Here is a 56,579-nt window from a genome sequence, read left to right on the forward strand (position 1 = left end):
GACCGCATGGAGTCCGAGCACCCGTGTCCCGGTCACGACCGGGAGCGTATTCGCCGCGGCGTACCGCTCGAGGTAGTCGGCGAACTCGTCCTTCGACGGGAACGCGAACGGGTCGTCGCCCATCGGCGTGCCCGGCAGGCCGTCGTACTTCGCCGGCGTGTTGAGCCTGAGCGAGTCCCAGCGCCGTCGCCACGCCTCGCCGACACGCTCGTGCGCGTCGAGGATCACGTGATCACGACCCCGCATCGCGAGTTCGGAGCCGATCGTCAGGCCGGCCTGCCCGCCGCCGACGACGACCGTGTCGTGCTCCTCGATCCCGTTCGTTGCCGCGTCGGCGACGAGACGCGGCGTGCCCGTGGCATCCATGATGTCCTCCGCTTCCGAGTCCGGCACGGAACCGGGCTCCTCGGCATCACGGTAGGAATCCCGTCGCGCCGCCGCGTCGGCCGGATCACCCATCCGGCGCGGCGGCCGATGGGCAGAACGATGCACGGACCGATCGGGGCCGGGCGGGTCCGAGCCCGGCCGACGGGCGAGACGGCCTCGTCAGACGAGCCCGTGCTCGTACGCGTACGCCGTCGCCGCCGACCTCGACGCGATCCCGAGCTTGCCGAAGATGTTGCTGAGGTGCCGCGCGACCGTCTTCTCGCTGAGCGAGAGCCGCTGGGCGATGCCGCGGTTCGTCAGCCCGGTCGAGACGAGCCGGAGCACCTCGACCTCCCGCTCGGTGAGCGCCCCCGTGCGGCGCTCCCCCATGACCTCGGCCAGCTCGGCGAGCGCCGGTTCGGCACCGACCGCCGCGAACACCTCGCGTGCCGCCCCGAACTCGGCGTCGGCCGCCGCACGATCGCCGAGCGCGCGCAGCGCGCGCCCCGCGAGGACCCGGGCGCGCGCCCGCTCGACGGGAGCGTCGACCGCGAGGAAGCGCGCCGACGCGTCCCGGGCCGCGTCGAGCGCACCCTGCGCGTCGCCCTCGGCGAGGAGCACCCGGGCCTCGGCCGACGCGATCATCGCCTCGAGCATCGGCGTCGGCATCGACGCGCTCGCCGCACGCAGGTCGGCGAGCGCCTGCCGCGCCGCGGCCGGGTCGCCAGCCGCGACCTCGATCTCGATGAGGGCGGGCAGCACGAATCGCCGCGTGAAGCCGTCGACGCCGGCGGCGTTCCGCCGGATCTCCGCCTGCGCCGCCTCGGCCTGCCCGGCGGCGAGGCGGAGCAGCGCGAGGCCCGGCTGGGGTTCCCACCCGGATTCTCCGGCACGCCGGTACGACTCCTCGGCCGCCCGGAACGAGCCGCGCAGCCGCTGCAGTTCCGCCGCCGAATACGGCGCGCCGTAGACGGCCCGGTAGTCCCCCGCCCGGAACCTGCCGACCGCGAGCTCGCTCGACGCGGCGGCCTCGTCCCACGCCCCGCGCACGATCTGCAGCGCCGCGCGCAACGCGTGCCGCTGTCCGCTGAACGTGACGAGCGACGGCTGGGCGCGGCACCATCCGTCGAGCAGGTCGAGCCAGGCGTCGGCGCGCCCGAGGTCCTGCGCCATCGTGGCATCCGAGATGAGCGCGCAGCAGATGACCCCCGTCGAGAACGGTCCGACCCGGCCCGCCTCGATCGCCGCGATCGCGCGGTCGTAGCTCGCGAACCCGTCCGCGACCTCGCCCAGCTCGATGAGCGACTTGCCGAGCCCGAGCGACGCGTTCGCGTCGAGTTCGCCGTCGTCGTACTCCTCGGCGACCGCTCGCACCTCCTCGAACGTCCGACGCGACTCCGCGGCGTCCCCGCTGCCGAGTTGCGCGACGCCCGGTCCCATCCGGGCGAACGCGATGAGCCGCGGGTCGCCGACCGTGCTCGCGACGCGCATCGCGCGCGCCGACCAGGTCACCGAGCCCGAGAAGTCCCCGAGCTCGATCATCTCGAGGGCGAGCCATCCGGCGACCCGTCCGGCCGCCGCCGGATCGGAGGCCACGAGGTGCTCCGCGTAGGCGCGCGACGCGGCATCCACCGCCAGCGGCGGCTCACCGCGCAGCAGCGCGGCCGTCGAGAGCAGCTGCAGGTCGGATGCCGCGAGCCCGCCGTCCGCGTCGGCGCGACCGAGGTACTCGACCGCGTCGGCCCAGCGCCGATCCGCCGCCGCAGCGCGGCCGGCGTCGAGCGTGCTCGGCGAGGTCATCTCCGCTCCCCCCGGCGGCCGCTCCCGGGCACCCGGGCGCCTCGGCCGTCGTGGTGGAACGTACCGCCGCTGCCGTCGCCGCCGCAACGACGACGAAGGGCCCGCCGGCGAACCGGCGGGCCCCTCGTGATCTCGATGCGCGCGTCGCGCGCCTCGATCAGCGGGTGTCTCAGATGGCGTTGACGTCCAGCGGGATGCCGGGGCCGAACGTGGTCGACACGGCGCCCTTCTGGATGTAGCGGCCCTTGGCGCTCGACGGCTTGAGGCGCACGACCTCCTCGAGGGCGGCCGAGATGTTCTCGTTCAGCTGCTCCTGCGTGAACGACGCCTTGCCGACGACGAAGTGCACGTTGGCGTGCTTGTCGACGCGGAACTCGATCTTGCCGCCCTTGATGTCTTCCACGGCCTTGGCCGGGTTCGGGGTCACGGTGCCGGTCTTGGGGTTCGGCATGAGGCCGCGCGGACCGAGGACCTTGCCGAGGCGGCCGACCTGGCCCATGAGCTCGGGGGTGGCGACGGCCGCGTCGAACGCGGTGTAGCCGCCGGAGACCTTCTCGATGAGCTCGGCGCCGCCGACCTCGTCGGCGCCAGCGGCGATCGCGGCCTCGGCCGCGGGACCGGTCGCGAAGACGATGACGCGGGCGGTCTTGCCGGTGCCGTGCGGGAGGATGACGGTGCCGCGCACCATCTGGTCGGCCTTGCGGGGGTCCACGCCGAGCTTCAGCGCGACCTCGACGGTCGAGTCGAACTTCGCCGAGCCGGTCTCCTTCGCGAGGGCGACGGCGTCGGTCGGGGTGTAGTACTTGCCGGCCTCGATCTTCTCGGCCGCGGCCCGGTAGGCCTTGGACTTCTGTGCCATGTTGGTTCTCCTAGCGAGAGTGTGGTCATCGCGCCTGGCGGGCGCTGCCACGAATGAGAGTTCTGGTGAACGGATGCCTCGTGGCATCCGTCGGGGTCTCGGTCTCGATACGCGCTTCGCGCTACTCGACCACCGACACCACCGGCGGTCTTACTCGACCGTGATGCCCATCGAGCGAGCGGTGCCCGCGATGATCTTCGACGCGGCGTCGATGTCGTTGGCGTTGAGGTCGGCCATCTTCGTCTCGGCGATCTCGCGGACCTGGGCGGGCGTGATCTTGCCGACCTTGGTGGTGTGCGGGACGCCCGAGCCCTTGGCGACGCCGGCGGCCTTCTTGATGAGCTCGGCGGCGGGCGGGGTCTTCAGGATGAAGGTGAACGAGCGGTCCTCGTAGACCGTGATCTCGACGGGGATGACGTTGCCCCGCTGAGCCTCGGTGGCCGCGTTGTAGGCCTTGCAGAACTCCATGATGTTCACGCCGTGCTGACCCAGGGCCGGGCCGATCGGCGGGGCCGGGTTGGCGGCGCCGGCCTTGATCTGAAGCTTGATCAGACCAGTGACCTTCTTCTTCGGTGCCATGATTTCTCTCTTCCTGTTTCGAACGCCCGACCGGAACGGCCGGGGCACTCTCCCGCGATCCCGGCGGTTCCGGTCGCGGTGGCCTGTTGTGCGATGTGTCCTGGACGCAGCACAACCCTCCGATGATACCGGAGGGTTGCTGCGGGGGGCCTGAGAGCCCCTAGAGCTTGGTGACCTGGTCGAAGCTGAGCTCGACCGGGGTCTCGCGCTCGAACAGCGAGACGAGGACCGTGAGCTTGCCGCTCTCGGGCTTGATCTCGCTGATCGTGCCGGGCAGGCCCGCGAACGAGCCGTCCTTGATGGTGATGGTCTCGCCGATCTCGAAGTCGACCTCGGCGGGGATCTGGCGCGCGGCGCCGCCCGCGGCGGCACCCTTCGCGCCCTTGGCGGGCGCGACGTCCTTGATGTCGACGAGGCTCTTCAGCATGTTGAAGGCCTCCTCGAAGCGGAGGGGGGTCGGGTTGTGGGCGTTGCCCACGAAGCCGGTCACGCCGGGAGTGTGGCGGATGACCGACCAGCTCTCCTCGTTGAGCTCCATGCGGACGAGCACGTAGCCGGGCACGCGCACGCGCGTGACCATCTTGCGCTGGCCGTTCTTGATCTCGACGACATCCTCCATCGGCACCTCGACCTGGTGGATGTAGTCGGCCATCGCCATGGTCTCGCGGCGCTGCTCGACGTTCGCCTTCACGCGGCGCTCGAAGCCGGCGTAGGAGTGCACGACGTACCACTTGCCCGGGAGGAAGCGCAGCTCGTTGCGGAACGCCTCGTACGGGTCGTGGTCCTCGTCCTCCTCGGTGACGGCGTCGAACGCCGCCTCGGCCTCGTCGGCGGAGTCGATCTCGAGGGCGTCGTCGACGACGGCGTCGGCCTCGGGGTCGGTCGCCTCGGCGATCGCGTCGAGGACGGCGTCGAGGTCGACGTCGTTGCCCTCGTCGTCGACGACGTGCACGGCGCGGTGCTCGGCCGGCTCGACGGAATCCTCGTCGCGCTCGAGCGAGTTGCCCTCCTGCGCCTCGTCCTCTTCGGAGGACTGCTCCGCGGCGGTCGCCCAGTCGACGTCCTGGCGCTCGTTCTTCGACACTTCCTCAATCCTTCTTTCTGCCGTGCCGCCGGAACCCGGCGGGCAGGTGTCGGGCCGACGGCCCGATCAGACCCCCGGCGTTCCGAAGACGAAAACGACCAGCCATGAGAAGACCTGGTCGAGCCCCCAGACGATCGCCATCATGATGGCCACGAAGACCAGCACCACCGCGGTGAAGCTCGCAAGCTCCTTGCGCGTCGGGGTGACGACCTTCTTCAGCTCGCCGATGACCTGTCGGATGAACAGGGCGATCCGCGCGAAGGGGTTGCGCCGCGCCGCGCTCTCGCGCTTGGCATTGGCGACGACTTCCTCGCTGGGTTCGTCGAGTACTTTCCGGGCCACCTCGTACACCTTTCATGGGCCGGCCTTCGCCGGCCGGCTCGCAGGGCGGACAGGACTCGAACCTGCAACCTGCGGTTTTGGAGACCGCTGCTCTACCAATTGAGCCACCGCCCTAAGCGATCCGGCTGGCCGGATCACCTCGGGTCGAAGCCACCCCGATCGGCGACCACGTCGGGCAGGCCGCCCGCCGTGAAGGCGCGTTCGATCTTGGCTGACTTCAACAACCTCACCAAGTGTATGCGACTCCGGAAGGTGCGCCAAACCGTGGCCGACCCTCGACCGCCGACCGGCGATCGTGGGGGCGGGACCGAGGACACGGGACGTACGTCCCTCGCGTCCGGCGGCGACCGGCGTATCGTGGCGCATGTGACCGCTTCCCGGCGGTGCACGGAGGTTTCGGGGAGCGCGCCTGTGGGGGCAGGCGCCGGACGCCGCGGCTCGGGGGAACAACCGCCGCGGCGTCCCTCTCTGACCGATCCACCGCTGACGCGCGCGGGCCCGAGCCGTAGGCTGGAGTCGTGACCGATCAGCGCCGTCTCTCCGCCCGCATCTCCGCCATCGCCGAGTCCGCGACCCTCAAGGTCGATGCCAAGGCCAAGGGCCTCCAGGCCGAGGGGCGGCCCGTGATCTCCTACGCTGCGGGCGAGCCCGACTTCCCCACCCCGGCGCACATCGTCGAGGCCGCGCTCGAGGCGGTCCGCGACCCGCGCAACCACCGGTACACGCCCGCGGCCGGCCTCCCCGACCTGCGTGCGGCCGTCGCCGAGAAGACCCTGCGCGACTCGGGGCTCGAGGTCGGGGCGAACCAGGTCGTGGTCACCAACGGCGGCAAGCAGGCCGTCTACCAGGCCTTCCAGGTGCTGCTCGACGACGGCGACGAGGTGCTCGTCCCGACGCCGTACTGGACCACCTACCCCGAGGCGATCAAGCTCGCCGGCGGCCGGCAGGTCGACGTGTTCGCCGGCTCCGAGCAGGGCTACCTCGTCACGGTCGAGCAGCTCGAGGCCGCACGGACCGAGCGCACGCGCGCGCTGCTGTTCGTGTCGCCGTCGAACCCGACCGGAGCGGTCTACCCGCCCGAGCAGGTGAGGGCGATCGGCGAGTGGGCGCTCGAGCACGGCATCTGGGTCGTGACCGACGAGATCTACCAGAACCTCACCTACGCGGAGGACCCGGAGGCCGCGCCGCCTCGCGCGCTCTCGATCGTCGAGGCCGTGCCGGGCCTCGCCGACCAGGCGATCCTCGTCAACGGCGTCGCGAAGACCTACGCGATGACCGGCTGGCGCCTCGGCTGGATGGTCGGCCCGGCCGACGTCATGAAGGGCGCCGCGAACCTGCAGTCGCACCTCACGTCGAACGTGTCGAACATCTCGCAGCGTGCCGCGATCGCGGCCCTCACCGGCCCGCAGGAGCCCGTCGAGGAGATGCGACGAGCGTTCGACCGTCGTCGCCGCACGATCGTCGCCGAGCTGTCGAAGATCGACGGGATGTCGGTCCCGGTGCCCGAGGGCGCGTTCTACGTCTACCCCGACGTGTCGGGCCTCCTCGGCCGCGAGTGGGGCGGCGTGACGCCGACGACGTCGCTCGAGCTCGCCGACCTCATGCTCGAGCGGGCCGAGGTCGCCGCGGTCCCGGGCGAGGCGTTCGGCCCGAGCGGCTTCCTCCGGTTCAGCTACGCGCTCGGCGACGACCCGCTCCTCGAGGGCGTGCAGCGGCTGCAGGAGCTGTTCTCCTGACCGAGGTCCCGTCGATGGATCGCGCGGCGCGACGCACGCCCGAGCCGCGGAGCAGCGCGGACGTCGTCGGCGAGCACTCGCAGTACCGCCTCGACCTCGAGCGCGTCCGGTTCTCGCCGTACTTCTCGCGCCTCTCGGCCGTGACCCAGGTGATCGGGCAGCCGGGCGCCGGGCCGCTCATCCACAACCGGCTGACGCACTCGATCAAGGTCACCGCGGTCGCCCGCGCGATCGCCGTGAAGATGACGGATGCCGCGTCGCCGACGCGCGGGTTCGCGCTCGCGCACGGCTGCGACGCCGTGGTCGTTCAGGCCGCCGCGAGCGCGCACGATCTCGGCCACCCGCCGTTCGGGCACCTGGGCGAGCGCGTGCTCGACCGGCTCGCCCGCGACACGCTCGGCCTCCCCGACGGGTTCGAGGGCAATGCTCAGACGTACCGGATCGTCACGACGCTCGACGTCAGCGAGGTGGCGCCGCGCGGGCTCAACCTCACGGCCGCGGTGCGGAGTGCCGTGGCGAAGTACCCGTGGACCCGCCACGTGGACGTCGCGGCCCTCGGCGACGGGCCGTTGCCGCGAGGGTTCCGTCGCACGGACCGCGGCGTCGACGTGCTGAAGTTCTCGGCCTACGGGATCGACGCCGCCGACCTGTCCGAGGCCCGCGACGGGCATCCGCCCCTTCGGCAGTCGCTCGAGTGCTCGATCATGGACATCGCCGACGACATCGCGTACTCGATCCACGACGTCGACGACTTCCACCGCGCCGGGCTGCTCGGGCAGGGCGCCGTGGCGCGCGAGTTCCGCGGGTGGATCGAGACGGGCCTCCACCTGCGCGACCTCGACGACGAGCAGCTCGCCCGGCGCAGCGCGCCGCCGGGCAGCGCGCTCGAGGCCCTGCGTCGGAAGCTGCACGCCTCCGACCCGTGGATCGCCGGCGACGAGGCGTTCCGCGCCGCAGTGGGCGTGGTCGCCGACGACCTCGTCGACGGACTCCTCGCGAGCCCGTTCGACGGCTCGATCGCGGCCGAGCGCGCCCTCTCGTCGTTCACCAACCGCTGGATCGACCACCTGCAGTCGTCGGTCGTGCCCGCACCCGAGGGCATCGCACGGGCCGGCCTCGTCACGCTCGACGAGCGCGCCTGGCACGAGGTCGAGATCCTGAAGTTCGTGCACCGGCACTTCATCCTCGACCGCTCCGACATCGTGATGTACCAGCGCGGCCTCAGCCGGGTCATCACCCGTGCGGTGAAGGGCCTCACGGCGTGGCTCCGCGACGAGGACGACCGGGATCGCGTGCCGCTTCGGCTCCGCGAGCTCGTCGAGATCGCGACCGACGGCTACGCCGAGCTGCGGAGGGCGCGGCCGGAGGCCGTGCCGGTGCCCGAGGCGGCGGACGTGACGGCGCTCGGGGTCGGTCGTGGCGTGATCGACTACGTCGCCTCGCTCTCCGACGACCAGGCCCTCGCGGTCTCCGAGGCGATCGACGGACGCCCCGACCGGCTCTGGGACATCGGCCAGAACCTCTGATCAGTCCGGCGGCTCGGTGGCGACCTCGACCGCCACGGAGGTGCCGGCCGCGACGATCGCGAACCGCACGACGGTCTGCACCGCGGCATCCGAGGGAAGCCCCTCGCCCGCCGGCGGGAGTTCGAGCGACCAGCCGGGCTCCGCACGCACGCGGCCGCCGGCATCCAGGGGCGCGGACGCCTCGCCCGCGAGCGCGCCGTCGGGCATCCAGCCGTAGCGCGTCACGACGGCGTCCGACAGGTCGAGCTCGAGCCGGTGCGTGCCGAGCAGCTCGAGGCGCCCCCGCTCGGCGTCCAATCCGATCGCGGCCACCGGGAACGCGCCCTGCCGCTCGAGGAGGTCGCGACCCCGGGCGACCAGCTCGGACCAGGCCGGGTCGTCCGCGGGGTCGAGGCCGGCGACCTCGACCGCGGACCCGTCGCCGAGTTCGAGGGTCTCGCTCGCCGCGCCGGGTCGTCGGATGGCGCCGGGCGCGGGCGCGGCCTGCGCGCGTTCGACGAGCGCCCTCAGGTCGTCGACCTCGTCGTCGGCGATGGCGCCCTCGAAGGAGCCGACGGCGCCGACGGCGACCGACCGCCATCCCGCGAGGCGGCCGTCGGGGTCGACCTCGACGGTCTCGTACTCGGCCGGGACGCGTCGGCCGTCGGCGCGGACGTAGCGGAGCAGGGTCATCGTTCCTCCCCCCGGAACGTGCCGCCGAGCGTTCGCCCGAGGATCCCGAGGAACTCGGCGACGTGGCGGGGCTCGGCACCGTGGTCGTGGATGTCCGGCGCTCGACCGGGGTCGCCCATGATCGAGCCGCTGGTGTACGTGAAGACCTGGATCGTCTCGTAGCGGTCGGCCGAGTCGCGGAGCGACCGGTCGAGGTCGGTGATCAGGTCGGTGGTCAGCGTGTACGCCGGCAGCGCGGGAAGCGCCGGCACCCCCGGCGACGCGGGCACCGCGGGCAGCGCCGGTGCGACGCCCCCGAGCGGCAGGGCGGCGTAGGCCGCGACGACGCGCTGCGCGAACGCTCCCATCGTCACCCCCGCCGCCGCCGTCCGGGCGTTGGCGGCGTTGCGCGCCAGCATAGCCGCCTGCAGGTTCGCGGCGATCGTGGCGGGAGCGACACCGGGCGGACCGGTCGTCGCCCCGACCGGCGGCTCGTGCCCGGTGATTCGCACGTAGTCGCCGGGGCGCTGCTGGTACTCGTCCTGCAGGCCGATCAGGTGACCGAACTCGTGCGGCACGGTCGACGCCGAGTCCGGGTCGTTGCGGAACCAGGTGCCGGCGTCGGATCGGCCGTTGCCCGCGACCACGTTGACGGTCATCGCGGCGGGTCCGCTCCCGCGGACGAGGCGGAACTCGAGTTCCACCCGCTGCGGGGGTGCGTCCCGGACCGCGGCGAACCGGTTCCAGACGCGAGGCACGTGCGAGAACCACACCTCCCTCGGCGCGAGACCGGTGAAGTTCACCGCCACGGTCACCACCATGCGGTCGCCCGAGATCTCCCACGAGTAGCGGGACGCATTGCCGCCCGTGTTCCCGAACGTCGCTCCGCCGACCTCCTCGGTCCACTGGCGTTCGATGAACCCGACGGTCGATGCGGGAGCGACCGCGTCGAGCGCCGTCCAGGTGGCCGCATCGGCGATGCCCGACGCCGGCAGCGGAGGCACCCGCCCGGTCTGGAACGCGCGGACCGCCGATGTCGTCAGCGGTCCGAAGACCCCGTCGACGGCGAGCGCCGGCGACGCGCCCGCCGTGTTCAGCTTCTGCTGCAGCTCGCGCACCGCGGCGCCCCGCAGGATGCCTCCGGCCCCGACGACCGGATGCAGGCTCGTGCCCGGCACCTGCACGCCGAGCGGATTCGCCGTGCCGCTCGCGGTGTGCTGCTCGACCGGGGTCGCGCTCAGCCCCTCGAGCGCGATGAAGCCGCCCGGCCTGGCGGTGTCGAGCACGCGCCAGACGTCGGCGTCGATGATGCTCGTCGGCAACCGGTGCAGGACCAGCACCTCGATGGCGATGATGGCGGGCTGCATCTCGGGGCCGTAGACCGCGTTGACGACGAGGCGCGGCGAGATGCCGAGGGCGTTCAGCTTCTGCTGGGCGAACCCGACGTCGACGTGATCGGCCCCGGGGGCGAGGACCGCGCGGACCGGCGCCGGCAAGGCCGCGAAGGCGCCGTCGAGGGAGGTCCAGGTGGCACCGTCGAGCACGCCGGTCGGCGGGATCCCGCGCGCTCCCTGGAACGTGCGGACCGCGCCCTCGGTGAGCGGGCCGTACTGCCCGTCCTCGACGAGCGGGCCGGCCGAGGCCTGCAGCCTGCTCAGCTTGCGCTGCGCCTCCTTGACGAACTCGCCGCGCGAACCCGCGCGCAGCGTCGGCTTCGCCGGCGGGACGACCGGCTGCCGCTGGACCTGCAGCAGCCTGCTGACCACGGCCCCCTGGCGCCCGCCGTTGCCGACGAGCCGCTGCAGGCCGATCGCCCAGGCCGGCGGCACCGCGGGGGACGCGCGCGTCCGTCCCGCGTCGAGCGGGCTCGCTCGGGACGCGCTGCGTCCCGTCGGGCTCGGCGCGCCGCGTCGATGGTCCCCGACCGCGCGTTCGGAGGACATGTCGGCATTCTGTCCACTCCCCGGGTCGGCCACGTGCCCGATCGGGCGGACCCGAGGGCAGCGGGTGCGGCCGACTCCCGGACGCGACGGCGTCGGGCCGCGAGCCGCGCCTCCGGCCGGAGGCGCAACGGCGGATCAGGACGCGGGCTCGAGCGCGCGCCGGGCGTCGCGCGTGAGGCCGTCGGCGATCGCGTCGAGCAGCGGCGAGCCCAGGTTCCACTGCTGCCAGTGCAGCGGCACGTCGACGGGCGGTCCGCCGAGCGCGACGAGCCGGCCGTCGGCGAGCTCGGCATCGGACTGGAACCCCGGGAGGAGCCCCCACCCGAGCCCGAGCTTGATCGCGGTCGCGAAGTCGTTCGACGCGGGCACGAAGTGCCGCGGCGGATCCGTGGCATCCGCGCCGACGAGACGCAGGTACTCGCCCTGCAGGTCGTCGCGCCGGTCGAAGTCGACTCGCGGTGCCGCGGCGAGCGACGCGGCATCCGCCCCGCCCGGACACCAGCGCGCGACCCAGGCCGGGGTCGCGACCGCGGTGTACCGCATGACGCCGAGCGGGCGCACGAGGCATCCGGCGACCGGCGTCGCCTGCGAGGTCACGGCGCCCATGACCGTGCCGGATTCGAGGAGGCCGGCCGTGAAGTCCTGGTCGTCGCGGTGCAGGTCGAAGACGACCGCGTGGGTCTCGGCGATGCGTGCGAGCGCGGGCAGGAACCAGGTGGCGAGCGAGTCGGCGTTGACGGCGAGCGGCACGGTCGTGGGGCGAGCGGATGCCGCGTCGTCGCCGCCGAAGGCGGCGAGCGCGTCGTGTTCGAGCAGCGCGAGCTGACGCGCGAGACGCACCACGGCGGCACCGGCTTCGGTGGGCCGGACGGGCTTCGAGCGCACGACGAGCACGCGGCCGAGGCGCTGCTCGAGCTGCTTGACTCGCTGCGAGACCGCCGACGGCGTGACGCGGAGCTCGGCGGCGGCGGCCTCGAACGTGCCGCCGTCGATCACCGCGGCGAGCGTGCGCGCGAGGTCGAGCGGAATCTGCATGAAGCAATGCTAATGCTGGTGAAGAATCCTGAGCTGGATTTCAGTGGGGCGACGACATAGCTTCGAGCACATGGAACTCTCCGTGCTCGCCGCCGGCCTCGGTCTCGGCTTCTCGCTCATCATCGCCATCGGCGCGCAGAACGTGTTCGTGCTGCGCCAGGGGATCCGGCGCGAGCACGTGTTCGTCGTCGCGGCGATCTGCACGGTCTCGGATGCGCTGCTCATCGTCGCGGGCGTCGGCGGCATGGGGGCGATGCTGCAGGCCATGCCATGGCTCGTGGGCGTCGCCCGCTGGGCGGGCGCGATCTTCCTCGTCGGGTACGCGCTGCTCGCCGCGCGTCGCGCGCTGCGCGGCAGCGACGAGGGGCTCCGGGTGCAGGAGGACGCGACCGATGGTCGAGGAGCGCGGATCGAGGATCGAGAGCCTGCACGGGGTGGTCTCGATACGGGCGCTGGCGCGTCCTACTCGACCACCGGGGTGGCGATGACCGCGGTCCGAACCCGGAGCGCGGTCCTCCCCGTCGTGCTCACGTGCCTCGCCCTCACCTGGCTGAACCCGCACGTCTACCTCGACACCGTCGTACTGCTCGGCTCCGTCGGCGCCACGCACGGCGACGCCCGCTGGACCTTCGCGCTCGGCGCGGTCGTCGCGAGCGCGGTCTGGTTCTTCGCCCTCGCGTACGGCGCGCGCCTGCTCGGCGGCGTGCTCGCGAGCCCCCGAGCGTGGCGCGTGCTCGACGGCATCATCGCGGTCGTGATGCTCGCGATCGCCGTCTCGCTGGTGCTCCCCGCCTGAACTGGGGATTGCGGGGCACGCCCCGAGGCGTGCTAGCGTGTCCGCCATCGTGAGTACTGACACCTGTCGCTGCTGTCGCCGCTAGGCGATCGTCCTCCCCGACGATCCCAGGGCGCGATTCCTCACGCGCCGCCGACCGCAGCCCAGCTCACGCCGCATCCGACGCGTCCGCGTCAGCCCAGCGGCATCCGTCTCGAGACCCGCTCCCTCCGATGGAGGACACGAGACCGGATGCCACGGGCAGACGTCCAAGGATGCCGGGGCCGCATCGTCGGCGCACCACCCTCCCGGCACCCTCGAAAGGACCAGCACATGTCCGGCATCCCCGTCCTCGACCTCTCCCTGCTGAACGGCACGCCCGAGCAGCAGGCGCAGTTCCGCGACGAACTCCGCCGCGCGACCCACGAGGTCGGCTTCTTCTCGCTCGTCGGCCACGGCGTGCCGGCCGAGCTCATCGACCGCGCGTACGAGGTCGCCCGCGCGTTCTTCGCGCTCCCCGAGTCGCACAAGCTCGCGATCGAGAACGTGAAGAGCCCGCACTTCCGCGGCTACACCCGCATGGGCGGCGAGCGCACACAGGGTCGCGTCGACATCCGCGAGCAGATCGACATCGGCGCCGAGCGCCCCGCCGTCCCGGTCGGCCCCGACACCCCCGACTACCAGGTGCTGCAGGGCCCGAACCTCTGGCCCGAGGCGCTGCCCGAGCTGCGCGAGGTCGCCGAGGAGTGGATCCGCCGGCTCGACGAGGTCGGCACGCGACTGCTCCGCGCCTGGGCCGAGGCGCTCGGCGCGCCATCCGACACCTTCGACGCGGCGTTCGCGACCCCGTCGCCGTACATGAAGATCGTGCGCTACCCCGGCGTCGAGGCCGAGCAGCCGGCCCAGGGCGTCGGCGCGCACAAGGACCTCGGCGTGCTCACGCTCCTCTCGGTCGAGGAGGGCAAGGCGGGCCTCCAGGTCGAGAAGGACGGCGAGTGGATCGACGTCACGCCGCCGGCCGGCTCGTTCGTCGTGAACATCGGCGAGCTCCTCGAGATCGCCACGGGCGGCTACCTGAAGGCGACGCTGCACCGCGTGGTCTCGCCCGAGCCCGGCACCGAGCGCATCTCGATCCCCTACTTCCACGGCCCGTCGCTGGACGCGACGATCCCGACGATCGACCTGCCGCCGGCGCTCGCCGCCGAGGCGCCAGGCGTCACCCAGGACCCGGCGAACCCGCTGCACGCGGTGTTCGGCGAGAACTGGCTGAAGAGCCGCCTCCGCGCCCACCCCAACGTGGTCGAGGCGCAGCACCCGCGCCTGCTCGTCGGCGCCTGAGCCTCGGATGCCGCGTCCGCGCCGGGCGGGCGCGGCATCCGCTTCACCGGGACCGGCACCCGCCACCCCGGCCCTCTCTCCGAGAGCGTGTACGATCCGTGCACGCCCCACCCCGGCGGACGTGTCGAAATCGGGTTCCCCCGTTCGTCGTACGTGCGTAGCGTGACCGAGAGAAGGGATTCCGTCATGGAGTACGCACTGTTCTACGCCGAGGGCGCCGACGCGCTGCCCTACGATCCCGCCCAGGACGACGTGGGCGAGTGGGTGGACGACGTCGAGGCGCGCGGCGTCTCCGAGTACGGCGAGCGGCTGCGGCCCGAGCAGGATGCCACGACCGTGCGCGTGCGCGGCGGCGAGGTGCTCGTGGTCGACGGCCCGTTCACCGAGTCGAAGGAATCGATCGGCGGGTTCGACGTGATCGACGCCCGCGACCTCGACGAGGCGATCGAGGTCGCGTCGAAGCATCCGGTGGCGTCGTTCGGACGCGTCGAGATCCGGCCGTTCGTGCGGTGGCCCGACGCCGCCCCGGGCTCCCGGATCGTGCCGCCCGGCTTCGCCGACCGAGCGGTCGAGGGGCGTCGCTACCTCATGCTCGTCGTCGTCGAGCCCGGCGGCGAGCGCGCCGCGGCCGACGGCCGCCCTGTGGAGGACGACGGCCCGGAGGCGTGGGTGCGCGAGATGGACGGCCGCGGCGTGCGGCTCTTCGGCGAGGTGCTGCGGGGCCCGGCGGATGCCACGTTCGTGCGGCGCCGGCACGGCGAGGTGCTCGTGACCGACGGCGGATTCGCCGAGGCGAAGGAGTGGATCGCGGGCTTCGACCTCATCGAGGTGCGGGGCGGTCTCGCCGAGGCGATCGAGGTGGCCTCGAAGCATCCGATGGCGCGCGGCGGCGCGATCGAGCTCCGTCCGATGTGGCCGTTCGACGTGCACGAGGACCACGTCGCGCGTGCCGGGCGGGAGGCCGCGGAGCGCGGCGTCCGACGCGAGCCGGCGGCGTCCGAGGTGCTCGCGGAGGTCGCGCGCTGACGGGTCGGGCGGACGACGCGGGCGCCGTCGGGAGGGCGGTGCCGGGTGCGGACGGGGCGGACCCGGTCGCACCCGGGATCGCCGACGCGCTGCGCGACGCGTACGCGTCCGAGTGGGCGCGCGTCGTGGCGACGCTGATCCGCGTCACGGGCGACTGGGACGTCGCGGAGGATGCCGCGGCCGGCGCCTTCGCACGTGCGGCCGAGACCTGGCCGCGCGACGGCATCCCCCGGAATCCGGGTGCGTGGCTCACGACCGCGGCGCGCAACCTCGCGCTCGACCGGCTCCGCCGGCGCGGGGTCGAGGCCGACAAGGTCAGGGAGTGGATCGCGATGGAGGAGCTGTCCGGCAGGGCGGGCGGACCGCCCGACCCGGCCGACCTCGCCGGCGACGCGCTCGGCGGCGAGCCCGATTGGGACGACCGGCTCCGACTGGTCTTCACGTGCGCGCACCCCGCCCTGCCGATGGAGTCGCGCGTCGCGCTCACGCTCCGCACGGTCGCCGGCCTCGACACCGGCGAGATCGCGCGCGCCTTCCACGTGCCGGAACCGACCATGGGGCAGCGCATCTCGCGCGCGAAGCGCAAGATCCGGCACGCCGGCATCCCCTATCGCGTGCCGACCGCCGACCTGCTGCCCGAACGCCTCGGCGGCGTGCTCGCGGTGCTCTACCTGGTCGCGAACGAGGGCTACCTCGCCTCGCACGGCGACGCGCTGCAGCGACTGGACCTGTCCGCCGAGGCCATCCGGCTCGCCCGACTCGTCGTCGACCTCATGCCCGACGCCGACGAGGCGCGAGCGCTGCTCGCGCTCATGCTGCTCCAGCACGCGCGCTCAGCCGCACGCGTCGACGCCGAGGGCGACCTCGTGCCGCTGCCCGAGCAGGACCGCGCGGCGTGGGACGCCGCCGAGATCGCCGAGGGGCTGGCGCTCCTCGGGTCGGCAGCGGGCCGGGCGGGGGACGCGAGCCGCGAGGGCCCCGCGCCGGCCCGGCCCTACCGCCTGCAGGCGGAGATCCAGGCCGTGCACGTCCGCGCCCGGACGGCCGACGAGACCGATTGGCGCGCCATCGTCGCCCGCTACGACGCCCTCGCGATGCTCGCCGACTCGCCGTTCGTCGCCCTGAACCGCGCGATCGCGCGCGGCATGGCGCTCGGGCCGCAGTCCGGCCTCGACGACCTCGCGCTGCTCGAGGCATCCGGTCGCCTGGACGGCTACCACCTGCTGCCCGCAGCGCAGGCCGACCTGCTCCGCAGGCAGGGCGAGACGGATGCCGCGGCCGCGCGGTACCGCGAGGCGATCGCGCTCGCCCGCACGGCTCCCGAGCGCCGGTTCCTCGAGCGCCGCCTCGCCGAGATCGCCCGCTCGTGAGCCGATCGCATCCACCGATCGGTGGAGGCGAAGATCGACCGCTCCACGGCTGTCGCGACGCCCGCGTGAAGAGGAGCATCGAGGGCATGGACACCACACCGAACCGCGAGGCGCCCGCCGTGCGCATGCGCGGACTCCGCAAGCAGTACGGCGCGGTCGCCGCCGTCGACGGCATCGACCTCGACATCTCGCACGGCGAGACCTTCGCGCTGCTCGGCCCGAACGGCGCGGGCAAGTCGACCACGATCGAGATCCTCGAGGGCTACCGCCTGCGCACCGCGGGCGAGGTCACCGTCCTCGGCGTCGACCCCGCCCACGGCGGGCTCGACTGGAAGTCGCGACTCGGCATCGTGCTGCAGTCCGAGACCGAGAGCGGCGTCATGACCGTGCGCGAGCAGCTCCTGCACTTCGCGCACTTCTACCCGGACCCGCGCGACGTCGACGAGGTGATCGCGGCGATCGGCCTCGAGCACAAGGCCCGCACGCGCATCTCGAAGCTCTCCGGCGGCCAGCGCCGCCGCGTCGACGTCGCCCTCGGCATCATCGGGCGACCCGAACTGCTCTTCCTCGACGAGCCGACCACGGGCTTCGACCCGGAGGCCCGACGCGAGTTCTGGCAGCTCATCCGCTCGCTGAAGGACGAGGGCACGACCATCCTGCTGACCACGCACTACCTCGACGAGGCGGCGCAGCTCGGCGACCGCGCCGGGATCATCCTCGGCGGACGTCTCGTCGACGTCGGGCCCGTCGACCGGCTCGGCGGTGCCGAGGCGCGCGTGCCGATCGTCAGGTGGCGCGACCGCGCGGGCACGGCCCGCGAGGTGCGCACCGAGCAGCCCGCCGAACTGGTCGCGAGCCTCGTCCGCGACCTCGACGGCGAGCCCGCCGGGCTCGAGGTCATCCGCCCGAGCCTCGAGGACATCTACCTGGACCTGGTGCGCGCGGCAGGCGCCGCGGCACCCGACGCCGAGGAGGCCGTCGCTTGAGCACCGTCGACACGGCCACCGCCGCGAACGCGCGCCGCGCGCGCCGAGGCATCCGCCCGACCGGCACCGGCACGCCGCCGGCGGCCGCCCGGCCCGGCCGCATCGCGGTCGGCGCCTCGCGCATCGGCTACGAGGTGCGCAGCTACTTCCGCTCCCCCGACGCCGTGTTCTTCACGTTCCTGTTCCCGGTGATCATGCTCGGGATCTTCACCGCGGCGTTCAGCGCGTCGGGCGAGATCCAGCCCGGCCCGAACGCCGAGTCCATCAGCGTCGGCGCCTACTACCTGCCGGGCATGCTCGCCGCGGGCATGCTGCTCTCGGGGGTGCAGAACCTCGCGATCGACATCGCGACCGAGCGCAGCAACGGCACCCTCAAGCGCCTCGGCGGCACCCCGCTCTCGCCCGTGTCGTACTTCATCGGCAAGATCGGGCAGGTCTTCGTCACCGGCGTGCTGCAGGCCGCGCTGCTGCTGCTCGTCGCCTCGACGCTCTACGGCATCGCCCTGCCGACCGAGCCCGAGGCGTGGATGACGTTCGCGTGGGTGTTCGTGCTCGGCGTGGCGACCTCGGCACTCCTCGGCATCGCCCTCTCGGCGCTGCCGCGCTCGAGCCGCAGCGCGACGGCCGTGGTCATCCCCATCGTGCTCGTGCTCCAGTTCATCTCGGGCGTGTACCTGCAGTTCAACGAGCTGCCCGAGTGGATGCAGAACATCGCGAGCCTCTTCCCGCTGAAGTGGATGGCGCAGGGCATGCGCGCCGCGTTCCTCCCCGACGACTTCGCGGTGCTCGAGCAGTACGAGGCGTGGGACCTCGGCTGGGTCGCCGTGGCGCTGCTGACCTGGCTCGTGGTGGGCCTCGTGATCAGCCGCCTCACGTTCCGCTGGATCCGACGCGACGCGTGATCGCTGCGCGACGCGAGAACCCTGTGGGAGCCTGAGTCCATGCAGAACGTGCGGTGGTGGGATGCCGCGGCGGCGGCGGTCACGGTCGTGATCGCCGCCATCTCCCTGCTCGATCCGCCGTTCGGCGCCGACGACGTCGGGACCTGGGCGGTCGCGGGGGCCTTCCTCGTCGTCCACTTCGCGTGGGGCCGTCGGTGCGTGCCCGTGGCCGCGCCCCGCGCCCACCTCGCGATCTCGATCACGTACGCCGTCCTCCTCGCGGTCGGCACCGCGATCGAGCCGTCGTTCGCGATCCTGCAGGCGTTCCTCTACCCGTTCGTCTGGTCGACGTCGCCGAACACGCGCAGCGCGATCGTCGCGAACATCGCCATCGCGGTCGCGATCGTCGTCGGCTACGCGGTGCGGGCGTGGCCCGCCGGCCTCGTGGTCGGGGGCGCGGTGGCTGCGCTGTCGGTCGGCTTCAGCATCGCACTCGGCCTCTGGATCACGCGGATCGCGCAGTTCGGCGAGGAGCGGGCCCGCCTGCTCGCCGAGCTGCAGGCCGCGCAGGGGCAACTGGCGGCGATGCACCGGGACGCGGGCGTCGCCGACGAGCGGGCCCGGCTCGCACGCGAGATCCACGACACGATCGCGCAGAGCCTGACGGGGATGGTGATGGTCGCCCAGCGCACCGGACGACGGCTCGTCGGGGTCGAGGGCGAGGCCGCGGCATCCGCTCGAGACGATGTCGAGCTCATGGAGCAGATGGCCCGCGAGGCCCTCACCGAGGCGCGGGGACTCGTCGCGTCGCTCGCGCCGATCGAGTCGGACGGCGGCCTGGGCGAGGCGCTGCGCCGGCTCGCCGAGACGTTCGAGCGCGAGACCGGCGTGCGGGTGTCGGTGACGACGGATGCCGCGGGGCTCGACCGCGAGCTCGAGGTCGTGCTCCTGCGCTGCGCGCAGGAGGCGCTCGCGAACGTCCGCAAGCACGCGCGTGCGAGTTCCGCCGACATCGTCGTCACGACGGCGGGGACGCCGCCGGAGATCGTGCTCGCCGTGCGCGACGACGGCGTCGGACCGGGCGACGCCTCGCCGGGGGACGGCGGCTTCGGGTTGGCCGGCATGCGCGATCGGGTCGCCCTCGTGGGCGGGCGGCTCGAGTTCGCCGCGGGGCGCGACGGCGGCACCGTGCTGCGCGTGGTCGTTCCCGCGCGGCAGGCCCTCGAGGGGCGCGATGCCACGGCGGGAGCGGACGCATGATCGATCCGATCCGGGTCGTGGTCGCCGACGACCACCCCATCGTCCGGGCGGGCATCGTCGGGCTGCTGGAGTCCGAGCCCGGCATCGACGTCGTCGGCGAGGCCGTCGACGGCGCCGAGGCGGTCGCGCTCGCGGACGAGCTGCGGCCCGACCTCGTGCTCATGGACCTGCGGATGCCGGTGCTCGACGGCGCCGCCGCGACGGAGCGGATCCTGGCATCCGCCGGCCCGTCCGGGACGCGCGTGCTCGTGCTCACGACCTACGAGACCGACGACCACATCCTCGCCGCGATCGAGGCGGGCGCGAGCGGGTACCTGCTGAAGGCCGCACCGCAGGAGGAGATCCTCGCCGGCATCCGCTCGGTCGCCGCGGGCGAGACCGTGCTGGCGCCGTCGATCGCGGCGAAGCTCGTCGCGCGCGTGCGCACGGGCGCGACGGCGGCCGCCGCTCCCCCGCCCGCGCTCTCGCCGCGCGAGCTCGAGGTGCTGCGGCTGGTCGCCGACGGCAGGTCGAACCCGGAGATCGGCCGGGCGCTGCACATCGGCGAGGCGACCGTGAAGACGCACCTGATCCACGTGTTCGAGAAGCTCGAGGTCGGCGACCGCACGCGCGCCGTCACGCGCGCGATGGAGCTCGGGCTGCTCTGATCCGCACCCGCGCCGTCGTCCGCGTGCTCGCGGCTCCGGCGGCTCGGGACCCGTACGCTGGGCCGGTGGGATCAGGACGAGGGACCCGGCGCATCGGGCGTGCGGAGCACCCGCGTCGGCCGCGGCGCGGTGCGCGCGCCGCGCTCCCGGCACCCGGCCGCGATCGCGCCCTCCCGGCGTCGGCCGACGGGGCGGGGGTGCTCGTCGTCCTGAACCGGTCGGCCGGGACGAGCGTGGTCCGTTCCGACCCGGCGAACGTGCTGCGGGAGCGCCTCCCCCGCGCCGAGCTGCGGTTCCTGGAGCCCGGCGAGGAGCCGGGGGCCGTCGTCGCGGAGGCGCTCGCCCGGCCGGTGCCGCCGCGCATCGTCGGCGTCTGCGGCGGCGACGGGTCGGTCGGCGCGGTCGCGCACGTGGCGCGCGCCGCAGGCGTGCCGCTCCTCGTCGTGCCGGGCGGCACGTTCAACCACTTCGCCCGCACGGCGGGCGTGGCGTCGGCCGACGATGCCGTCGACGCCCTGCAGGCGGGCGAGGGCGTGCGGGCGGATGTCGCCGAGCTCGCGTTCGGCGAGACCCCGCCGATCACGGTCCTGAACTCCGCGTCGGTCGGCGTGTACCCCGACGTCATCGCGCTGCGCGAGCGGCTGCGGCCCCGGTTCGGGAAGTGGCTCGCGGGCCTCCTCGCCGCGGAGCGGATGCTGCGGCGCTCCGAGCCCGTGGCGGTGGTGGTCGGCGGACGTCGGGCCGAGGTCTGGGCGCTCTTCGTCGGCGTCGGGCGCAACGACCGCGGCATCCATGCGCCCCTGCAGCGGCGGGAGCTCGACGACGGCGTGCTCGACGTGCGCGTGCTGCACCGCGGTTCGCGGACGGGTGCGATCGCGGCGCTCGCCTTCGGGCAGCGGACCGCCTCCGTGCTGCGTCGGCTCCGGCTCGTCCCCGAGCGCGTCGAGGCGTTCACGTCCACCGGCCTCACGATCGACGTGCGCCCGCGGAACGGGCTGCCGCCCGGATTCGTGCACGACGGCGAGGTCGCGCTCGACGCGCCGGCCGCGGCATCCGCCGACCTGTCGGCACCCGGGTACCGCACGCGCGTCCGCGTGGTTCCGGCGGCGATGGATGTCTACCGTCCGGCGGCTCGGCCCGTCGCCGGCTGAGGGTCAGCCCGTCGCCGGTCGTCAGGTCGTGGGCAGGGTGTGCCAGAGGTCGAAGGCGACGGATGCGGCGCCGTCGGCGTCGCCCTCCTCGCAGAGGCGGATCAGTTCCTCGTGACGCGCGACCGACGCCGCCCCGCCGAGGGAGGAGAAGCGGAGCAGTTCGGCGCGCCGGACGAGGGGGGTGAACTGGTCGAGCACGGCCGCGAGCGCGCGGTTCCCCGAGACGGCGACGGGAACGGCATGGAGGTCGTCGTCCGCGTCGAGCGCGGCACGCACGTCGCCCTCGTCGAGTGCTGCCGCGAAACGCGAGTTGGCGGCACGCATGGCGGCGAGGTCGTCCGCGGAGAGACGCCTGGCCGCCTCGCCCACCGCGAGCCGGTGCATCGCCGCGACCACGTCACGGGCGTCCCGCGCGGCGCGGAGGTCGATCTCGCTCACGGTGGTCGAGCGGCCCGGCTGCGCGATCACGAGACCGCCCTCCGCGAGGCGCAGCAGCGCCTCCCGGACCGGGGTGCGGCTGACCCCGAGCCACGCCGCCAGGTCACCGTCCTTCAGCTGCTCGCCGGGCTCGAGGGTCCCATCCACGATGGCGCCACGCAGGCGCTGGAAGACGTCGTCGCGGAGGAGCGGGCGTTGCACGCCGGGCACGTCGGTGGGGATGGGCATGCAATATATCTCGCACACTCGGCCGGGTCCGTCAAACCCCGGAGCGGCAGGTCGTGGAGGGGCCATTCGTCCCGATCCGAACTCGACTTCGATTGATATGCAATATATTGCGAGCAATCCGTGTTGTTCAGGTCAGCGGGCGATGCTCGCCCGCTCACCCACCCGGGGAACCCGGGTCGATCGAAGGGAAGACATCGAGATGAACACGAACACCGAGCGGCCCACCATCGTGCTGGTGCACGGCGCCTTCGCCGACTCGTCCAGCTGGACGGGCGTGATCGAGCGGCTGCAGCGCGACGGCTACCGCACGATCGCCGTCGCGAACCCGTTGCGCGGGCTCCAGTCCGATGCGGCCTACCTCCGCAGCACCCTCGAGGCCATCGACGGGCCGATCGTGGTCGCCGGGCACTCGTACGGCGGCAGCGTGATGAGCGAAGCCGTCGCCGGAACCGCCGACGTGCGCGCACTGGTCTTCGTCGCGAGCTTCCAGCTCGAGGCCGGCGAGAGCACGGGCGAGCTGGCGGCGAAGTTCCCCGGCGGCGAGCTGGGCCCCGCTCTCGCCGAGGTGCCGTTCGCCGTGCCCGGGGGCGAGGGCACCGACCTCTCCATCACGCAGGAGGAGTTCCACCGCGTCTTCGCCGCCGACGTGTCGGAGGACACCGCGGCGCTCATGGCGGCGATCCAGCGCCCGATCGCCGCGAACGCGCTCGCCGATGCCGCGACGCACGCCGGCTGGAAGGACGTGGAGTCGTGGAGCCTCGTGACCCTGGAGGACCTCGCCATCCCCGCGGAGTCCATGCGATTCATGTCCGAGCGGGCCGGTTCGCACACGGTCGAGGTCCACGCCTCGCACGCGGTGACCGTCTCGCACCCCGAGGAGGTCGCGCGGCTGATCGGCGAGGCCGCGATGTCCACCGCCCGCCCGGCGGCACAGCTCGCCGCACGGTGAGCGGATGGGCGAGGGAACGGAGAAGGAGGAACAGGTGAACACGTCGTCATCCGCGCGCGGAGTGATCTCCGCCGCCATCGACGCCATGGATGCGCACGACGCGGAGGCGCTCGCCGAGCTCTTCGTGGCCGGCGGGTCGGTCGAGGACGAGAACGAGGTCCATACCGGCCGGGCCGCCATCCGTCGATGGTTCGCCGCCACCCCGGAGATCGCGCTCGAGGTGCTGCGGGAGCGGTCCTCGGGCCCGGACCACGAGGTCGAGGCGAAGGCGCACGGGGACTATCCCGGGAGCCCGTTGACGTTCCGCTACCGCTTCCGGCTCGCGGGCGACCGGATCGAGGCCGTGACCATCACGCCGGCCTGAGCCCTCGACGCTTCCGGCGTCGCCGACCCGGCGACGCCGGAACGTCGGGCGACGTCGGGCTGTCGGGCGACGTCGGGCACCGCCGCCTAGAGTTCGACGCCCACGAGCACGGGCTCGGGGTGCAGCACGATCCCGAACTCGGCCTGCACGCGGCCCTGCACGAACCGCGCGAGCTGCGCCAGTTCGTCGGCGCTCGCGCCGCCCCGGTTGGTGAGGGCGAGCGTGTGCTTCGACGAGATCGCCGCGCGCGAGCCCGGCAGGGCGAATCCACGACGGATGCCGCTGTGCTCGATGAGCCACGCCGCCGAGAGCTTGACGAGCGGCTCGGCCGGGTCGGCGTGGGCGCGCACCTCGGCCGCCTCGGCCTCGGCCTGGTGCGCGAGGAAGGCGTCGAGCGGCGACTGCGCCTCGAGCTCGGCGAGCGGCACGACCGCGTCGGGCTCCTCGGGCTCCACGTACCAGCGGGGCGCATCGCCCGGCAGCGTCCGCGCGACGCGCTCGGAGACGATCGGGTTGGTGAAGAACGACCCGGCGCTCACCGAGTCGGGGTCCTCGGGGTCGAGCACCATGCCCTTGCCCGACCGGAGCGCGAGGACCGCCTCGCGCACGTCGGCGATCGGCACGCGGTCGCCGAGCTGCACGCCGAGCGCGCTCGCGAGCTGCGCGTACGCCACGGGCGTGCCGAGGGCCTGGCCGAGCACCTCGCGCTCGGCGGTGGTGTCGTGCAGGGCGACCTCGATCGAGACGACGACGCCCGCGAGCCCCTGCTTCAGCACCGAGGTGCGGTAGCCGAGTTCGAGCTCGTCGGCCGACATGCGACGCGGCCGGTCGGCGCCCTCGTCGAGGAACTCGATGCCGACGAGCGCGTCGGAGAGCTCCTGGCCGTAGGCGCCGATGTTCTGCACCGGCGCCGCGCCGACCGAGCCGGGGATGCCGCTCAGGGCCTCGAGCCCCGAGAAGCCGCGCTCGACCGTGAACGCCACGAGCTCGTCCCAGACCTCGCCGGCCTGCACGCGCAGGTGCACGCTTCCGGGCTGGGCGCCGGGCAGCACCTCGATGCCCTTCGTCGCGATCCGGATCACGGTGCCCGCGAAGCCGTCGTCGCCGACGAGCAGGTTCGAGCCGCCACCGAGGACCATCCACCGCCCGCCCGACGCGTCGGCCTCGCGCACGAGGTCGACGAGCTCGTGCGGCAGCGTCGCCGTGACCATCCGGTCGATCGGTCCGCCGACGCGCAGCGTCGTGAGGTCGGCGAACGGGACGTCGTGCTGCTCGCTCATGTCAGGCGAGCACCACGCGCACCTGCGCCTTGCCGAGCACGGTCGCACCCTCGAAGCTCACGGTGAGGTCGACGCGCACGGCGCGCGCCTCGGCGTCGAGCTGTCCGACCTTGGCCGTGACCGAGACATCCGCCCCGGTCTCGGGGTCGACGACGACCGGCCGGGTGAAGCGCACCTGGTAATCGGCGACGCGCGCGGGGTCGCCCGCCCAGTCGACCACGGGCTGCACCGCGAGGCCCATGGTGAGCATGCCATGGGCGAGCACGCCGGGCAGGCCCACCGACGCGGCGACGTCGTCGCGGTAGTGGATCGGGTTGAAGTCGCCCGAGGCGCCCGCGTAGCGGACGAGCGAGTCGCGGGTCAGGTGGAACTCGCGCTCGGCGACGATGTCGCCGACGGCGAGCGCGTCGAAGTCGGGGGCCGCGGGGGCGGCGACGGTCTCGGGCATCAGTCGTCTCCTCGCACGACGAGGGTGGAGATCGCGGTGACGACGTGCGCGCCCCCCGCGTCGGTGATCACGGACTCGGCGGTGACCATCGAGTGCGCGCCGAGCGTCTTGACGCTCGAGACGGTCAGCGTCGCGGTCAGCTCGTCGCCCGCGACGATCGGCCGCGTCGAGGTGAACCGCTGGTCGCCGTGCACGACGCGCGTGAAGTCGATGCCCGCGTCGGGCTCGGCGAGCAGCTGCGCGAGCGTGTGCTCCTGCACGACGACCGCGAAGGTCGGCGGCGCGACGATGTCGGCGTGGCCGGCGGCGCGCGCGGCGTCGACGTCGACGTTGATCGGATTGGTCGCGAACACGGCACGCGCGAACTCGCGCACCTTCTCACGACCGACGAGGTACGGCGCGGTCGGCGCGAACTCGCGCCCCTGCAGCTCGGGGTTCACTGGCACCGTGCCAGTCTACGCAGCGCGCTTCGCGCGGCCCTGTCGAGGGCGGGCGAGCGGATGCCGCGGGCCCGCCGCTCCGCCCCGCCTCAGCGCTTGCCGCCGCCGAGGAGCCCGCCGAGCAGGTCGCCCAGCCCGCCGAGGCCGCCGAGGCCGCCGGCCGATCCGCCCGACGCCCCTCCACCGGCGGCGCCGCCCAGCAGCCCGCCGAGCAGGTCGCCGATGCCGCCGCCCCCGCCCGTCGACGCATCGGACGACGACCCCTGCTGGCGCTTGGCGAATTGCCCGGCCAGGAAGCTGAGCACGATCGGCGCGAGGATCGGCAGCAGCTTCTGGATGAGGCCGGGCTCGGCCTTCCCCTCGGCCGACCCGAGCTTCTGCACGACCTGGTCGGTGTTCGCGCCGAAGACGTTGTGCACGATCTTGTCGCCGTCGTCCTCGTCGACCTCGTCGAGATCCACGCCGCCCTCGAACAGCTGCGGCGGATGGTGCTGCACGGCGCGTTCGAGCGAGGCCGCGCCCGCGGCATCCTGCGCGTTCGCCCCCATGCCGCCCAGCAGCGCCGGCAGCGCCTGGTCGACCGCCGCGCGCGCGGTGGCCTCGTCGACGCCGAGCCTCGAGGCGAGGTCGGCGATCGGGATGTTGGCGATGATGTCGTCGTACGAGGCCACGGGCCGTCCTTCCGCCTGTGCGCCCTCCCCCGGGCGCCCACGCTCACGCTAGCCGTCGTGCGGGGCGCGGGGAACCCCGCGCGGCGCCCGTCGGCGCACGGCGCCCGCCCAGCGCCCAGCGCCGACCCAGCGCCCAGCGCCGAGCGCCCCGCGCCCAGAAGTCGCACATGCACGCCACCACCCGCCATCCGCGACTTCTCGACGACGAGCCTTGTCCAGCACGACGCTTCGCGGTCGCCGCCCCGTTTCGAGAAGTCGCACCTGCACGCCACCACCCGCCATCCGCGACTTCTCGACGACGAGCCTGATCCTGCACGACGCTGCACGGTCGCCGTCCCATTTCGAGAAGTCGCACGTGCACGACACCACCCGCCATCCGCGACTTCTCGAGGTCGGGCGGCGTCGTCCAGGCTTCGACCCGAGTGCGAACGCGAACACGAGCGGGAGCACGGCCCAGCGCGAGTGCCGCGCAGTCTCAGTCGGCCTCGCGGAGCCGCGAGAGGCGGAGCCGCAGCGAGTCGAGCAGCAGCTCGAGCCCCTCCTCGAACGCGCGATCCGAGCGTGCGGCACCGCGCTCCGCGCCCGCGAGCAGTCGTCCGAGCGTCTCGGTCGGCCCCTGCGGCTGCCAGATGTCGTCGGGCGAGGCGAGGTCGAGTCCGAACCCGAGCGCGAACGAGTCGAGGATCGCGACGACCGTGAGGACCTCGTCCTCGGGGAAGCCGGCGTCGAGGAGGCCGGTCGCGAGGTTGTCGTAGCTCGCGATGACGAGCGGGTCGGTGATCGTCTTCCCGACGATGAGCGGGATCGCGTTGGGGTGCTCGGCGTACATGCGCCGCTGGGCGCGCAGGGTCGACGCGACGACCTCGTCCCACGCGCCCTCGGGGAGTTCGGGCAGGTACTGGGCCGCGATGCGGCCGCGGATGAGCTCGATGATCTCGTCGCGCCCGCGGACGTGGTTGTAGAGCGACGAGGGCGTGACGCCGAGGGTGCGCGCGAGCGCGTTCACGCCGAAGGGCTGCCCCGAGTCGACGAGCTCGAGCGCGGCGTCGGCGATGCGGTCGGCCGACAGCAGCGGGACCTTCGGCCTCGGCATGCGCACCTCCTCGTCGCGCCCAGCCTAGGGCGGTGCCGGAACGGATTCCGAATCACCCCTTCCCAACCGGCGGGTCGACGTGAATAATAAACGAACACCATTCGTTAGAGCGGATGCCACACCGGGCGCACCGCGAATCGTCCCCCCGCACCGTGATCCTCGCCGTGGTGCCGATGATCGGCCTCGCGCCGGCGAGCGTGTTCGGCGTGCTCGCGGTGTTCTCGCTCGCGATGCTCGCCACCACGGCGTGGCTGCCCGCGGCGCCCATCCTCGCTCCCGCCGCGAGCGACGCGGCCGCGGCATCCGCCACCGCATTCTCGCCGGGCTCGCGACGCGTGACCATCGCCGGGTTCGCCCTGCTCGCCTGCTTCGCCCTCTGGGCCGTGAGCGAGGACTCGCTGTGGGCCATGGCCGGCGTCATGGGCGCCGAGCAGGCCGCGCTCACGCCCGAGGGCCTCGGCCTCGCGCTGAGCGGCGCGACCGCGGGCGGCATCCTCGGCGCCATCCTGATCACGGTCGTCGGCGACCGGTTCGGGCGCGCGCTGCCGCTCGCGATCCTGCTGGCCGCCGGCGGCATCCTGAAGATCGTCGAGTCGACCGTGACCGACCCCACCGCGTTCATCGTCGTGTTCATCGTGTGGAACACCATCTACGCCGTCGCGTTCCTCTACTTCGTGTCGACGGCTGCGGCGCTCGACGCCGACGGGCGCTGGTCGGGCCCGCTGCTCGCGGTCTACCTCGTCGGCTCGGCGCTCACGCCGGTGATCGGCGCCGCGCTCGTCGAGGCGTTCGGCTTCCAGGGCTTCGGCATCGTGCTCGGCATCGCGAGCTTCGCGCTCATCACCCCGGTCGTGCTCGTCGCACGGTTCTCGCGCGAGGCGCAGGCCGCCGAGGCGGCGACGGATGCCGCGGCCGCGAGCCCGACGTCAGCGGACGCCGCCGATGCGCAGGAGGTCCGCGCATGACCCGCCGCACCGTGTACGTGAACGCGCGGGTGTTCACCGCCGACGAGCCAGCGTGGGCGGAGGCGATCGCCGTCGACGACGGGACGATCCTCGCCGTCGGGACGGAGCCCGAGGTCCGGGCCGCCGTCGGCGGCGCCGACCCGGGCGGCGCGGACGTCGAGACCGTCGACCTCGACGGACGGCTCGTGCTGCCCGGCGTCATCGACGCGCACACGCACCTCGTCATGATGGGCGAGGCGCTCGGCCGGGTCGGCCTGACCGACGCGCGCTCGCTCGACGAGATCCGGGCGCGACTCGTCGCGGCGCGGGCTGCGGCACCAGACGCACCCCGCGTGCTCGGCCGCGGCTGGCTGTTCGACTCCGTCCCGGGCAGCGCACCCACCGCGGCGATGCTCGACGAGGTGCTTCCCGACGTGCCCATCTACCTGGACGCCAACGACTACCACTCGTGCTGGGTCAACTCGGCGGCGCTGGCCGAGCTCGGCATCACGCGCGACACCCCCGACCCGATCGGCGGCCGCATCGGCCGCGACGCCGAGGGCGAGCCCGACGGCATGCTCTACGAGACCGCCGCGCAGCAGTACGCCTGGGAGCACCTCGCCGCGCAGGCGACCGACGCCGACCGCGATGCCGCCGTCGAGCGGACGATCGCCGCCTACCTCGCGACCGGCGTCACGGGCGTCGTCGACATGGCGTTCGACGAGCTCGGGCTCGCGGCGTTCCGCCGCGCCGCGGAGCGGCGCGGCGGCACCCTGCCGATCCGGGTCGTCGCGCACTGGTTCGTCGCGAACACGGGCGACGCGTCGGCGAACCTCGCGCAGGTCGCGCGCGCGGCCTCGCTCGCGGACGAGGTCGCCACGCCGTGGCTCCGGATCGCCGGGATCAAGCTCGTGCTCGACGGCGTGATCGACGCGTGCACGGCCGCGATGCGGCATCCGTACGTCGACGGGTCGAACGCCGAGCCGATCTGGCCGCTCGAGGCCCTGGAGCCCGTGGTCGCCGCCGCCGACGCGGCCGGTCTCCAGGTCGCGCTGCACGCGATCGGCGACGCGGCGAGCGGGATCGCGCTCGACGCGCTCGAGCACGCGCACGCGGTCAACGGCGACCGCGACCGCCGGCACCGCATCGAGCACCTCGAGTTCGTCGACCGGGCGGATGTCGCGCGCCTCGCGCGCCTCGGCGTCGTCGCGTCGATGCAGCCCGTGCACGCCGACCCGGCGATCTGGGCGAACTGGGCCGCGATGCTCGGCGACGAGCGCGCCGACCGCGGATTCCCGTGGACCGAGATCACCGACGCGGGCGCCGTGCTGGCGTTCTCGACGGACGCGCCGACGGCGCCGCACGAGGCACTGCCGAACCTGTACGTCGCCGCGACGAGGCGCTCGGCGCTCGACGACTCGTTCCCGGCGAACCATCCGGAGTACGCCGTGCCGCTCGCCGACGCCGTGCGGCACGCGACGCGCGACGCGGCCTACTCGTGCCGCGAGGAGGGGTCGCGCGGACGGCTGGCGCCGGGGCTCGCGGCCGACTTCGCGGTGATCGACCGGGACCCCTTCGAGCTCGGCGACGACGCGCTGCTCGAGGCCCGCGTCATCCGCACGGTCGTCGCGGGCCGCACCGCGTACCGGGCCGACGCGCGCCCGACCGAGTCGACGGATCGCGGGGCGCGCGCCGCCGCCTGACGCGCGGGGCCCGGGCATGTCGCGCCCGCGGCGCCCCCAATCGAGAAGTCGAAGATGGCGGGTCGCTCCCGCCATCTGCGACCGTTCGCACCCGCGCCCACTCCCCAGCCCGTGAAGGCCGCGGGCTCGATGCGATCGAGAAGTCGCAGATGCACGGCTCGTGCCGCCATCTGCGACTTCTCGATCTCGCGTGCCTGCGCGAGGCGGGCCAGACGTGGCCCGCGAGATCAGATAATTCGATCTTGACTTATATAAGGCGTGAGCGAATAATGAATGACATGCACGCGCTCGACATCCTCGGAGAACCGGTCCGTCGCCGGATCCTCGAGCTGCTCGCCGACGGCGAGCTGGCCGCCGGCGACGTCGGGCGCATCGTGCAGGCCGAGTTCGGCATCAGCCAGCCCGGCGTCTCGCAGCACCTCCGCGTGCTGCGCGAGTCCGGATTCGCGACCGTACGCGCCGAGGGCACCCGGCGCCTGTACGCGCTCGATCCCGATCCGCTCGCCGAGGCCGCGCAGTGGTTCACGCCGTTCGAGCGGTTCTGGAAGCCGCGACTGGACGCGCTCGGCACCGAGCTCGCCCGCGGGCGCCGGCAACGGCGGCTCGCGGCATCCGCCGACCCGGCCGCGCCGTCACCGCCCGGCCCGCCCGACGACCCCGGCCCGCCGGAGACCCCCGGCCGACCCACGACACCGCGCCCGAGCCGTCCCGACCCGACGACCGCGGCGCACCCACCGGAGCAGGAGCACTGACCATGGACATCCGAGCCCAGATCGACGCGGTCGACCGCGAGGTCGACACCGTGGAGCGCGACGGCGAGCGCCTGCGCGTGCAGACCCTCGCCCAAACCTACCCGTCGCCGATCGACGACGTGTGGGACGCCCTCACGACGGCCGAGCGCATCCCGCGCTGGTTCCTGCCGGTGAGCGGCGACCTGCGGCTCGGCGGCACGTACCAGCTCGAGGGCAACGCGGGCGGCACCATCACGGCGTGCGACGCACCGAACTCGTTCACCGCGACGTGGGAGTACGGCGGCGGCACGACCTGGATCACGGTGCGGCTCACCGAGGTCGACGCGGAGCGCACGCGCTTCGAGCTCGAGCACGTCGCGCGCGCCGCCGACGTCACCGACGAGATGTGGGCGCAGATGGGCCCCTCCCCCACCGGCATCGGGTGGGACGGCGCGCTGCTCGGCCTCGCACTGCACTTCACCACACGCGAGATCCGGCCCGACAACTCCGCCGAGTGGCTGCAGTCCGACGAGGGCATGGCCTTCATGCGGCTGAGCGCCGACGAGTGGGCGCGAGCGGATGTCGCGGCCGGCGCCGACCCCGCGACCGCCGCGGCTGCGGCCGACCTCGTCTACGGCATGTACACGGGCGCCGCGCCCGCGCCGATGGGCGAGTAGGCCGGGCGGGCCCCGACCGCACCGCACCGCACCGATCCCCGCACCAGCTGCTGCCGAGCATCGAGAAGTCGCAGATGCACGGCCGCACCCTGCATCCGCGACTTCTCGAGCACGCGGCCGAGCGCGACGCACGGGGCGCTGCGCCCGGCGCGGCGCGCGGCAACGCCGAACCGCCCCGCCGGGTGTCGCCGGCGGGGCGGTTCGCGTTCACGCGCGGGGTCGGCACGGTGAGGTGACACCGGCCCCGCACGGGCTCAGTCGGCGGACGCCCGCGAAAGCACCTCGCCGCGGAAGAACGCCGGACGCTTGATCGCCTGCCAGATCATGATCACGACACCCGTGAGCAGCACGACCATGCCGAGGATGAACACCAGGCCGACGCCGCCGATGTTCGACCCGCTGCCGTAGTCGGGGTCCATGCTGTCGACGAGCGTCGTCACGAAGAGCACCGACAGGATGACGCCGCCCACGAGCGGGAACAGCAGCGTGAAGAAGAACTCGCGCACCGAGCGGAACCACGTCTTCCGGAAGAACCACACCGCCGCGAACGCGGTGATGCCGTAGTAGAAGCAGATCATCATGCCGAGCGCCGTGATCGTGTCCCACAGGACGTTCTCGCTCACGAACCGCATGACGGCGTAGAAGACGGATGCCACGACCGCCGAGACGATCGTCGCGTACCCGGGCGTGAAGAAGCGCGGGCTGACCTGCGCGAACTTCGGCGGCAGGGCGCCGTAGTGGCCCATCGCGAGGAGGGTGCGCGCCGGCGACACGAACGTCGACTGCAGCGACGACGCCGAGCTCGTGAGCACCGCGAGCGAGACGAGCACCGCGAGCGGGCCGAGGATCGGCCCCGCGAGCGCGAAGAACACGTTGTCCTGGATGTCGGGGTTGCCGAGGCCGAACTCGCCGGTGCCGACGCCCGCGAACGAGATGAGCGAGACCGAGATGAGCAGGTAGAGCGTGACGATGATGAGCACGGAGAGGGTCGCCGCGCGACCCGGGGTTTTCTCGGCGCCCTTGGTCTCCTCGTTCATCGTGAGCGTGACGTCCCAGCCCCAGAAGATGAAGATCGACAGCGACAGGCCCGCCGCGAGCGCGCTGAAGTCGCTCACCGCGAACGGGTTGAACCAGCTGAGCTCGATCGGCGTCGCGTCGAACGCGTTGCCGTTCGCGACCTCGACGAGCGCCGCGACCGAGAACAGCACGAGCACGGCGACCTGGAAGCCGACGAGCCAGTACTGCAGCTTCTGCGTGGTGCGCATGTCGCGGTACGAGATCATCGTCGCGCCGAGCATGAAGAGCAGGCACACGACGACGTTGACGAACGGGTTCGCCGCGATGTCGGCGATCTCGGGGTTGCCCACGACCTGCGAGATGAGCAGGAAGAGGAAGTCGACCGCGATGCCGGCGAGGTTCGAGAGCACGAGGATCGTCGCCGCGACGAGGCCCCAGCCCGCCATCCACCCGATCCACGGGCCGAAGGCGCGCGTGGCCCAGGTGAACGACGTGCCCGAGTCGGGCATGCGCCGGTTGAGCTCGCGGTAGCCGAACGCGACGAGCAGCATCGGGATGAACCCGAGCAGGATGATCGCGGGCACCTGGGTGCCGACCTCGGACACCGTCGGACCGAGCGCGGCGGTCAGCGTGTACGCCGGAGCGATGCACGAGATGCCGATGACGATCGCGCCGATGAGGCCGACGGAACCGGCCGACAGGCCCTTCTTGGTGATGCCGTGCTCGGACGAGTCGACCGCGCGGGTCGCCTCGGTGAGCGGGGCCTGGTCAGGGGTGTGGTGCGACATTGCAGCGTCTTTCAGGAGCGGGTGGTGCGGGGCACCACGATCATCGGTGCCGGGAGCTCGCGCAGCATCTTCGCCGCGGTCGAACCCAGGAACAGGTGGCGCGGCGCCGCGAGGCGGCTCGAGCCGACGAGCACGAGCTCGCCCTGGTGCCAGTCGAGCGCGCGGACCGCGTGCTCGATGGTCTCGCCCGTCGCGGTCTCGACGGTCGCCTCGATGCCGTCCGGAAGCGCCTGGCGGGCCTCGTCGAGCACCTCCTCGGCGTGCACCGAGCTGGTGAGCGCGGCGAGGTCGGCGTCGAGGCCGGCGGGAAGGTCGATGGGCACGAGCGAGAGCAGGCGCAGCGGCGCGTGCGTCGCGCGTGCGAGTCGGATGGCCGACTCGAGCAGGGCGTCGGCGCCCGGGCGGGTGCCGACCGCGGCCGTGATGCGCGTGATGCCCTGCGATGCGGGCAGCTCGCGGGACCCGGACGGGGCGAGGAGCACCGGCACGTCGGAGGAGTGCAGCAGCTCGTTCGCGACCGAGCCGATGCGCGACCGGCCGAGGAGGCCGCCGCGCGCGGTGCCGATCACGATGAGGCGCGCGTCGAACTCGTGCGCGGCCTCGATGAGGCCCTCGGCGAACGACTCGGCGTAGCGGAGGTGCAGCTTCGAGGCGACATCCGCCCCCAGGTGCTTCGACGCCTCTTCGAGCCACTCGCGCGACTGCGCGCGCAGGTGCCGCTCGTAGCCGGCGTCCGCCGGGACGCTCGAGTTGCCGACCTCGGACGGGAGGACCATGACGACCTCGAGCGGCGCGTCGGCCGAGGCCGCGAGGCGGCTCGCGACTGCGAGCGCGTCGGCGCCCGCGGCGTTCGCGGTGTACCCGACCAGGATGCCGGTGCCGGTCACGCGAGTGCCCCGCGCGCCTCGAGCGCCTCGAGCGCCTGCGACGCGACGAGCCGCCCCATCCGGATGGCGCCGTCGACGTGCTGGTAGCCCTTGCCCGCCATGTCGGAGCACGCGAAGCGGATCGGGCCGACGGGCGTGCGGAGGTCGGCGCCGTAGCGCGCGAGGCCGCCCATGTCGAAGCTCGCGGCGTACGCGCCGCGGGTCCACTCCTCCGAGCCCCAGTCGGACTCGTAGTAGACGACCGGGTGCTTGGCCTGCTCGCCGTAGTAGTGCGACAGCGACTCGAGGATGCGCTCCCTGCGCTCCTCGGCGGAGAGGCGGAAGACCTCGTCGGCCGCCTCGTCGGAGACGAAGCCCACGAGCGTGCCGCGGGTGTCGCCGTGGTTGGTGTTGTCGTACGCCTCGTGCGAGAGCTCGTACGGGCTGAACGCGGTGCCCGAGAGGCCCTGCTCGCGCCAGAACGGCGTCTCGTAGACGGCGTGCACCTTGATGACGAAGCCCATGGAGACGTGCTGGTGCATCTGGTGCTGGAGGCGCGGGAGCGGCGGCTCGTACGAGATGCGGTCGTAGAGGATCGGCGCGAGCGCGAGCACGACCTGCTGCGCGTGCACCTCGAGCTCGTCGCTGATCACGGTGACGCCCGCCTCGGGCGCCTCGGGATTCCAGCGGATGGTGCGCACGGGCTGACCGAGCTTCACGGCGTCGCCGAGGCGCTCGGCGAGGCGGATCGGCACCTGCTGGAGACCGCCGACGACGCGCTTGTCGAGGATGAAGTCGGCGTCGACGAGGTTCGAGAACGAGCCCGCGGATGCCGCCATGAGCAGCGCCTGCAGCGCCGAGAACGCGTGGGTCGGCTTGGTGAGCATCGCACCGGCGATGAACATGCCGATGTTGAGCTTCGCCTCCTCGTCGTCGGTCTGCGTGCCGAGCCACTCGGCGAACGAGATCTCGTCGAGCTCCTTGGCGCGCGGGTGCGCCCACGGCGCCTCGGGGTCGATCTCGGCGACGAGCTGGTCGAGCTTCTCGATGAGTCCGACGATCTCGCCCTCGGTCTGCGCGGGCACGGGGAAGATCTCGCCCTCGAACAGGCGGCGCTCGCCGTCCTCGGCGATGTAGACGTTCCGGCCCTCGCGGTAGCGCTCGTACGTCTCGAGGCCGAGCTCGTCGAGGGTTTCGATGAGCGCGTCCTGGTCGGGCGAGACCCACTGGCCGCCGATCTCGAGCATGGCGCCGTCGACGTCGCCGGTCCAGAGGCGGCCGCCGACGCGGTCGCGGGCCTCGAGCACGACGACGTCGCGCCCGGCCTTCACGAGCTCGGTCGCGGCCGTGAGGCCCGAGGCGCCTGCGCCGACGATGACGACGTCGGTCTCGATGCGTTGCATGGTTCTGGTCTGCTTTCTGTGCACGCTGGGGATCGAGTAGGCCCGGAGGCCGTACCGAGATCTCGATACGCGGCTGCGCCGCTACTCGATCACCAGCACGATCCGGTCTCAGGCCGGGATCAGGGTGTACTTCGTGTCGAGGAACTCGTGGATGCCCTCGAAGCCGCCCTCGCGGCCGATGCCCGACTGCTTGACGCCGCCGAAGGGGGCGGCCGCGTTCGAGACGAGGCCCGTGTTGAGGCCCATCATGCCGGTGTCGAGGCGGTCGATCATGCGGTGGCCGCGGGCGAGGTCCTGCGTGAACACGTAGGAGATGAGGCCGTACTCCGTGGAGTTCGCGAGGCGCACGGCCTCGTCCTCGTCGGCGAACGTGGTGATGCCGAGAACCGGCCCGAAGATCTCCTCGCGGAGCAGGCGCGCATCGGCCGCCACGTCGTGGAGCACCGTCGGCGCGTAGAACGAGCCCGCGCCGTCGATCGGCGCTCCCCCGGCGAGGACCGTCGCGCCCTTGTCCACGGCGTCCGTCACCAGCTCGTGCGTCGACGCGACCGCGTCGTCGTCGATCAGCGGCCCGATGTGCACGCCGTCCTCCGTGCCGCGGCCGACCTGCATGCCCGTGACCCGCTCGCTCACGCGGCGCGCGAACTCCGAGGCCACCGACTCGTGCACGATGAAGCGGTTCGCCGCCGTGCACGCCTGGCCGATGTTGCGGAACTTCGCGACCATCGCGCCCTCGACCGCCTTGTCCAGGTCGGCGTCCTCGAACACGACGAACGGGGCGTTGCCGCCGAGCTCCATCGAGGTGCGGAGGATGCCCTGCGCGGACTGCTCGATGAGCTTGCGGCCGACCTCGGTCGAACCCGTGAACGAGAGCTTGCGCAGGCGCGGGTCGGCGATGATCGGGGCCGAGACCTTGGACGAGCTCGTCGTGGTGACGACGTTCACGACGCCCTTCGGCAGCCCGACCTCCTCGAGCAACTGCACGAACGCGATGGTCGTGAGCGGCGTGAGGGCGGCGGGCTTGACGACGACCGTGCAGCCCGCGGCGAGCGCCGGCGCGATCTTGCGGGTCGCCATCGCGAGCGGGAAGTTCCACGGCGTGATGAAGTACGACGGTCCGACGGGGCGCTGCGCGACCACGATGCGGCCGGTGCCCTCGGGGTTCCAGCCGTAGCGGCCGGTGATGCGCACGGCCTCCTCGCTGAACCAGCGGAGGAACTCGCCGCCGTACTTGACCTCGCCGCGCGCCTCGGCGAGCGGCTTGCCCATCTCGAGGGTCATGAGGAGCGCGAAGTCGTCGGCGCGCTCCATGAGCGTGTCGAAGGCGCGGCGGAGGATCTCGCCGCGCTCGCGCGGCGCGGTCGCAGCCCAGGCATCCTGCGCGGCGACGGCCGCGTCGAGCGCGCGGATGCCGTCGGCCGCCGACGCGTCGGCGATGGTCTTGATCACGTCGCCCGTGGCCGGGTCGCGGACCTCGAAGGTCTTCCCGCCCTCGGCGGCGACCCACTCGCCGCCGATGTAGAGGCCGTCGGCGACCTGGTCGAGGAGTGCGGATTCCTGCGTTGCAGTGGTCATGCTCGGATGTCCGTTTCGTTCGGTGTGCGTTGAGGTCGCTCGATCACGGGTAGAGGCCGCGGAGGCGGTGCGCCTCGGCGACGCGCTCGACGGCCAGCGCCGTGGCGGCGGTGCGGAGCGAGAGGTCGCGGGCCTCGGCGTAGCCGAGGACATGACGCCAGGCGTTCAGCATCCGCTCCTCCAGTCTGCTCTCGACTTCGTCGACCCGCCACCAGTACGCCTGGTTGGCCTGGACCCACTCGAAGTACGAGACGATGACACCGCCCGCGTTGGCGAGGATGTCGGGGACGACGAGCACGCCGCGCTCCCGGAGGATCGCGTCGGCTGCGGGGGTGGTGGGGCCGTTCGCCCCCTCGACGACGACCTTCGCGAGCACGTCCGCGGCGTTGCCGCCGTGCAGCACGCCCTCGACGGCGGCCGGCACGAGCAGGTCGACGTCCTGGGTGAGCACCGCGTCGCGGTCGAGCGCGTCGCCGCCGGCGAAGCCGACGACCGAACCGGTGTCGCGCACGTGGTCGGAGAGCGCCTCGATGTCGAGCCCGGCGTCGTTGCGGACCGCGCCGTACTGGTCGCTGATCGCCGTGACGCGCACGCCGCCCTCGGCGAGGAACCGCGCGGCATCCGCACCGACCTTGCCGAAACCCTGCACGGCCGCGGTCGCGCGACCGGGCTCGATGCCGGCGTGGCGCAGCGCGGCGAGCGCGATGTGCGTCACGCCGCGGCTCGTGGCCGACGCGCGGCCGAGCGAGCCGCCGAGCGCGATGGGCTTGCCCGTGACGATGCCGGGCACCGTGTACCCGGAGTTCACCGAGTAGGTGTCCATCATCCAGGCCATGGTGCGCTCGTCGGTGCCGATGTCGGGCGCGGGGATGTCGCGCTCCGGCCCGATGATCGGCAGGATCTCGCTCGTGTACCGGCGGGTGACGCGCTCGAGCTCGCCGACCGAGTGGTCGCGCGGGTCGATAGCGATGCCGCCCTTCGCGCCGCCGTAGGGCACGTCGAGCAGGGCGCACTTCCAGGTCATCCACATGGCGAGCGCGCGCACCTCGTCGAGGTTCACGTTCGGCGCGTAGCGGAGGCCGCCCTTGGCGGGGCCGCGGCTGAAGTTGTGCTGAACGCGGTAGCCGAGGTACACCTCGGTCTCGCCGGAGTCGCGGCGCAGCGGCACCGCGACCGCCATCTCGCGACGCGGGGTCGCGAGCATGCGGTGCAAGCCCTCGCCGTAGCCGAGCAGCTCGATCGCCTCGGCCAGCTGGGCGCGGGCGTCGACGAGCGGGGTCGGCTCGGCGTCGGCGACCGCGAGAGCGGGCACGGATGCCGCGTCCGCGCGGACTACGGGCGACGCCGTCGTCGCCGTCACGGGGTTCATGCGCTGCGCAGCCCTTCCGCGACGACCTCGAGGCCCTCGACGAGCAGCTCGTCCGAGATGGTGAGCGGCGGGAGGAAGCGGATGACGTTGCCGTACGTGCCGCACGTGAGCACGAGCACGCCGTTGGCGTGGGCGTGCGCGGCGACCTTCGCGGTGAGCGCCGCGTCGGGCGCGCCGGTCACGGGGTCGACGAGCTCGACGGCGACCATGGCGCCGCGGCCGCGGACGTCGCCGATGCGCGGGTCGGCGGTGCGGAGCGCGTTCAGGCGGCCGATGAGCACCGAGCCGATCTGCCTGGCGCGCTCGATGAGGCCGTCCTCCTCGTAGGACTCGATGGCGGCGAGTCCCGCGGCGCAGGCGAGCGGGCTGCCCGCGTAGGTGCCGCCGAGGCCGCCGGCCATGGCGGAGTCCATGATGTCGGCGCGGCCGGTGACGGCCGAGAGCGGAAGGCCGCCGGCGATGCCCTTCGCGGTGACGATGACGTCGGGCACGATGCCCTCGTGCTCGCTCGCGAACCAGGCGCCGGTGCGGGCGAAGCCGGTCTGCACCTCGTCGGCGATGAAGACGACGTCGTTCGCGTTCGCCCACTCGACGAGCGCCGGCAGGAAGCCGGGGGCGGGCACGATGAAGCCGCCCTCGCCCTGGATGGGCTCGATGATGATCGCGGCGAGGTTCTCGGCGCCGATCTGCTTCTCGATCTGCGTGATGGCGCGGGCCGCGGCCTCTGCACCTGACAGGCCGCCGTCGCGGAAGGGGTAGCTGAGCGGCGCGCGGTAGACCTCGGGCGCGAACGGGCCGAAGCCGTTCTTGTAGGGGATGTTCTTCGCCGTGAGCCCCATCGTGAGGTTCGTGCGGCCGTGGTACGCGTGGTCGAAGGCGACGACGGCCATCTTCTTCGTGTGGTGGCGCGCGACCTTGATCGCGTTCTCGACGGCCTCGGCGCCCGAGTTGAAGAGCGCGGTGCGCTTCTCGTGGTCGCCGGGGGTGAGCTCGTTGAGCTTCTCGGCGACGGCGACGTACCCCTCGTAGGGCGCGACGGTGAAGCACGTGTGCGTGAACGCGTCGAGCTGCGCCTTCACGGCGTCGACGACGCGCGGGTTCGAGTTGCCGACGCCCGTGACGGCGATACCCGAGCCGAGGTCGATGATCGAGTTGCCGTCGGCGTCGACGATGACGCCGCCGCCGGCCGCGACGACCGAGACGGGGATCGTGTGCCCGACGCCCTTCGCGACGGCCTGCGCCTTGCGGGCGATGAGCTCCTGCGAGCGCGGGCCCGGGATGCTGGTGACGAGGCGGCGCTCCTGCGGGAGGGCGGGGCCGCCGACGGCGGTGGCCGTGGGTTCGACGATGGTCATGGGGTGCTCCGATGCGGTGACGACGGTGGCGATGTCGGGCAATGGTAGGCAGCCCGAAACGGATGCCACCCCCTCCCGGATGTACATCGGGAGGGGGTGGACGTGCCACGCCGTACAAATGGGAGCCCGCCGGGGGCTCAGCGGTGCGACAACTCCCGCACCTGCTCCGTCGCGACGGAACGCGTGTCGGTGGCATCCGGGTCATCCGTCGCCTCGACGGCCGCGGCCGCGGCGCCCAGCGCATCGGTCGCGCTCGCGACGACCCGACCCCGGCGCGATGCGCGCCCGATCGCGCGGAGCGACACGAGCCACTGCAGGCCGTAGCCGATCGCGAAGACGAGGAGCGTGAAGATCAGCGCCATGGCCGCCCCTTGGTCGGGCGCGTAGAGCTGCGCCGAGCGCGGGTTGATCATCGCGTACATGTAGACCGAGAGCGGTCGCGACTCGGGCGTGGCGAGGAAGGCCGGCAACGTGAACTCGTTGGTGCCGAGGATGAACATCTGGATCCAGACGGCGAACACCGTCGGGGCGAGCAGGGGCGCGACGATGCGGCGGAACCCCTCGAGCCGGCTCGCGCCGCTGATGAGCGCCGCCTCCTCGAGCTCCTTCCGGATCTGCAGCGTCGCGCTGAACCCGGCGCGATAGGCGATCGACACCCGGTAGGAGTACGCGATCGCGAGCGCCGCGATCGTGCCGACGAGCGGGATCACCGGGTTGATCACCATGAACGTCAGGAACATCGCGAAGCCGGCGATGACCGCGGGGATGGCGACGCTCGACGACGCGAAGAGGTCCATGCTCCTCGTCCACCCGGTCGCGCGGGCACGCGCGATCCCGTACGCCAGCACGGTCGCCGCGCCGCACGCGATCGTGGCGCTGCCGCCCGCGATGACGAGCGTACGGCCGAGCGACGCCCAGAACTCGCCGTCGGCGAGCACCTCGCCGAACGCGCCGAACTGCGTCTGCGTGCGGAGCGCGTCGAGCGAGAACGCCAGCGGGTACGGCGTGATCGCCGACCAGAGGAGGGCGAACAGCGGCAGCACGGCCGTGAGCATCGTGAAGACGAACACGGCCAGGAGCACCGGGACGCGCCATCCGCCCAGCTTCATGGTGGTGGGCCGGAACCCCTTGCCGGAGATCGAGGCACGCCGCTCGGCGTCGCGCGTCGCCCGGAGGTAGATCACGAACGCGATCGTCGTGATGACGAGGAACACGCACCCCCAGGCGGCCGCGAGGCCGTACTGCGGCAGTTCGCCCGCGCCCGCGCTGATCAGGGTCCAGAGCTTCAGGGCGAAGATCGACTTGCCGGACTCCTGGCCGAACAGCAGCGGCACCTCGAGGCTGCCGAGGCCGAGGATGAACGTCAGCACGGTCACGCCGAGCAGGCCGGGCCAGAGCATGGGCAGCGTGACCCGACGCAGGGTCTGCCCCCAACTCGCGCCGGAGACGCGCGCGGACTCCTCGAGCGAGCCGTCCATGCCCGTCAGGATCGGCACGATCATCAGGAACGGGAACGTCACGTTCGTGAGCGACTGGATGACGATCATCGTGGGGAACGAGTACGGGTCGATCGTCACGTCGGCCATGCCGGGCACGAGGTGGATCAGCTGGTTCAGCACGCCCGACTCGGGCGAGAGCATCAGCAGGTACGCCTGCGCCTTGACGATCGGCGGCACGATGAACGGCACGATGACGAGCAGCGAGATCACCCGCCGGAACGGGGCATCGGTCCGCACGGTCACCCACGCCAGGCCGAACGCCATGAGCAGCGACAGCACGGTCGAGCCGCCCACGAAGGCCGCGGTCGACCCGAGCACGGCCCAGAAGTCCTCGCGCAGCTCCCACAGGGTCGCGAAGTTGTCGACCGACCACCGTGCAGACGAGACGCCGAACGGGAGGAACGGACCACGGAAGGCCGTGATGACCTGCACCGCCAACGGGATGGCGAGCAGCAGGAAGATCACCGTTCCGGCGACGACCGTCGCGACCGTCATCGTGGTCGGCCGGGTCCGCCCGGCCCTCGTGGTCCGTTCCACCGTGGACATGGCTATCCGTTCAGCGCCGCGTCGGCAGCGTTCGTGAGGGCGATCCACTCGTCGCGGGTCGCCTCGGTCTCGGTCTCGGCGCCGTCCTCGATGCTCTGCAGCAGCGCCTCGGCGTTCGTCTTCATGAGGCCGGTCGCCTGCTCGAACAGCGACGACGGCAGGCCGGGGTAGGGCACCTGGGTCGTCGCGAACCGCTCGTCGGTCATGCGCAGCTCGAGCCACGTCGGGTCGTAGGCGTTCCAGAGCGCCCACAGCATGGCGCCCGGCTTGTTGGCGGCGTCGACGTTCACGCCCGAGAACTGGGCGAACACGCCCGAGTGCTCGAACGGCTGGGCCGCGAGGCTGGGGTTCGGGTTGAAGAGCGTCTGGTTCAGCGCGATCGGCACGTCGCCGCTCGACAGCGGCGAGTTCTGGTCCTCGAGCACCTGGAGCGATCCGGTCGACTTCAGTTCGCCGATCAGCTCGACCATGGCGTCCTCGCCCTCGGCCATGCCGTACCCGGAGAACACGATCGGGTTGTAGTTCGCGATCGAGACCTTGCCCTCGAACTCCGGCGCGAGCAGGTCGTCGAGGGAGGCCGGGGCCTCGATCCGGTCGGTGTTGACCTGCATGAGCGAGCCGTTCATGCTGTCGGGCAGCATCTCGGGGGCCCCGAGCTGGAGGAACTCCTCGGGGACGCCGAACTGCGTCCAGTCGACTTCGTCCCAGTACCCCTCGTCGGTCATCGCGGCGGCGGACAGCAGCGAGCCGGAGAGCACGTCGGTGTTGCGGCCGCCGGTGGCCTCGGCCGAGATGACGGCCGACGGCAGGTTGTAGGTCAGGCCTCGCGTCTCGATCTCGATGTCGGGGTAGCGCGCGTTGAACTCGGCGATCACCTCGGGGGCGAGCTCGTACCAGTCCCAGACCACGAGCCGACCGCCGTCGGTCTCCTTGGCCTGCTCGTAGAGGGCGTCCATCTGCCGGTCGATCTCGGGCCAGAAGTCCTCGTAGAAGTTCTCGCAGCGGGTGAAGGCGCCGATCTCGACCGCGTCGCAGGTCGCGCCGGTGGTCGCGTCGCCGGCCGGTTCGAGCGCCGCGGGCGCCTCCTCCCGACTCGAGCTGCAGGAGCTGAGCAGCAGCATGCCCGCTGCGGCGAGGGCGACGGTGCCGCCCCGGAAGGTACGTACGTTCATGATCCCTGGTGCCTCTCTGTCGATGGAACGGATGGTGGAGCGGGTGGAGCGGGTGGTGCGGTGGGTTGAGGGGTGGGTCGCCTACGCCGCGAGCACGCGGCAGGCCTGCGGCGCGAGCTCGAGGAAGACCGAGCTCCCCTCCGCGGGCGAGTCCATGGGGGCGCCGCGCGCGACGATGCGCCCGACGGTGGTCTGCTCGTGCACGATCTCGGCCTCGTACTCGACGATCTCGCCGAGGAACTCGACCCGGGCCACCCGGGCGGCGAGCAGGTTGGGTCGGTCGACGGATGCCTCGTGCCAGCGCACGCTCTCGGGACGGATCGTCACGGTGACCTCGGCCCCGGTTCCGCTCCCGGCCGGGCACGGCGTGACGAGCTTGGTCCCGAACGCCTCGACCAGGGCGTCGCCGTTCGCGTCGCGATCGCGCACGACCGCGGGGATGAGGTTCACCCGGCCGACGAAGTCGGCGACGAAGCGGTCGGCGGGCGCGAAGTACAGCTCCTTCGGCGCGGCCTCCTGCACGATCCGCCCGCCGTTCATCACGGCGACGCGGTCGGACATCGACAGCGCCTCGGACTGGTCGTGCGTGACGTAGAGCGCCGTGATGCCGAGGCGCTGCTGGAGGCCGCGGAGCTCGTTGCGCATCGTGTCGCGGAGCTTCGCGTCGAGGTTGCTCAGCGGTTCGTCGAGGAGCAGCAGCCGCGGTCGGTGCGCGAGCGCCCGGGCGAGCGCGAGTCGCTGCTGCTGGCCGCCGGACAGCGCGGTCGCCGGTCGATGCGCGTAGGCGTCGAGCTGCACGAGCTCGAGGGCCTCCATCGCGCGCTTCCTGGCCTCCTTCTTCGGCAGCTTCCCCGCAGAGACCTGCAGGGGGAAGACCGCGTTGGCGAACACGCTCATGTGCGGCCAGATCGCGTAGTTCTGGAAGACCATGCCGACGTCCCGCTTGTCGGGCGAGACATGCTCGCTCCCCGTCGAGAGCACCCGCCCGTCGAGCGAGATCACGCCTCCGTCGCTCGTCTCGAGCCCCGCGACGCACCGGAGCGTGGTCGTCTTGCCGCAGCCGGAGGGTCCGAGGAGCGAGGTGAACGTGCCGGGCTCGATGGTGAAGCTGACGCCCTTCACCACGGGGACCTCGGCCCCGTCGAGTCGGTACTGCTTCTGGAGGCCGTCGACGACGAGTCGGCCGCCTCCGCGTGCGTCGGTCATGTCGGCGGTCGTGGTCACGGCCGGCCCCCTTCGGCGATGTTTGTATTCTGGATCCAAGGACGCGTCGGCGAACGCCCCGGCGGAACGTGCGGCGGTCATCAGCGTTCGGCCCCCGAGGTCGAGACCCGCGTGCGAACGGATGCCTGGGCGCGAGCGGATGCCTCCGAGCTCGCGGGTGCTGCGGGGCCGGCGGTGCTCGAGGCATCCGGCCCCTCACCCCACCCGACGGTGACCTTCGGCTTCGCGAAGCACAGCACGACGACCGCGCAGAGCGCGAAGGCGGCGACCGCGAGCAGGAGCGACTGGCCCATGGCGACCGAGAACCCGTCGGCGAACGCGGCCGGAAGCCCGCCGCCCGAGCCGGGCGTCGCCTCGTCGGCGTCGAAGCCGGGCACCTGCGCCGACAGGAGGACGCTCATCAGCGCGGCGATCGCCGCGGAGCCGAGCACCGACCCGATCTGCCGGGTCAGCGTGTACACCCCCGAGCCTGCGCCGGCGTGCTCGCGTGCGAGGTTCCGGGTCGCGGTCGAGGCGAGCGGCGCGAAGACGCCCGAGATGCCGATCCCGAGCAGCGCCGACGGCAGGAGCAGCAGCCAGAGCGGGGCATCCGGTCGGAGGACTGCGGCGTACCAGCCGAGCGCGCCCGCCGAGATCGACAGCCCGGCGAAGGCCACCCACTTCGGGTCGACGCGGTCGCTGAACCGCCCGACGAACGGCGCGAGCACGCCCGACACGACCGCCATCGGCGCGAGCATGAGCGCCGCCTGGGTCGGCGTGAGCCCGCGTGCCACCTGGAGGAAGAACGCGAGCGGGAGCGGCATGGCGATCATGGCGACGCCGACGAGCGAGATCGCGACGTTCGAGAGCGCGAAGTTCCGGTCGCGGAACAGGACGAGCGGCAGCAGCGGCTCGGTGCGGGTGAGCGCCTGCCACGCGACGAAGGCCAGCATCACGACCACGCCGGACGCGATGACGCCCCAGACGGTCACCGGGCCGACGATGGTGCCCCAGTCGTACGTCGGCCCCTCCTGCACGCCGAACACGATGAGGAACATGCCGACCGCGCTGAGCAGCACGCCGAGCCAGTCGAACCGGTGCACCCGCGTCTCGAGGCTCGGCACGAGCCGCCAGGCGGCGACGAAGGCGATGATCCCGACGGGCACGTTGACGAAGAACACCCATTGCCAGCCGAGCGAGTCGACGAGCACGCCGCCGAGGATCGGGCCGAGGAGCGTCGCGACGCCGGCGACCGAGCCCCAGAGGCCCATCGCCGCCCCGCGCTGGTTCGGCGGGAAGACCCGCGTGATCACGGCCATCGTCTGCGGGGTCATCAGCGCGGCGCCGAGGCCCTGTGCGGCGCGCGCCGCGATGAGCATCGTGATCTCGCCGGACAGCCCGCACCAGAGCGACGCGAGCGTAAAGACCACGAGCCCGACGAGGTAGACCCGCTTCGGGCCGAAGCGGTCGCCGAGCCGGCCCGTGATCAGCAGCGGCACGGCGTAGGCGAGCAGGTAGGCGCTGGTGACCCAGATCACCGTCGTCAGGTCGGTGTCGAGGTCGGCGAGGATCGCGGGGTACGCGATCGACACGATCGTCGTGTCGACGAGGATCATGAAGAACCCGATGACGAGCGCCCAGAGGGCGGGCCAGGGTCTGGTGCTCCGGTTCATGGTCGGCATTCGCAGGCGGATGGCTCGGGGCTCAGGTCGCGTCGGGCCGGTCGGCGCCCGGCAGGCCCACGACCGGTTCGCCGAGCAGGGGCGTCGAGACCGCGTAGATGCCGTGGTTCGCGAACAGCCAGATGAGGTTGCGGTCCCACTCGACGAAGATGCCGTGCACGGGCGCCGCGAGGTCGTCGTCGTCCTTCAGGCCCATGGGCGGCACGAAGTAGGCGCCCACCTTCGGGTCCTCGGGGTCGCGCACGTCGAAGACCTGCAGGCCGGCGGCGTAGAACGCGTAGGGGATCACGCCGCCGTGCGGGGTGCCGGTGTTCGTGAAGTAGCCCGAGCGCTTCGGGCCGAACGAGCCCCGGCGCTGCGCCCAGTCGGTGAACTTCGCCTCAGCGGGCGGCACCGGGCGGGGCAGCGTGCGCACGACGTGCGGGTTCGTCGGGTCGCTCACGTCGACCTGGTAGATCTCCTTGGCGGGCTCGTAGCAGTCCGTGTTCATGGGGTAGCCCGAGACGTAGACGTAACCGGTCTCCTCGACCTGGGTCGTGTCGACGTTGTCGCCCTCGGTGCCGGCGACGCTCGTCGGGAGCTGACACCAACCGACGTGGTGGATGTTCGAGGGGTCGGAGACATCCAGCACGAAGAATCCCTGCCCGCCCTGGGCGGCGTAGGCGTACCTGCCGCCGGCCTCGACCGATCTCGGCATGAACACGCCCATGCGCGAGCCGAACCAGCTCGTCCGATTGTTCCAGCGGTCGTTGCCGGCCAGGTACTCGGAGTCGGCCTCCTCGCCCGCGCGGGTGCCGGGCACCCACCAGGTCGAGAGCAGCTCGGGCTTCGACGGGTCGGAGACGTCGTAGGCCGCGTGGCCGGCGGCCCAGAGCGTCGTCTTGTACGGCTGGTTGGTGAAGGTGTTGTCGGGTGCGGTGGCCACGAAGAGGTACCGGCCGCCGTAGTAGACGGGCAGGTCGAGCACGCCGTTGCCCTCCTGGATCTCGTCGGGCCCGTGGTTCGGGTCGGTCGAGACCTGGGTGAGCAGGGTCCAGTCGCGCGGGCTCGGGCCGTTCATCTGCCAGGTGCGGAACCCGCGGAGGCCCTCCCATTCCGTCAGCTGGCCCTCGACGGTGTCGTCGGTCCACTTGTTGGCGACGCGGCCCTTCAGGAAGTAGCGGGGCGTCTCGCTCGCCTGGATCGCGATGTGCATGCCGAGCCGCTCGTTCCACTGCACCGTGGTCGCGCCGAACTCGGGGCGGGGGTCGCCCCAGCCCCACTGCTCCTCGTCGACGACCTTCAGGTCGCGGGGATCGGTGATGTCGTAGAGCTTCCAGTGGTTGCCGCCGCCGTAGTGCAGCATGTAGCGCGTGCCCTCCCAGTCGTAGATGCACTGCCACGAGTGGCTCGTGTTCACGACGATCGGGTAGAACGCCTCCGCCTTCGCGTTCAGCGCGTAGGTCTCGGGGTCGCGGTAGTCCAGCTGTCCCGGCCAGTCGACGAACACGTCGCGCGGCACCGACGGCGTGTGCGCCGGCGGCAGGAAGGTCCCGTCGGGCTGCATCCCCCACGTCCCGGGCTCGGGGTCGGACGGCTCGCCGACGACCCGCTCGAAGTCCTCGGGACGGTACTTCTTCGCTTCGGCTACGTAGGGGGATCCGGCCATGACGCCTCCAGGGTCGGGAGAAGAATCGGGTTCGACGCCTCGATGCGTCGACCCCTTCAGCGTCATCGGCCGGATCGATGCTGTCCAATATCTATACGGGTCGTTGCCATGACCGTATGGGCATATCAGCCGGATGGCGCGGCATCCGCCGTCGCGTACTCGCGCTCGAGCGCCGCGAGCCGAGCCCCCTCCTCCCGCAGGTGCACGAGGAGCGCGGCGGCCGCCGGAGAGGGCGTGCGATCCTTCGGCAGCGTGACCCCGACCGATCGGCGGATCGAGCTCAGGGGCGTCGGCAGGATCTTCACGTCGCGGTCGTCGACCGCGATGAACATCGGCAGCGCGGCGATGACGTCCGTCGACACGAGGAGGCTCCGCATCGTCAGCATCGACGTGCACTCGACCCGATCGGCCGGCAGCGGGAGTCCCTCGTGGAAGAACACCGCCTCGAGCTCGGCGCGGAGCGCCGTCTGCGCGACGGGGAAGATCCAGGGGTAGGCGAGCAGCTCGGCGAGCGAGGTGCCCCTCGATCCGGCATGGACCGGATGCCCCGCGCGCGCCACGAGCCGGATGGGCTCCTGGTGCAGGCGCTCCTGTTCGAGTCGCACGGGCACGGTCGGCGAGAGCCGGCCGACCGTCAGGTCGAGGTCGCCCGAGAGCAGGAACTGCTGCAGCATGTCGGGCGTGCCCTCGCGGACGACCACGGTGAGGCGTGGATGCTCAGCCTTCAGCGCGGCGATCGCACGGGGCAGCAGCAGGTTCGAGCCGGCGAGGTGCGTGCCGACCGTGACCGTGCCGAGCTGGCCGGTCTGCAGGAGGCGGACCTCCTCGTCGGCTGCGCGGAGCTCGGCGATCACGGACCGGGCGCGCTCGATGAACGGCGCGCCGTACTGCGTCGGAGCGACGCCCCGCGGCATCCGCTCGAACAGCTGCACCCCGAGGAGGTCCTCGACCTCGCGGAGGCCGCGGGTCACGACGGGCTGGGTGATGTGCAACGACTCGGCAGCGCGCACGAGCGTGCCCTCGTCGGCGATGGCGGTGATGAGCACGAGGTGCCGGAGCTTGAGACGGCCGTCGAGGAGTCGATCGGTGACCATGGCCGGGACTATAGCCGGATGGGCATGGCAGCGCATCAAAGGAGCATTTGTCGGCATCGTTCGCGCTTCCTAGCCTGAACGCATGCCCTCCCCGACGACGCCGGCACCGATCACGGCCCCTCTCCCGACGCGGAGCTCGACCCCGCGCGAGCTCCGCAACGTGATCGGCGGCGAGTTCGTCGACGGGGTGGGCACCTTCGAGAAGATCGACCCGGTCGACGGCACGCTCGTCGCCGTGGTCCACGAGGCCGGGCCGCGGGAGGTCGACCGCGCGGTCGCCGCCGCGCGTGCGGCGCTCGAGGGCCCGTGGGGTCGCATGCCCGTCGCCGAGCGCGCCAGGCTGCTCCGCCGGGTCGCCGACGTCGTCGAACGCCGCAGCGAGGAGCTCGTGGCCGCCGAGGTCGGCGACACCGGCAAGCCCGAGACTCTCGCCCGCGACCTCGACGTCGCACGCGCGGCGGCGAACTTCCGCTCCTTCGCGGACACGGCCTCGGCCGCCGGCCTCGACTCGTACCTCACCGAACTGCCCGACGGTCGCCGAGCGCTCAACTACGCGGTCCGCGCCCCCCTCGGCGTGGTCGCGGTGATCGTGCCCTGGAACCTCCCCCTGCTGCTGCTCACCTGGAAGCTCGCGCCCGCGCTCGCCTCCGGCAACACCGTCGTGGTGAAGCCGTCGGAGGAGACGCCGTCGTCGGCCACGCTGCTCGCCGAGATCCTCGCCGAGGCCGGGATCCCCGACGGGGTCGTCAACGTCGTGCACGGATTCGGACCGGGCTCGGCCGGCGAGCACCTCACGACCCACCCCGGCATCGACGGCGTGACCTTCACGGGCGAGTCGAGCACGGGCTCGGCGATCATGCGCGCGGTCGCACCCCGCGTCCGCCCCGTCTCGTTCGAGCTCGGCGGCAAGAACCCCGCGATCGTGTTCGCGGACGCCGACCTCGAAGCGGCGATCGCCGGGCTCGCCCGCTCGACCTACCTCAACACGGGCCAAGTGTGCCTCTGCACCGAGCGCATCTACGTCGAGCGCGCCGTGTTCGACGAGGTCGCGAACGGCCTCGCCGCGCACGCCCGCCGACTGCGGCTCGGCCGCCCCGAGGATCCCGCGACCACGACCGGCCCGCTCATCTCGGCCGCGCACCGCGACAAGGTGCTCTCGTACTACGACCTCGCGATCCGCGAGGGTGCCGAACTCCTGGCCGGCGGCGGCGTCCCCACGCTCGGCGACGGCCTCGACGCCGGCTCGTGGATCGAGCCGACGCTCTGGACCGGCCTCGACAACGCGAACCGCACGGTGCGCGAGGAGATCTTCGGTCCGGCGGCGGTCGTCATGCCGTTCGACACCGAGGAGGAAGCGATCGCGCTCGCCAACGACACCGACTACGGGCTCGCCGCGGTCACCTGGACCACCGACCTCGCGCGCGGCCACCGGGTCGCCCAGCGCCTGCGGGTCGGCATGTCGTGGGTGAACACGTGGTACCTGCGCGACCTCCGCAGCCCGTTCGGCGGCGTCGGACTGTCCGGCATCGGCCGCGAGGGCGGCCTGCACTCGCTCGCGTTCTACACCGAGCCGACGAACGTGTGCGTGCAGCTGTGAGCGCGACGACGACCCCGAGGCGAGGCGCGGCGGCGGCCGCCGCCGCCGATCCGGTCCACGCGGCCGAGTCGCTGCTCCACGCCGCCGCGTGCGCGCGGATCCCCTGCGCGCCGGTCCGGGACCTCATCGGCGACGACGACCAGGAGGCCGCCTACGCGGTCCAGTCCCTCGGCATCGCCCGCCGGGTCGCCGAGGGCGCTCGCATCGTGGGGCGGAAGATCGGACTGACCTCACCGGCGGTCCAGGCGCAGTTCGGCGTCGCCACGCCCGACTACGGGGTGCTCCTCGACGACATGGTCGCCGACGACCGCGAACCGCTCGACCTCGACCGATTCCTGCAACCGCGCGTCGAGGCCGAGGTGGCGTTCGTCCTCGGGCGCGACCTCGACTCGCCGACCACGCACGTCGCCGACGTGATCCGGGCCACCGAGTTCGTGCTTCCCGCCATCGAGGTCGTCGACTCGCGGATCGCGGGGTGGGACATCCGCATCACCGACACGATCGCCGACAACGCCTCGAGCGGCGCGGTCGTGCTCGGGACGACCCCGCGGCGCCTCGACGGGCTCGACCTCGCCGGCGTCGGCATGCGCCTCGACCACGCCGGCGGGCCGGTCTCGACGGGTGCCGGCTCGGCGTGCCTCGGCAGCCCGGTCATCGCCGTGGCCTGGCTCGCACGGGCGGTCGCCCGGCACGGCCGCCCGCTCCGCGCGGGCGAGGTCGTCCTCTCGGGCGCGCTCGGCCCGATGGTCGACGCGACCCAGGGGGTCTTCCACGCGCGGCTCGACGGGCTCGGCCAGGTTCGCACGGAGTTCACCGGGCACGCGGCGACGACCGCCGCCGCCACGACAGGAGGAGCAGCATGACGACGGCGGTCGCGATCATCGGCTCGGGCAACATCGGCACCGACCTCATGGTCAAGGTCAAGCGACTCTCGGAGACCCTCCGCGTGGTCGCCATGGCGGGCATCGATCCAGGCTCGGACGGGCTCGCCCGTGCGCGCCGCCTCGGCATCGCGACGACCCACGAAGGCGTCGACGGGCTCGTCCGCCTGCCGGAGTTCGCCGACGTCGAGCTCGTCTTCGACGCGACCTCCGCCGCCGCGCACGCGCGCAACGACGCCGTGGTCCGCGATCTCGGACGGCTCGTGGTCGACCTCACGCCCGCCGCGATCGGTCCGTACGTCGTCCCGGTCGTGAACCTCGGCGAGCACCTCGACGCATCGAACGTCAACATGGTCACCTGCGGCGGCCAGGCGACGGTCCCGATGGTCGCCGCCGTCTCCCGGGTCGCCCCGGTCGCCTACGCCGAGATCGTCGCGTCGATCGCGTCGAAGTCGGCAGGCCCGGGGACCCGGGCCAACATCGACGAGTTCACGCAGACCACCGCGCGCGCCATCGAGGCGATCGGGGGCGCGGAGCGCGGCAAGGCGATCATCGTCCTGAACCCCGCCGACCCGCCGCTCATCATGCGCGACACCGTCTACTGCCTCGTCGCTGACGAGGTCGACGAGGCGGCGGTGCGGCGCTCCGTCGAGGCGATCGTCGCGGACGTGCAGGACTACGTCGGCGGCTACCGGCTGAAGCAGGACGTGCAGTTCGATCCCGTCGACGAGCCGTACGTGCCGGCCCTCGGCCGGGGGTTCCGGGGAACCCGGATCACGATCATGCTCGAGGTGGCGGGCGCGGGCCACTACCTCCCCGAGTACGCGGGGAACCTCGACATCATGACCTCGGCGGCACTGCGCACCGCCGAACGCCTCATCGCCGAACGGACGGGGGTGCCGGCATGACCGGGACGACACCGCGGGTGTACCTCCAGGACGTCACCCTGCGCGACGGCATGCACGCCATCGCGCACCGCTACACGGTCGACGAGGTGCGCGCGATCGCGTCGGCGCTGGAGGCGGCCGGCGTCGACGCGATCGAGGTCGCGCACGGCGATGGACTCGGCGGCTCGAGCGTCGCGTACGGGCATGGCGCCCGCACCGACGAGCAGTGGATCGAGGCCGCAGCTTCGGTGCTGCGGCGAGCGCGGCTGACCACGCTGATCCTCCCCGGCATCGGCACGATCGACGACCTCGCGCGGGCGCGCGACCTCGGGGTGACCAGCGTGCGCGTCGCGACCCATTGCACCGAGGCGGACGTCGCCGCGCAGCACATCGGCTGGGCCAAGGACCAGGGCATGGATGTCTCGGGGTTCCTGATGATGAGCCACCTGAACGACCCGCGCGGGCTCGCCGAGCAGGCGCGGCTCATGGAGTCGTTCGGCGCGGACTGCGTCTACGTCACCGACTCGGGCGGGCGCCTCACGATGCGCGACGTCGCCGATCGCATCGACGCCTACCGCGAGGTGCTGGACCCCGCGACCGAGATCGGCATCCACGCGCACGAGAACCTGTCGCTCAGCGTGGCGAACAGCGTGACTGCGGTCGAGCACGGCGCAGTCCGGGTGGATGCGTCGCTCGCGGGCCAGGGCGCCGGAGCCGGCAACTGCCCGATCGAGGCGTTCGTCGCGGTCGCCGACCTGCTCGGCTGGTCGCACGGCGGCGAGCTCTTCGCGCTGCAGGATGCCGCCGAGGAACTCGTCCGCCCACTGCAGCGCCGCCCCGTGCGCGTGGACCGCGAGACGCTCACGCTCGGCTACGCGGGCGTGTACTCGAGCTTCCTGCTGCACGCCGAGCGCGCGGCGGAACGCCACGGCCTCGATGCCCGCGACATCCTCGTCGAGCTCGGGCGGCGTCGCATGATCGGCGGCCAGGAGGACATGATCGTCGACGTCGCACTCGACCTCGTCGCCGCGCGCGACGAGGTCGTCGGAGCCGAGGAGGGCGCCGCATGAGCACGAACGCCGCCGCCGTGGCATCCGTCGACCCCTCGACCGACCCGGTCGGGATCGAGGGGCTCGCCCGCGCGCTCGACCGCGCGGAGCGGCGCAGCACGCCGATCGCGCAGTTCTCCGTCGAGCGCCCGCTCGACCTCGACAGCGCCTACGCCGTCCAGCGGGCCCTCATCGCCCGGCGAGCCGCCCGCGGCGAGCACGTCGTCGGACTGAAGCTCGGGTTCACGAGCCGCGAGAAGGCGCGGCAGATGGGCGTCGACGACGTCATCATCGGTGCGCTCACCGACGCGATGCGCGTCGACGACGGATGCCGCGTCCCGGACGACCGCGGCATCCACCCGCGCGTCGAACCCGAGGTCGCCTACCTGCTCGGGCCGTCGATCGCCGACCCGGGCGCCGACCCGTCCACCGCGATCGTGGCAGTGGCCCCGGCACTGGAGGTCATCGACTCGCGGTACCGGGACTTCCGGTTCGACCTCGGCGACGTGATCGCCGACGACGCCTCGGCCTCGGCGTTCGCCGTCGGGTCGTGGCGCGCCGCCGACGAGGTGGGCCCGCTGGAGAACCGGGCGGTCGTCCTCGAGCTCGACGGCCGCGCCGCGGCGACCGGATCGACGGCGGCCATCCTCGGCGACCCGGTGCGCGCCGTGGCGGCCGCGAAGCGGCTCGCCCGCGAGCACGGCCTCGAACTCCGGGGCGGCATGGTGCTCCTCGCGGGCGCGGCCACTGCCGCGGTGCCCCTGCCCTCGAGCGGCAGCGTCGCCGCCGAGGCGAGCGGACTCGGGCGCGTCGTCGTCCACGTCGGCGAGGAGGAGCCGCGATGACCGTCGAGGCGATCACCGTGCGCGGCGGAGCGACGCCGCGCGGCCGCTTCCCGCACGCCAGGCGAGCGGGCGAGCTCGTGTTCGTGTCGGGCACGAGCAGCCGCCGACCCGACAACACCATCGCCGGTGCCGAGGCCGACGAGTTCGGTGCGACCCGGCTCGACATCGCGGTCCAGACCCGGGCGGTCCTCGAGAACATCCGCGCCATCCTCGCCGAAGCGGGGTGCACGCTCGACGACCTCGTCCAGGCGACCGCCTACCTCGTCGACATGAACGACTTCGCCGGGTACAACGCCGCCTGGGCGGAGTACTTCGACGAGACGGGTCCGGCCCGGACGACGGTCGCGGTGCACGCACTGCCGCACCCGCACCTGCGGATCGAGATCCAGGCCGTCGCGCTCGCCCGGACGAGCACCAGCCCCGAGACCAGCTCCAGCCCCCTTCACCACCATCTCCGAGGAGGAACCGTGACCACCATCCCACCCGTCGTCGACTTCGCCGCCTGGATCCGCGAGCACGAGCACCTGCTGAAGCCGCCGGTGAACAACAAGCAGGCCTGGGAGCCGATCGGCGACTTCATCGTGCAGGTCGTCGGCGGCCCGAACCAGCGCACCGACTACCATTTCGACCCCTACGAGGAGTGGTTCTACCAGTACCGCGGGAACATGCACGTCAACGTCATGACCGAGGACGGCCCGCAGCGGATCGACATCCGCGAGGGCGAGATGTGGCTGCTGCCCGGCAACGTCTACCACTCGCCGCAGCGACCGGAGGCCGGATCGATCGGCATCGTGATCGAACGCATCCGCGAGGAGGGCACCCTCGAGAAGTTCGCCTGGTTCTGCCCGAACTGCGACACGAAGGTGCACGAGGTCGAGCTTCAGGTGCGCGACATCGTCGAGGACCTCCCCCCGGTGTTCCGCGACTTCTACGAGAGCGAAGAGGGCCGCACGTGCCCGAAGTGCGGCGCCGTCCACCCCGGCAAGGGCTGACCGGGTGGGCTCGATCGACGTCCACACGCACTTCGTGCCGCGGAGCTGGCCCGACCTGAACGACCGGGTCGGGCCGGGCGACTGGCCGTCGCTGCGCGTGGACTCCGAACGGGAGGCGATGATCCTCGTCGGCTCCACCGAGTTCCGTCGGATCGAGGCGACCTGCTGGGACGCCCGCGCCCGGCTGGAGGACATGGATCGCGACGGGGTCGACATCCAGGTCGTCTCGCCGACGCCCGTGTTCTTCTCGTACGACCAGCCCGGCGACCGGGCGGCCCGCGTCGCGCGCATCTTCAACGACCTCGCGCTCGAGGTCTGCGCGCCGACGCCCGACCGGTTGATCCCGTTCGCCCAGGTGCCCCTGCAGGACACGGATGCCGCGTGCGCCGAGATCGATCGCGCGATCGCATCGGGGCACCGCGGCATCGAGATCGGCAACCACGTCGGCGACCGCGACCTCGACGACGAGGGCATCGTCACGGTGCTCCAGCACTGCGCCGCGATCGGCGTGCCTGTGTTCGTGCACCCGTGGGACATGCCCGATTCGCCGAGGCTCGAACGGTGGATGGCGCGCTGGCTCACCGGCATGCCGGCCGAGACGCACCTGTCGATCATCGCGATGATCCTCGGCGGGGTGTTCGACCGCGTCCCGCCCTCGCTGCGGATCGCCTTCGCGCACGGCGGCGGCTCGTTCGCGTTCTGGCTCGGCCGGTTCGAGAACGCGTGGCACCGACGACCCGATGTCGTCGGCGTCAGCGACCTGCCGCCCTCCGGGTACCTGGATCGCTTCAGCGTCGACTCCGTCGTCTTCGACCCGGCCGCGCTCCACCTGCTCGTGGACACGCTCGGTGCCTCGCAGGTGATGCTCGGCAGCGACTACCCGTATCCGCTCGGCGAGCGGCCGGTCGGCAGCGTCGTCGAGCGTTCCGAACGGCTCGACGACGACCAGCGTGCTGCGATCCTGCACGAGAACGCCCGGCGCTTCCTGGCGCTCAGCCCGACCACGACCCGAGAGGCGGTTCCATCATGATCCAGCTGAGCGATGCGGCATCCGACCTGGCATCCGACCGGCGAACGCTCGACCGCGCGACCTGCGAGGGCTTCGACGCCGCCGATCCGCTGGCGTCCTTCCGTGATCGCTTCGACCTGCCGGACGGCGTCGTCTACCTCGACGGCAACTCCCTCGGCGCGCTCCCCCGGGCGACCCGGGCGCACGTGGATCGGGTCATCGCCGAGGAGTGGGGCGTCGGACTCATCCGGAGCTGGAACGATGCCGGATGGTTCGCGAAGCCGCAGGCCGTCGGCGACCGCATCGCTCCGCTCATCGGGGCGGGGCCCGGCGAAGTGGTGCTCGGCGACTCGACGTCGGCCAGCCTGTTCCAGGTGGTCACCGCGGCGGCCCGGCTGCGCCCCGACCGGCGCGTCATCGTGGCCGAGCGGGGCAGCTTCCCGACCGACCTGTACGTGATCGAGAGCGTCCAGGCGACGGTGGGCGGCGCCGAGCCGCTCGACCGCAGGCTCGTGCACGACGACGGGCCGACCCTCGACGACGTGCTCGACGACGACGTCGCGGTGGTCGTACTGACGCACGTCGACTACCGCACCGGCCGGATGCACGACCTCGCCGAGGTGACGGCCCGCGTGCACGCCGCGGGCGCGATCATGGTGTGGGACCTCTGCCACAGCGTCGGGGCCGTGCCCGTCGACCTGGGCGCGGCCGGCGCGGACTTCGCGGTCGGGTGCACCTACAAGTACCTCAACGGCGGCCCGGGTTCGCCGTCGTTCATGTG

Annotated in this window: 53 protein-coding genes and 1 tRNA gene (2 of these 54 only partly in view); 26 read left to right on the forward strand and 28 right to left on the reverse strand. The window is 72.6% G+C overall.

The features are described from left to right. From GLX25_RS09250 to GLX25_RS09280, 7 genes are all read right to left on the reverse strand, one after another. Window positions 1–393, reverse strand: the 5' end (the start) of a protein-coding gene (locus GLX25_RS09250) for a flavin-containing monooxygenase (RefSeq protein ID WP_271192524.1). 798 nt of this gene lie to the left of the window's left edge; only the first 393 of its 1,191 coding nucleotides appear in the window; the start codon lies at window positions 391–393; the stop codon falls past the left edge of the window. Window positions 394–546: 153 nt separating this feature from the next. After that, on the reverse strand, window positions 547–2,166 hold the full coding sequence (locus tag GLX25_RS09255) for a helix-turn-helix transcriptional regulator (RefSeq protein ID WP_155842208.1): 1,620 nt from the start codon (window positions 2,164–2,166) through the stop codon (window positions 547–549). A 169-nt stretch (window positions 2,167–2,335) separates the two neighbouring features. Continuing rightward, complete coding sequence (gene rplA / locus GLX25_RS09260; protein WP_155842209.1) at window positions 2,336–3,025, reverse strand: 50S ribosomal protein L1; 690 nt, start codon at window positions 3,023–3,025, stop codon at window positions 2,336–2,338. A 150-nt stretch (window positions 3,026–3,175) separates the two neighbouring features. Next, window positions 3,176–3,604, reverse strand: coding sequence for a 50S ribosomal protein L11 (rplK, locus tag GLX25_RS09265; RefSeq protein WP_155050323.1), 429 nt, complete (start codon window positions 3,602–3,604; stop codon window positions 3,176–3,178). A gap of 160 nt (window positions 3,605–3,764) precedes the next feature. Beyond that, window positions 3,765–4,688, reverse strand: coding sequence for a transcription termination/antitermination protein NusG (gene nusG / locus GLX25_RS09270; protein ID WP_166548648.1), 924 nt, complete (start codon window positions 4,686–4,688; stop codon window positions 3,765–3,767). A gap of 66 nt (window positions 4,689–4,754) precedes the next feature. Beyond that, window positions 4,755–5,030, reverse strand: a complete 276-nt coding sequence (gene secE / locus GLX25_RS09275) for a preprotein translocase subunit SecE (protein WP_166548649.1) — start codon at window positions 5,028–5,030, stop codon at window positions 4,755–4,757. A gap of 41 nt (window positions 5,031–5,071) precedes the next feature. Next, window positions 5,072–5,144: transfer RNA gene (locus tag GLX25_RS09280), tRNA-Trp, on the reverse strand. A 404-nt stretch (window positions 5,145–5,548) separates the two neighbouring features. On the opposite strand from GLX25_RS09280, the gene GLX25_RS09285 reads away from it, so the two are divergent. After that, the gene (locus tag GLX25_RS09285) at window positions 5,549–6,766 is read left to right on the forward strand and encodes a pyridoxal phosphate-dependent aminotransferase (RefSeq protein ID WP_166548650.1); all 1,218 of its coding nucleotides are present in this window, start codon (window positions 5,549–5,551) and stop codon (window positions 6,764–6,766) included. Between the two features lie 14 nt (window positions 6,767–6,780). Beyond that, window positions 6,781–8,292 (forward strand): deoxyguanosinetriphosphate triphosphohydrolase family protein, encoded by a 1,512-nt coding sequence (locus tag GLX25_RS09290; protein WP_155842210.1) that lies wholly within the window; start codon window positions 6,781–6,783, stop codon window positions 8,290–8,292. On the opposite strand, the gene GLX25_RS09295 is transcribed toward GLX25_RS09290, so the two are convergent. The 3 genes from GLX25_RS09295 to GLX25_RS09305 all read right to left on the reverse strand — a co-directional run bounded on the left by GLX25_RS09295 (window position 8,293) and on the right by GLX25_RS09305 (window position 11,921). Then, complete coding sequence (locus GLX25_RS09295) at window positions 8,293–8,964, reverse strand: hypothetical protein (protein WP_155842211.1); 672 nt, start codon at window positions 8,962–8,964, stop codon at window positions 8,293–8,295. Continuing rightward, entirely contained in the window at window positions 8,961–10,886 is a 1,926-nt protein-coding gene (locus tag GLX25_RS09300) for a peptidoglycan-binding domain-containing protein (RefSeq protein WP_155842212.1), read from the reverse strand. Before GLX25_RS09300 ends, GLX25_RS09295 begins: the two co-directional genes overlap by 4 nt. A 135-nt stretch (window positions 10,887–11,021) precedes the next feature. Further along, window positions 11,022–11,921 carry a LysR family transcriptional regulator ArgP gene (locus tag GLX25_RS09305; protein ID WP_155842213.1) on the reverse strand — a complete coding sequence of 300 codons (900 nt, stop codon included), beginning with the start codon at window positions 11,919–11,921 and terminating at the stop codon, window positions 11,022–11,024. 70 nt (window positions 11,922–11,991) lie between these two features. Here GLX25_RS09305 and GLX25_RS09310 point away from each other — a divergent pair, with 70 nt between their 5' ends. From GLX25_RS09310 to GLX25_RS09355, 9 genes are all read left to right on the forward strand, one after another. Then, window positions 11,992–12,717 carry a LysE/ArgO family amino acid transporter gene (locus GLX25_RS09310; protein ID WP_155842214.1) on the forward strand — a complete coding sequence of 242 codons (726 nt, stop codon included), beginning with the start codon at window positions 11,992–11,994 and terminating at the stop codon, window positions 12,715–12,717. 312 nt (window positions 12,718–13,029) lie between these two features. Continuing rightward, complete coding sequence (locus GLX25_RS09315; RefSeq protein ID WP_155842215.1) at window positions 13,030–14,034, forward strand: isopenicillin N synthase family dioxygenase; 1,005 nt, start codon at window positions 13,030–13,032, stop codon at window positions 14,032–14,034. A gap of 186 nt (window positions 14,035–14,220) precedes the next feature. Beyond that, window positions 14,221–15,060 carry a YciI family protein gene (locus GLX25_RS18840; protein ID WP_240898266.1) on the forward strand — a complete coding sequence of 280 codons (840 nt, stop codon included), beginning with the start codon at window positions 14,221–14,223 and terminating at the stop codon, window positions 15,058–15,060. A gap of 38 nt (window positions 15,061–15,098) precedes the next feature. Continuing rightward, entirely contained in the window at window positions 15,099–16,430 is a 1,332-nt protein-coding gene (locus GLX25_RS09330) for an RNA polymerase sigma factor (RefSeq protein WP_271192525.1), read from the forward strand. A gap of 86 nt (window positions 16,431–16,516) precedes the next feature. Next, window positions 16,517–17,416: an ABC transporter ATP-binding protein gene (locus GLX25_RS09335; RefSeq protein WP_155842216.1), complete on the forward strand. Its 900-nt coding sequence runs from the start codon at window positions 16,517–16,519 to the stop codon at window positions 17,414–17,416. A 50-nt stretch (window positions 17,417–17,466) separates the two neighbouring features. Beyond that, a complete protein-coding gene (locus GLX25_RS09340) occupies window positions 17,467–18,318 on the forward strand; it encodes an ABC transporter permease (RefSeq protein ID WP_166548673.1) in 852 nt (283 codons plus the stop codon). A gap of 39 nt (window positions 18,319–18,357) precedes the next feature. Then, a complete protein-coding gene (locus GLX25_RS09345; RefSeq protein ID WP_155842218.1) occupies window positions 18,358–19,557 on the forward strand; it encodes a sensor histidine kinase in 1,200 nt (399 codons plus the stop codon). Beyond that, window positions 19,554–20,204 carry a response regulator gene (locus GLX25_RS09350; protein WP_155842219.1) on the forward strand — a complete coding sequence of 217 codons (651 nt, stop codon included), beginning with the start codon at window positions 19,554–19,556 and terminating at the stop codon, window positions 20,202–20,204. The genes GLX25_RS09345 and GLX25_RS09350 overlap by 4 nt, the downstream gene beginning before the upstream one ends. 65 nt (window positions 20,205–20,269) lie before the next feature. Next, on the forward strand, window positions 20,270–21,355 hold the full coding sequence (locus GLX25_RS09355; protein ID WP_166548651.1) for a diacylglycerol/lipid kinase family protein: 1,086 nt from the start codon (window positions 20,270–20,272) through the stop codon (window positions 21,353–21,355). 21 nt (window positions 21,356–21,376) lie between these two features. Here the strand turns inward: GLX25_RS09355 and GLX25_RS09360 are convergent, their stop codons facing one another. Continuing rightward, window positions 21,377–22,021 carry a GntR family transcriptional regulator gene (locus GLX25_RS09360; RefSeq protein ID WP_155842220.1) on the reverse strand — a complete coding sequence of 215 codons (645 nt, stop codon included), beginning with the start codon at window positions 22,019–22,021 and terminating at the stop codon, window positions 21,377–21,379. Window positions 22,022–22,220: 199 nt separating this feature from the next. Between GLX25_RS09360 and GLX25_RS09365 the strand changes: the two genes are divergently transcribed. Both GLX25_RS09365 and GLX25_RS09370 read left to right on the forward strand, forming a co-directional pair. After that, window positions 22,221–22,970, forward strand: a complete 750-nt coding sequence (locus GLX25_RS09365; RefSeq protein WP_155842221.1) for an alpha/beta fold hydrolase — start codon at window positions 22,221–22,223, stop codon at window positions 22,968–22,970. Between the two features lie 4 nt (window positions 22,971–22,974). Then, the gene (locus GLX25_RS09370; protein WP_155842222.1) at window positions 22,975–23,334 is read left to right on the forward strand and encodes a nuclear transport factor 2 family protein; all 360 of its coding nucleotides are present in this window, start codon (window positions 22,975–22,977) and stop codon (window positions 23,332–23,334) included. An 86-nt stretch (window positions 23,335–23,420) separates the two neighbouring features. Here the strand turns inward: GLX25_RS09370 and GLX25_RS09375 are convergent, their stop codons facing one another. The 5 genes from GLX25_RS09375 to GLX25_RS09395 form a co-directional block, all read right to left on the reverse strand. Further along, complete coding sequence (locus tag GLX25_RS09375) at window positions 23,421–24,614, reverse strand: UDP-N-acetylmuramate dehydrogenase (protein WP_155842223.1); 1,194 nt, start codon at window positions 24,612–24,614, stop codon at window positions 23,421–23,423. Window position 24,615: 1 nt separating this feature from the next. After that, window positions 24,616–25,062: a MaoC family dehydratase gene (locus tag GLX25_RS09380; RefSeq protein WP_155842224.1), complete on the reverse strand. Its 447-nt coding sequence runs from the start codon at window positions 25,060–25,062 to the stop codon at window positions 24,616–24,618. After that, the gene (locus GLX25_RS09385) at window positions 25,062–25,508 is read right to left on the reverse strand and encodes an FAS1-like dehydratase domain-containing protein (protein WP_271192526.1); all 447 of its coding nucleotides are present in this window, start codon (window positions 25,506–25,508) and stop codon (window positions 25,062–25,064) included. Before GLX25_RS09385 ends, GLX25_RS09380 begins: the two co-directional genes overlap by 1 nt. A gap of 83 nt (window positions 25,509–25,591) precedes the next feature. Then, window positions 25,592–26,173 (reverse strand): DUF937 domain-containing protein, encoded by a 582-nt coding sequence (locus GLX25_RS09390; RefSeq protein ID WP_166548652.1) that lies wholly within the window; start codon window positions 26,171–26,173, stop codon window positions 25,592–25,594. Between the two features lie 475 nt (window positions 26,174–26,648). Next, complete coding sequence (locus tag GLX25_RS09395; RefSeq protein WP_155842225.1) at window positions 26,649–27,266, reverse strand: TetR/AcrR family transcriptional regulator; 618 nt, start codon at window positions 27,264–27,266, stop codon at window positions 26,649–26,651. Between the two features lie 152 nt (window positions 27,267–27,418). Between GLX25_RS09395 and GLX25_RS09400 the strand changes: the two genes are divergently transcribed. The 5 genes from GLX25_RS09400 to GLX25_RS09420 all read left to right on the forward strand — a co-directional run bounded on the left by GLX25_RS09400 (window position 27,419) and on the right by GLX25_RS09420 (window position 31,557). Then, entirely contained in the window at window positions 27,419–28,231 is an 813-nt protein-coding gene (locus tag GLX25_RS09400) for a hypothetical protein (RefSeq protein ID WP_155842226.1), read from the forward strand. Continuing rightward, window positions 28,228–29,913, forward strand: a complete 1,686-nt coding sequence (locus GLX25_RS09405; protein ID WP_155842227.1) for an amidohydrolase — start codon at window positions 28,228–28,230, stop codon at window positions 29,911–29,913. The genes GLX25_RS09400 and GLX25_RS09405 overlap by 4 nt, the downstream gene beginning before the upstream one ends. Before the next feature lie 278 nt (window positions 29,914–30,191). Then, window positions 30,192–30,665, forward strand: coding sequence for an ArsR/SmtB family transcription factor (locus tag GLX25_RS09410; RefSeq protein WP_155842228.1), 474 nt, complete (start codon window positions 30,192–30,194; stop codon window positions 30,663–30,665). A 2-nt stretch (window positions 30,666–30,667) separates the two neighbouring features. Then, on the forward strand, window positions 30,668–31,321 hold the full coding sequence (locus GLX25_RS09415) for an SRPBCC family protein (RefSeq protein WP_155842229.1): 654 nt from the start codon (window positions 30,668–30,670) through the stop codon (window positions 31,319–31,321). A 74-nt stretch (window positions 31,322–31,395) separates the two neighbouring features. Continuing rightward, window positions 31,396–31,557, forward strand: coding sequence for a hypothetical protein (locus tag GLX25_RS09420; RefSeq protein ID WP_155842230.1), 162 nt, complete (start codon window positions 31,396–31,398; stop codon window positions 31,555–31,557). 18 nt (window positions 31,558–31,575) lie between these two features. Here GLX25_RS09420 and GLX25_RS09425 read toward each other — a convergent pair whose 3' ends face one another. From GLX25_RS09425 to GLX25_RS09480, 12 genes are all read right to left on the reverse strand, one after another. Next, window positions 31,576–33,126, reverse strand: a complete 1,551-nt coding sequence (locus GLX25_RS09425) for an APC family permease (protein ID WP_155842231.1) — start codon at window positions 33,124–33,126, stop codon at window positions 31,576–31,578. Between the two features lie 11 nt (window positions 33,127–33,137). Then, the gene (locus GLX25_RS09430; RefSeq protein WP_166548653.1) at window positions 33,138–34,013 is read right to left on the reverse strand and encodes a universal stress protein; all 876 of its coding nucleotides are present in this window, start codon (window positions 34,011–34,013) and stop codon (window positions 33,138–33,140) included. After that, complete coding sequence (locus GLX25_RS09435) at window positions 34,010–35,395, reverse strand: flavin monoamine oxidase family protein (RefSeq protein ID WP_155842232.1); 1,386 nt, start codon at window positions 35,393–35,395, stop codon at window positions 34,010–34,012. The genes GLX25_RS09430 and GLX25_RS09435 overlap by 4 nt, the downstream gene beginning before the upstream one ends. Before the next feature lie 108 nt (window positions 35,396–35,503). Then, complete coding sequence (locus GLX25_RS09440) at window positions 35,504–36,970, reverse strand: NAD-dependent succinate-semialdehyde dehydrogenase (RefSeq protein WP_155842233.1); 1,467 nt, start codon at window positions 36,968–36,970, stop codon at window positions 35,504–35,506. Between the two features lie 43 nt (window positions 36,971–37,013). Then, complete coding sequence (locus GLX25_RS09445; RefSeq protein ID WP_155842234.1) at window positions 37,014–38,339, reverse strand: Glu/Leu/Phe/Val family dehydrogenase; 1,326 nt, start codon at window positions 38,337–38,339, stop codon at window positions 37,014–37,016. Next, window positions 38,336–39,694, reverse strand: coding sequence for a 4-aminobutyrate--2-oxoglutarate transaminase (gene gabT / locus GLX25_RS09450; protein WP_155842235.1), 1,359 nt, complete (start codon window positions 39,692–39,694; stop codon window positions 38,336–38,338). The genes GLX25_RS09445 and gabT overlap by 4 nt, the downstream gene beginning before the upstream one ends. A gap of 137 nt (window positions 39,695–39,831) precedes the next feature. Continuing rightward, window positions 39,832–41,739, reverse strand: coding sequence for an ABC transporter permease (locus tag GLX25_RS09455; RefSeq protein ID WP_155842236.1), 1,908 nt, complete (start codon window positions 41,737–41,739; stop codon window positions 39,832–39,834). Window positions 41,740–41,741: 2 nt separating this feature from the next. Continuing rightward, entirely contained in the window at window positions 41,742–42,911 is a 1,170-nt protein-coding gene (locus GLX25_RS09460) for an ABC transporter substrate-binding protein (RefSeq protein WP_155842237.1), read from the reverse strand. A gap of 81 nt (window positions 42,912–42,992) precedes the next feature. Continuing rightward, window positions 42,993–44,135, reverse strand: coding sequence for an ABC transporter ATP-binding protein (locus GLX25_RS09465; protein ID WP_166548654.1), 1,143 nt, complete (start codon window positions 44,133–44,135; stop codon window positions 42,993–42,995). An 80-nt stretch (window positions 44,136–44,215) separates the two neighbouring features. Further along, complete coding sequence (locus tag GLX25_RS09470) at window positions 44,216–45,787, reverse strand: DHA2 family efflux MFS transporter permease subunit (protein ID WP_155842239.1); 1,572 nt, start codon at window positions 45,785–45,787, stop codon at window positions 44,216–44,218. Window positions 45,788–45,818: 31 nt separating this feature from the next. Then, window positions 45,819–47,444, reverse strand: coding sequence for an LVIVD repeat-containing protein (locus tag GLX25_RS09475; protein ID WP_166548655.1), 1,626 nt, complete (start codon window positions 47,442–47,444; stop codon window positions 45,819–45,821). A 125-nt stretch (window positions 47,445–47,569) separates the two neighbouring features. Further along, window positions 47,570–48,538 carry a LysR substrate-binding domain-containing protein gene (locus GLX25_RS09480; RefSeq protein ID WP_155842241.1) on the reverse strand — a complete coding sequence of 323 codons (969 nt, stop codon included), beginning with the start codon at window positions 48,536–48,538 and terminating at the stop codon, window positions 47,570–47,572. A gap of 82 nt (window positions 48,539–48,620) precedes the next feature. On the opposite strand from GLX25_RS09480, the gene GLX25_RS09485 reads away from it, so the two are divergent. The 8 genes in view from GLX25_RS09485 to kynU are tightly spaced (at most 4 nt apart) and all read left to right on the forward strand, a layout consistent with a single transcriptional unit that may run on beyond the window. After that, a complete protein-coding gene (locus GLX25_RS09485; RefSeq protein WP_155842242.1) occupies window positions 48,621–50,135 on the forward strand; it encodes a 2-hydroxymuconic semialdehyde dehydrogenase in 1,515 nt (504 codons plus the stop codon). Then, entirely contained in the window at window positions 50,132–50,998 is an 867-nt protein-coding gene (locus GLX25_RS09490; RefSeq protein WP_276499298.1) for a 2-keto-4-pentenoate hydratase, read from the forward strand. The genes GLX25_RS09485 and GLX25_RS09490 overlap by 4 nt, the downstream gene beginning before the upstream one ends. Further along, window positions 50,995–51,924, forward strand: a complete 930-nt coding sequence (locus tag GLX25_RS09495; protein ID WP_155842243.1) for an acetaldehyde dehydrogenase (acetylating) — start codon at window positions 50,995–50,997, stop codon at window positions 51,922–51,924. The genes GLX25_RS09490 and GLX25_RS09495 overlap by 4 nt, the downstream gene beginning before the upstream one ends. Then, on the forward strand, window positions 51,921–52,973 hold the full coding sequence (gene dmpG / locus GLX25_RS09500) for a 4-hydroxy-2-oxovalerate aldolase (RefSeq protein ID WP_155842244.1): 1,053 nt from the start codon (window positions 51,921–51,923) through the stop codon (window positions 52,971–52,973). The genes GLX25_RS09495 and dmpG overlap by 4 nt, the downstream gene beginning before the upstream one ends. Then, window positions 52,970–53,797, forward strand: coding sequence for a 2-keto-4-pentenoate hydratase (locus GLX25_RS18365; protein ID WP_166548657.1), 828 nt, complete (start codon window positions 52,970–52,972; stop codon window positions 53,795–53,797). The genes dmpG and GLX25_RS18365 overlap by 4 nt, the downstream gene beginning before the upstream one ends. Beyond that, on the forward strand, window positions 53,794–54,789 hold the full coding sequence (locus GLX25_RS18525) for a 3-hydroxyanthranilate 3,4-dioxygenase (protein ID WP_205719855.1): 996 nt from the start codon (window positions 53,794–53,796) through the stop codon (window positions 54,787–54,789). Before GLX25_RS18365 ends, GLX25_RS18525 begins: the two co-directional genes overlap by 4 nt. 4 nt (window positions 54,790–54,793) lie before the next feature. Further along, window positions 54,794–55,819: an amidohydrolase family protein gene (locus tag GLX25_RS09510; RefSeq protein ID WP_166548658.1), complete on the forward strand. Its 1,026-nt coding sequence runs from the start codon at window positions 54,794–54,796 to the stop codon at window positions 55,817–55,819. Then, window positions 55,816–56,579, forward strand: partial view of a kynureninase gene (gene kynU / locus GLX25_RS09515; RefSeq protein ID WP_155842246.1) — the 5' portion only. Its footprint extends 532 nt past the window's final position; 764 of the gene's 1,296 nt are visible here — the first part of the coding sequence; the start codon lies at window positions 55,816–55,818; its stop codon lies off the right edge, out of view. The genes GLX25_RS09510 and kynU overlap by 4 nt, the downstream gene beginning before the upstream one ends.

Origin of the sequence: Agromyces luteolus, assembly GCF_009729855.1 — a bacterium.
Classification (GTDB): Bacteria; Actinomycetota; Actinomycetes; order Actinomycetales; family Microbacteriaceae; genus Agromyces; species Agromyces luteolus.

What these genes read in the sequence shown, in the direction of transcription:
- GLX25_RS09255 (WP_155842208.1), bottom strand. Translation starts at nt 2,166, where the DNA reads ATGACCTCGCCGAGCACGCTCGACGCCGGCCGCGCTGCGGCGGCGGAT.
- rplA (WP_155842209.1), bottom strand. Translation starts at nt 3,025, where the DNA reads ATGGCACAGAAGTCCAAGGCCTACCGGGCCGCGGCCGAGAAGATCGAG.
- rplK (WP_155050323.1), bottom strand. Translation starts at nt 3,604, where the DNA reads ATGGCACCGAAGAAGAAGGTCACTGGTCTGATCAAGCTTCAGATCAAG.
- GLX25_RS09290 (WP_155842210.1), top strand. Translation starts at nt 6,781, where the DNA reads ATGGATCGCGCGGCGCGACGCACGCCCGAGCCGCGGAGCAGCGCGGAC.
- GLX25_RS09295 (WP_155842211.1), bottom strand. Translation starts at nt 8,964, where the DNA reads ATGACCCTGCTCCGCTACGTCCGCGCCGACGGCCGACGCGTCCCGGCC.
- GLX25_RS09300 (WP_155842212.1), bottom strand. Translation starts at nt 10,886, where the DNA reads ATGTCCTCCGAACGCGCGGTCGGGGACCATCGACGCGGCGCGCCGAGC.
- GLX25_RS09305 (WP_155842213.1), bottom strand. Translation starts at nt 11,921, where the DNA reads ATGCAGATTCCGCTCGACCTCGCGCGCACGCTCGCCGCGGTGATCGAC.
- GLX25_RS09310 (WP_155842214.1), top strand. Translation starts at nt 11,992, where the DNA reads ATGGAACTCTCCGTGCTCGCCGCCGGCCTCGGTCTCGGCTTCTCGCTC.
- GLX25_RS09315 (WP_155842215.1), top strand. Translation starts at nt 13,030, where the DNA reads ATGTCCGGCATCCCCGTCCTCGACCTCTCCCTGCTGAACGGCACGCCC.
- GLX25_RS18840 (WP_240898266.1), top strand. Translation starts at nt 14,221, where the DNA reads ATGGAGTACGCACTGTTCTACGCCGAGGGCGCCGACGCGCTGCCCTAC.
- GLX25_RS09335 (WP_155842216.1), top strand. Translation starts at nt 16,517, where the DNA reads ATGGACACCACACCGAACCGCGAGGCGCCCGCCGTGCGCATGCGCGGA.
- GLX25_RS09345 (WP_155842218.1), top strand. Translation starts at nt 18,358, where the DNA reads ATGCAGAACGTGCGGTGGTGGGATGCCGCGGCGGCGGCGGTCACGGTC.
- GLX25_RS09350 (WP_155842219.1), top strand. Translation starts at nt 19,554, where the DNA reads ATGATCGATCCGATCCGGGTCGTGGTCGCCGACGACCACCCCATCGTC.
- GLX25_RS09360 (WP_155842220.1), bottom strand. Translation starts at nt 22,021, where the DNA reads ATGCCCATCCCCACCGACGTGCCCGGCGTGCAACGCCCGCTCCTCCGC.
- GLX25_RS09365 (WP_155842221.1), top strand. Translation starts at nt 22,221, where the DNA reads ATGAACACGAACACCGAGCGGCCCACCATCGTGCTGGTGCACGGCGCC.
- GLX25_RS09370 (WP_155842222.1), top strand. Translation starts at nt 22,975, where the DNA reads ATGGGCGAGGGAACGGAGAAGGAGGAACAGGTGAACACGTCGTCATCC.
- GLX25_RS09375 (WP_155842223.1), bottom strand. Translation starts at nt 24,614, where the DNA reads ATGAGCGAGCAGCACGACGTCCCGTTCGCCGACCTCACGACGCTGCGC.
- GLX25_RS09380 (WP_155842224.1), bottom strand. Translation starts at nt 25,062, where the DNA reads ATGCCCGAGACCGTCGCCGCCCCCGCGGCCCCCGACTTCGACGCGCTC.
- GLX25_RS09395 (WP_155842225.1), bottom strand. Translation starts at nt 27,266, where the DNA reads ATGCCGAGGCCGAAGGTCCCGCTGCTGTCGGCCGACCGCATCGCCGAC.
- GLX25_RS09405 (WP_155842227.1), top strand. Translation starts at nt 28,228, where the DNA reads ATGACCCGCCGCACCGTGTACGTGAACGCGCGGGTGTTCACCGCCGAC.
- GLX25_RS09410 (WP_155842228.1), top strand. Translation starts at nt 30,192, where the DNA reads ATGCACGCGCTCGACATCCTCGGAGAACCGGTCCGTCGCCGGATCCTC.
- GLX25_RS09415 (WP_155842229.1), top strand. Translation starts at nt 30,668, where the DNA reads ATGGACATCCGAGCCCAGATCGACGCGGTCGACCGCGAGGTCGACACC.
- GLX25_RS09420 (WP_155842230.1), top strand. Translation starts at nt 31,396, where the DNA reads ATGCACGGCCGCACCCTGCATCCGCGACTTCTCGAGCACGCGGCCGAG.
- GLX25_RS09425 (WP_155842231.1), bottom strand. Translation starts at nt 33,126, where the DNA reads ATGTCGCACCACACCCCTGACCAGGCCCCGCTCACCGAGGCGACCCGC.
- GLX25_RS09435 (WP_155842232.1), bottom strand. Translation starts at nt 35,395, where the DNA reads ATGCAACGCATCGAGACCGACGTCGTCATCGTCGGCGCAGGCGCCTCG.
- GLX25_RS09440 (WP_155842233.1), bottom strand. Translation starts at nt 36,970, where the DNA reads ATGACCACTGCAACGCAGGAATCCGCACTCCTCGACCAGGTCGCCGAC.
- GLX25_RS09445 (WP_155842234.1), bottom strand. Translation starts at nt 38,339, where the DNA reads ATGAACCCCGTGACGGCGACGACGGCGTCGCCCGTAGTCCGCGCGGAC.
- gabT (WP_155842235.1), bottom strand. Translation starts at nt 39,694, where the DNA reads ATGACCATCGTCGAACCCACGGCCACCGCCGTCGGCGGCCCCGCCCTC.
- GLX25_RS09455 (WP_155842236.1), bottom strand. Translation starts at nt 41,739, where the DNA reads ATGTCCACGGTGGAACGGACCACGAGGGCCGGGCGGACCCGGCCGACC.
- GLX25_RS09460 (WP_155842237.1), bottom strand. Translation starts at nt 42,911, where the DNA reads ATGAACGTACGTACCTTCCGGGGCGGCACCGTCGCCCTCGCCGCAGCG.
- GLX25_RS09470 (WP_155842239.1), bottom strand. Translation starts at nt 45,787, where the DNA reads ATGAACCGGAGCACCAGACCCTGGCCCGCCCTCTGGGCGCTCGTCATC.
- GLX25_RS09475 (WP_166548655.1), bottom strand. Translation starts at nt 47,444, where the DNA reads ATGGCCGGATCCCCCTACGTAGCCGAAGCGAAGAAGTACCGTCCCGAG.
- GLX25_RS09480 (WP_155842241.1), bottom strand. Translation starts at nt 48,538, where the DNA reads ATGGTCACCGATCGACTCCTCGACGGCCGTCTCAAGCTCCGGCACCTC.
- GLX25_RS09485 (WP_155842242.1), top strand. Translation starts at nt 48,621, where the DNA reads ATGCCCTCCCCGACGACGCCGGCACCGATCACGGCCCCTCTCCCGACG.
- GLX25_RS09495 (WP_155842243.1), top strand. Translation starts at nt 50,995, where the DNA reads ATGACGACGGCGGTCGCGATCATCGGCTCGGGCAACATCGGCACCGAC.
- dmpG (WP_155842244.1), top strand. Translation starts at nt 51,921, where the DNA reads ATGACCGGGACGACACCGCGGGTGTACCTCCAGGACGTCACCCTGCGC.
- GLX25_RS18365 (WP_166548657.1), top strand. Translation starts at nt 52,970, where the DNA reads ATGAGCACGAACGCCGCCGCCGTGGCATCCGTCGACCCCTCGACCGAC.
- GLX25_RS18525 (WP_205719855.1), top strand. Translation starts at nt 53,794, where the DNA reads ATGACCGTCGAGGCGATCACCGTGCGCGGCGGAGCGACGCCGCGCGGC.